The following is a 57249-nucleotide window of genomic DNA, read 5'->3' on the forward strand; positions in this document are numbered from 1 at the left end:
TGAGCAGGCGTGCCCGGTCGAGCAAGGCGATGGCACCGTCCAGGTCGCCGGTCAGGTGGCCAAGGGCATGGCCACCGCGGGTCAGGGCCACCGCATCGTCACGCCCCAGCGTCACCGCGAGGCGCGCGAGCCGGGCGCCCTCGGCGATTTCCTCGGCGCGGTTGTCCATCCAGCCATTGAGCTTGCGCCAGAAGTAGCACCATGCCGCCATGCCATAGGCCGAAGCGAACTCCGGATCGCGCTCGATGGCGTGGTAATACAGTGTCAATGCCTCGGCGATCGCCTCGCGGCTGCCGTGGTGCAGCTTGGCCGTGCCGCGCAGGTAGAAATCGTAGGCGCCAAGGTCGGCGGTGGGCTTGCGCTTGGCCCGCTCGATCTCGGCCCGCTCCAGCTGCGGTGCGATCGCTCCTGCCACGCTTTCGGTGACCTGGTCCTGCAACTCGAACACATCATCCAGCGGCCCTTCGAAACGCTCGGCCCACAGGTGCTCGCCTGTGCTGGCGTCGATCAGCTGGCCGGTGATGCGCAGCCGCTGGCCGGCCCGGCGCACGCTGCCTTCGAGTACATAGCGCACGCCCAGTGCCCGGCCTACCTGCTGCACGTTGATGCGCTGGCCCTTGAAGGTGAAGCTGGAGTTGCGGGCGATGACGAACAGCCAGCGGTTGCGTGACAGGGCAGCAATGATGTCTTCGACCACGCCGTCGGCGAAATAGTCCTGCTCGGGGTCACCGCTGAGGTTCTGGAATGGCAGCACGCTGATCGACGGCTTGTCCGGCAGCGCAGGCCCGCTGGGCGTCGGCGCTGTTTCGGCCACGACTTGCGCCGGGCCGCTAGTGGGTTCGCGCACTTCGCCGACGAAGCGATAGCCCTTGCGCGGCACGGTGCGCAACAGCCGTTGTTCCTCGCCGGAGTCGCCGATGGCTTTGCGCACGGCATTGATGTGGCTGGTGATGGTCGATTCGGAGACCACCTTGCCGTTCCATACCCGCGCCAGCAATTCGTCACGGCCGAGCACCCGGTCGCGGTGGCTGACCAGTTGTACCAGCAGGTCGAACACCTGCGGGCCGATGGCCACGGCCTGGCCCTGGCGGGTCAGTTCCCGGCTCTGCTCGTCGAGCTGATAGTCGTCAAACACGAATGGCACGTGGCATCCCTCGCACGCCGTGGGCCTGGTGGCCGAGGCGCCTGGTTTCAGGTCTCCGTCGATGATACGGCAGCTGCCCTGGCGGCAATACTGGCCTGCGCCCGGCTTGAACAGTTTGGACGCAAATTGAAGCCTGCGTGGAGGCAAATCCAGGCAATGAACAAGGACTCGCTGTGCCAGGCGGCGCATGCTGCAGCCAGGCGACGGCAGTGGTTGCGGTCGTGCACGTGGAGACAGCCGAATGAAAATCGTGGTCATCGGAGGCACCGGCCTCATTGGTTCGAAGCTTGTCAACGGCCTGCATGAGCGCGGCCACCAGGCCGTCGCGGCGGCGCCGAGCACCGGGGTCAACAGCATCACCCGCGAGGGTCTTGCCGAGACGATGGATGGCGCGGATGTGGTGGTGGACGTGGCCAATGCACCGTCCTGGGAGGACCAGGCGGTGCTGGACTTCTTCGAGACGTCCACGCGCAACCTGCTGGCAGCCGGGAAAGCCGCTGGGGTGAAGCATCATGTGGTGTTGTCGATCGTCGGTAGCGAGCGCCTGCCGGACAACGGCTATTTCTGCGCCAAAGTCGCCCAGGAGGCGTTGATCAAGGACTCCGGGCTGCCGTACACCGTGCTGCGGGCTACGCAGTTCTTCGAATTTGTCGAAGGCATCGCCCAGGCGGGTACTGTCGGTGATGAAATCCATCTGTCGCCGGCGTTGTTCCAGCCGCTGGCTGCCGATGACGTGGTGGCGGCGCTGCTCGACGTGGCCCTGGCACCGGCAGCCAACGCTACGCTGGAGATGGCCGGGCCAGAGGCGCTGCCGATGGACGAGCTGGTGCGCCGCTTCCTGCGCCTGCGTGGTGACAACCGTAAGGTAGTGGCCGACGTGCACGCCCGCTATTTCGGCGCCGAGCTCGATGACAGGGCTCTCACCCCCGGCAGCGGCGCGCGGCTTGGCACCATCCGTTTCGAAGACTGGCTGGCGCGCCAGTGAGTCACCTGGCACCCACCCGTTAACTCAAGGAGCATCAGCATGTTCAATCGCACCCTCCTGGCCACCGCATTCAGCGTGCTGGCCATCACCCCGACGATCGCCGCCGAACGCCCGCTGAGCAAGGTCACCGTGGTGTTCGACAAGCCGCTGCCGAACGTCCCAGGCAAGAGCATGCGCGGGGTCATCGTCGACTACGCGCCGGGCGCCGCATCACCCGCGCACCGCCACCCGAATTCCGCTTTCATCTACGCCACCGTGCTTGAAGGCGAAGTACGCAGCAGCGTCAATGGCGAGCCGGCCAAGGTCTACAAGCCCGGCGAGAACTGGTACGAGGCCCCGGGCGCGTTCCACGGCGTCAGCGCCAACGCCAGCGACAGCAAGCCGGCCAAGCTGATGGCGGTGTTCGTGCTCGACAGCAAAGAGACGGTACTGGTCACCCCGAGCGACAAGTAGGCCGCGAGCAGCCACCGATCCTGCGTACAATGCGGGCAGGGCAAGGGCATCGCGAGGTCAATGTGGAGTTACGCCAGGTTCGCTACTTTTTGAGTGTGCTGGAGCACGGCAGCCTGGGCAGGGCCGCGCTCGAGCTAGGGGTAGGCGCGTCCGCCCTGAGCCAGCAGCTGTCGAAGCTGGAAAGCGAGCTGAGCACACGCCTGCTGACTCGCTCGAGTACCGGTGTTACGCCGACAGCGGCGGGCCTGGCCTTCGAGTACCACGCGCGGCTGGCGCTGCGCCAGGCCGAGCACGCCATGCTGGCGGCGCAGAGCGGGCGCATGAGCGGCTATGTCAGCGTCGGCCTGGCGCCAACCACTGCATCGGTCCTGGGCCTGGCCCTGATCGAGCGGATGCGCCAGCGCTATCCGGACATCCACCTGCACCTGGTGGAGATGCTCTCGGGATATCTGTTCAGCCAGCTCAACGCCCGGCACCTGGACCTGGCGGTGTTGTTCCAGGCGGAAGCGGGGGCGCGGCTGGAGGTGCGCCCGCTGTTGCAGGAGCGCTTGTTCGCCCTGGTGCCGCAGCGCCTGGTGCAGGATGGCTGGGGCGATGCGCTGACCTTGCAGCAGATCGCCACGCTGCCACTGGTGATGCCCAGTACCCAGCATGGCCTGCGTTCGACCTTGCAGGCGGTCCTGGCCCGGGCCGGCCTGGAGGCCGACATCGTCATGGAGGTCGACGGTTTGTCGCTGCTCATGGATTGCGTGGCGGCCGGCCACGCTGCCACCCTGCAACCCGGTGCCGCGGTAGCCAGGGCAGCCCAGGCCGGCGTGCGGGTATTCGCCATCGACGATGCCCAGGCGCAGCGCCGCAACCTGGTGGTGAGCCTGAGTGAAGACGAGCTCTCGCCAGCTGCGCTGGCGACCCGGATCGTACTGCATGAGGTTGCCCGCGACCTGGTCGCCCAAGGCCAGTGGCCAGGGGCGCGACTGCTATGACCGGCGCGTGCGGCGTCGCCACCCTTTAGAAAAACTGAACACCTACCCCCGCTGATCGCGTTTCGTCACCCGCACGGGGTCATTAGATTCCGTGGTCCGCGAGGAGCACACCGACCGTTCTGGCTCCTCGAGACCTGGAGGCAAAATGATCGATGTGCTTGTCATTGGCGGTGGCAACGCCGCCCTGTGCGCGGCCTTGATGGCACGTGAGGCCGGCGCCAGTGTGCTGCTGCTGGAGGCCGCGCCGCGTGCCTGGCGAGGTGGCAACTCGCAACACACCCGCAACCTGCGGTGCATGCACGATGCACCCCAGGATGTGCTGGTCGATGCGTACCCGGAAGAAGAGTTCTGGCAAGACCTGCTCAAGGTCACCGACGGCCAGACCGACGAAAAACTGGCGCGGCTGGTGATCAGGGCGTCGTCCGACTGCCGCGACTGGATGCGGCGTCACGGTGTGCACTTCCAGCCGTCGTTGTCCGGGGCCTTGCACACGGCTCGGACCAATGCGTTTTTCATGGGCGGCGGCAAGGCGTTGATCAATGCCTATTTCCGCAGCGCCGAACGCCTGGGCGTGGAGGTTCGCTACGACACCCCGGTGTGCGACATCGAGCTGCAGGGCGACCGTTTCGTCGCCGCCCATGTACCGGCGCGCGAGGTAGGCGGGCGGCAGTTGCCGGCCGAACGCATCCAGGCACGCAGCTGCGTGCTGGCCGCCGGTGGCTTCGAATCCAACCGCAGCTGGCTGCGTGAAGCCTGGGGGCAGAACGAGCGCGGCGAATGGCCGGCGGACAACTTCCTGGTGCGCGGTACCCGCTTCAATGACGGCGTGCTGCTGCGGCGCATGATCGACCTGGGCGCCGACACCATCGGTGACCCGACCCAGGCGCACATGGTAGCTATCGATGCCCGCGCGCCGCTTTACGACGGCGGCATCTGCACCCGCATCGACTGCGTTTCGCTGGGGCTGGTGGTCAATCGCGAAGGCCGGCGCTTCTACGATGAGGGTGAAGACTTCTGGCCCAAGCGCTACGCGATCTGGGGCCGCCTGGTGGCTCATCAGCCGGGCCAGGTCGGCTTTTCCATCATCGACCAGAAGGCCCTGGGCCGCTTCATGCCACCGGTGTTCCCAGGCACCACGGCCAACACCCTCGAAGAACTGGCGGGCCTGCTTGGGCTGCCGCCGGCGGCCTTCGTGGACACCGTGCAGGCTTACAACCGCGCCTGCCAGCCCGGCACCTTCGACCATACCCGGCTGGATGACTGCCACACCGTCGGTCTTGTCCCGGCCAAGAGCCACTGGGCCCTGCCCATCGATACACCGCCTTTCTACGGCTACCCGCTGCGCCCTGGCGTCACCTTCACCTACCTGGGCCTGCGCACCGACGAGAGCGCCGCCGTTCACTTCGCCGGCCGGCGCAGCCCGAACCTGTTCGTGGCCGGTGAAATGATGGCCGGCAACGTGCTGGGCAAGGGTTATACCGCCGGTGTCGGCATGTCCATTGGCACCGCCTTCGGGCGTATCGCCGGTACCCGCGCCGCCGCTGCCGCGCGCATTCCATCCCCAGACGAGGCCCGCCATGACCGCGCAACTGCCTGACCCCCGCCAGTACCAACCTGCCGCAAGCGGCCCCGAACTGATCCCGTTGCTGAACCTGGAGGAACAGGAAGTGCAACGGCAGATGAGCATCTGCAATGCCTGTCGCTACTGTGAAGGGTTCTGCGCCGTGTTCCCGGCGATGACCCGCCGGCTGACCTTCGGCAAGGCTGATATCCATTACCTGGCCAACCTGTGTCACAACTGCGGCGCCTGCCTGCACGCGTGCCAGTACGCTGCGCCTCACGAGTTCGCCGTCAACGTGCCGCAGGCGATGGCCAAGGTGCGCGGCCAAACCTACGCCGACTATGCCTGGCCAGCGGCGTTTGGCCGGCTGTATCGGCACAATGGTGGCTATGTCGCCAGCGCGCTGGCCCTGGCGCTGTCGCTGTTCCTGTTGCTGGCCCTGGCGGTCAACGGCACCTTGCTGCCCGGGCGGCTGGCGGGGGATTTCTATGCGGTGTTCCCGCACAACACCCTGGCGCTGTTGTTCGGCAGCGTGTTCAGCCTTGCCGGTGTGGCGCTGGCACTGGCGGTGCGACGCTTCTGGCGCCAGATTTCGCCGGCCGGGCAGCAGGCAGCCTCGGCCGATGGCGCTGTACTCGAGGCATCGGCGGCGGTACTGACGCTGAAGTACCTCGACGGAGGGCATGGCCAGGGCTGCAACAATGCCGACGACCGCTACACGCTGTGGCGGCGCCGCTTCCATCACCTGACCTTCTACGGCTTCCTGCTGTGCTTTGCGGCCACGCTGGTCGCCACCGGTTATCACTACCTGCTCGGCCTGGCAGCGCCTTACCCGGTGCTGAGCCTGCCGGTGCTGCTGGGTACGGTCGGTGGGGTTGGCCTGGTCATTGGCCCGCTCGGGCTGCTGGCGCTGAACCTGCGCCGGGCGCCGGCACATGGCGATGTCCGGCAAAGGCCAATGGACCGGGCATTCATCCTGCTGCTGTTGCTGGTGAGCGTCAGCGGGCTGGCACTGCTGGCGCTGCGTGACAGCGGGGCGATGGCCATGTTGCTGGCCATTCACCTGGGCACGGTGATGGCGCTGTTCCTCACGCTGCCCTACGGCAAGTTCGCCCATGGCGTGTTCCGCAGCGCCGCGTTGCTGAAATTCGCCATCGAGAAACGCCGGCCCGACCCGCATGGCCTGGGTGGGGACTGAAGCATGGGCGCGGCGCTGCTGGTTGTCTGGGCCGGGCATCGGCCTGGCGGCGCTGGCTGTTCAGCGGTTCGGCCACTTCTCCAGCAGGATCGAAACGAACTTTTCCGCGGCAGGCGACAGCGACGCTCCGCGCCGGTACACCAGGCCCAGGGTGCGCGTCACCTGGGGTTCGATCAGCGGCACGCTGACCAGTGTCGGGTGGTCGGCGCTGGGCATGGCCAGGCTGGGCATGGCGGATACCCCCAGCCCGGCCTCGACCATCCCCAGCGAGGTGGACAGGTGCTGTACCTCGTAGAACCACTTGGGGCGCAGGTTGAGGCCGGAAAGGGCATGGTCGAGCAGCATGCGGTTGCCGCTCAGGCGGCCAACGCCGATCAACCGGTAGTCGGCAAGCTCGGTCCAGGTAACGGCTTCACGCCCCGCCAGTTTGTGGTCGCGCCGGCAGGCCAGGACGAAGTGCTCTTGCACCAGCGAGACGAATTCGATGTCCGGGTGTTGCCCGCTCATCATGTTGATGCCGAAGTCGGCTTCGCCACGCAGCACGGCTTCCAGCCCGTCATTGGCGCTGAGGTCGAGCAGGCGGATACGGATTTTCGGGTACTGCTCGTTGTAGTCGCGAATCACCGACGGCAGGAAGTAGAACGCGGCGGTGGGAATGCAGGCGAGGGTGACCTGGCCGGTCTGCCGCTCGGCCAGCTCACGGATGCTGAGGATCGAGTCCTCGAAATCATCCAGCAGCCGCCTGGCCTTGGGCAGGAAGTCGCGCCCGACGCTGGTCAGGCTGACCCGACGAGTAGTGCGTTCGAGCAACGAGGTGCCCAACCCTTCTTCGAGCTTCTTGATCCGCCGGCTCAGCGCCGGCTGGGACAGGTGCAGGGCTTCGGCGGCTTCATGGAAGCTGCCGAGTTCGGCGATTTTCACGAAAGATCGGATGTCTTGCAGCTCATATTCCATAAATAAACCACAGCGCTTTTGACAGAGAATTATTTTATGAAAAGCAATAATGGCTACGATATTTGCATTGGATTGATTTATCCATCCCTGTCACTCTTTTGCTCACAGCATCAATGATGTCCATTGATCAACAAGAGTGCGAAATCATGCAACGAATTCCTTGCGTACTCATGCGCGGTGGCACCTCCAAGGGGCCGTTCTTCCACGCCTGGGACCTACCTGCCAATGTGGTCGAGCGCGACGAATTGCTGATCAACCTAATGGGCTCCGGTCATGAACTGGAAATCGACGGCATCGGTGGCGGCAGCCCGCAGACCAGCAAGGTCGCCATCATCAGCCCGTCGTTGCATGCCGACGCCGACGTCGACTACCTGTTCGTCCAGGTCATGGTTGCCCAGCGCCGGGTCGACACAGCCCCGAACTGCGGCAACATGCTGTGCGCCGTCGGCCCGTTCGCCATCGAGCAGGGCCTGGTCAAGGGCCAGGACGGCAAGACGTTGGTGCGTATTCGCAACCTCAACACTGGCACCTTCGTCAATTCGCTGGTGGAAACCCCCGGCGGTATCGTGCGCTACGAAGGCCGTACGGCGATCGATGGCGTACCGGGCACTGCCGCCCCGGTGCACCTGACCTTCCTCGATGCGGTCGGCAGCAAGACCGGCAAGCTGTTCCCCACCGGCCAGGCCAAGGATGTGATCGACGGTGTGCCAGTCACCTGCATCGACATGGCCATGCCGATGATGGTGGTCCAGGCCAGCGAACTGGGGGTCAGCGGCGCGGAAACCCCGGCTGAACTCGACGCCAACGGCGCGCTGCTCGCACGCCTCGAGGCGTTGCGCCTGAAGGCCGGCAAGGCCATGGGCCTGGGTGATGTCAGTGGCATGGTCATTCCCAAGCCGGTGTTGGTGTCCAAACCACGCTACGACGGCACCGTGCAGGTTCGCTACTTCATGCCGCACAACTGCCATCGTGCCCTGGCCATCACCGGCGCGGTAGGGCTGGCGACTGCCTGTGTCAGCCCCGGTACGGTGATCGGCGACCTGCTGGGCGAGGGCGCGGGGCAACTCACCGAGGTGCGCCTGGAACACCCGAGCGGTGGCATCGATGTGGCGCTGTCGCGCAGTGGTGCCAATGGCCAGACGATCCAGGCCTCGGTGGTGCGAACCGCCCGGCGGCTCTTCTCAGGGTTCGTCTACGCCCCTACATTCCGCAGGTTGGCGGGGTAAGCCCAGGGGTTATCCAGACCTGCACGATCGCAACAAGCGCATCCGCACAATTTCAACAATGGGTGATGCCACATGAAACTCGCCAAATCGCTGTATTTCCAGATCCTCTGCGCCGTCCTGCTGGGCGTGGTGGTCGGCCATTTCTGGGCGCAACAGGCGGTGGCCCTGAAGCCGCTGGGTGATGCGTTCATCAAGCTGATCAAGATGATGATCGCCCCGGTGGTGTTCTGCACCATCGTCACCGGCATCGCCGGCATGACCGACAAGCGCTCTCTGGGGCGCCTGATGAGCAAGACCTTGCTGCTGTTCCTGGGCCTGACCGTGCTCAGCCTGGTAATCGGCCTGGCGGCGGTGTACCTGTTCAAGCCCGGCGCCGGCATGAACATCGACCCGGCCACCCTGAGCAGCGCCGGCCTCAGCCAGTACACCGCGTCGGCCGCCAAGCTGAGCGTGGTGGACTTCTTCATGCACATCATCCCGGACACCTTCATCGGGGCCTTCAACAAAGGTGAAGTGCTACCGGTGCTGTTCATTGCCGTGCTCAGCGGTTTTGCCCTGTCGTCGATGGGCGAGAAGGGTAAGCCGGTACTGGATGTGCTGGAGTCGGCGTCGACCATGGTGTTCCGAATCTTCGGCTACCTGATGCGGTTTGCCCCGGTCGGAGCCTTTGGTGCGCTGGCGTTCACCGTCGGCCAGTACGGCGTCACCTCGCTCGGTTCGCTGGCCAAGCTGGTGGGTACGCTGTATATCGCCTGCGCGTTCTTCGTCCTGGTCGTGCTGGGTGGCATCTGCCGTGCCCACGGCTTCAGCCTGTGGAAGCTGCTGCGTTACTTCCGCGAGGAGTTCCTGGTGGTGCTGGGCACGTCCTCGACCGAGCCGGTGCTGCCGCGCATGCTCGAAAAACTCGAGAAGCTGGGCTGCAACAAGGGCGTGGTCGGCCTGGTGTTGCCTACCGGCTACTCGTTCAACCTGGACGGAACCGCCATCTACCTGTCACTGGCAGCGGTGTTCATCGCCCAGGCCTGCAACATCGACCTGAGCCTGGGCCAGGTGGTCACCATGCTGGCGATCATGCTGCTGTCGTCCAAGGGCGCCGCAGGCGTGACCGGCAGCGGCTTCGTGGCGCTGGCCTCGACCCTGACCGTGATCCACGACATCCCCCTGGCCGGCCTGGCCCTGCTGATCGGCATCGACCGCTTCATGTCGGAGGCCCGTGCCCTGACCAGCCTTGCCAGCAACGCGGTGGCAACGGTGGTGGTGTCGCTGTCGGAAAACGCCTGTGACCGCCAGACCCTGCTCAGCCGCCTGAACGGCGAAGCGCTGGCCGGCCCGGTTGCCGAAACGCCTGAATGGGCCGCCGAGCCGCATCGTCACGGCTGAACTGCGTTGCCCTGAACCTCTGTCGACACGTCCCCCACCCGCTTCTGCCGGGTGGGGTAGGGGGCCGTCTGCGCTGCACTCGGCCACACTGGAAAATAACAACAAGAGAACGAACCATGCTTGCACTTCTGGGCCTGATCATGGTGGTGACCTTCACCTACCTGATCATGAGTAAACGCCTGTCCCCGATCGTCGCACTGACCGTCGTGCCGATCGTCTTCGCCCTGATCGGCGGCTTCGCCCCGGAGCTGGGCAAGATGATGCTCGACGGGCTGAAGATGGTTGCGCCGTCTGCTGCGTTGCTGCTGTTCGCCATCCTGTTTTTCGGCCTGATGATCGACGCCGGCCTGTTCGACCCGCTGATCCGCAAGATCCTCAAGCGGGTGAACGGCGACCCGGTCAAGATCGCCATCGGCACCGCGCTGCTGTCGCTGCTGGTGGCGCTGGACGGTGATGGCACCACCACCTACATGATCACCTGCGCCGCCATGCTGCCGCTGTACAAGCGCATAGGCATGAACCCGATGATCCTGGCCACCGTGTCGATGTTGTCGCTGAACATCATGAGCGGCATGAGCCCTTGGGGCGGCCCGGCCACGCGTGCCATTGCCGCACTGGGGCTGGATGCCACCGAATACTTCATCCCGATGTTGCCCACCGTCATCGGTGGCGCCGCGTGGGTAGTGTTCACCGCCTTCCTGCTGGGCCGCGCCGAGCGGCGGCGTATCGGCAACATCGCGCTGCAGTCCGGTGGTGGCAACTGCTACATCAAGGAAATCCTCGGCGAGAGCCCGCACAAGCGCCCGCGCCTCGCCTATGTGAACCTGCTGCTGGTGATTGTTGTGATGAGCGCCCTGGTGCTGGGGCTGATGCACGCCGCCATCCTGTTCATGGTCGGTTTCGTCGCTGCGCTGATGATCAACTACCCGCAGCTGGAATTGCAGAAAGAACGCATCCTCGCTCACTCGGGCAATGCGATGACCGTGGTGCTGCTGGTATTCGCCGCGGGCATCTTCGCCGGCATTTTCTCCGGCACCAAGATGGTCGATGCGCTGGCGCAAACCCTGGTGGACTGGATTCCGGAAGCCTGGAGCCACTGGTTCCCGCTGGTGGTGGCGCTGACCAGCATGCCGCTGACCTTCGTGCTGTCCAACGACGCCTACTACTTTGGCGTGGTGCCGATCCTGGCCAATGCTGCGGCGGCCTATGGCATCGACCCGGTGGAAATTGCCCGCGCCTCGGTGCTGGGCCAGCCGGTGCATCTGATGAGCCCACTGGTCGCTTCGACCCTGCTGCTGGTGGGCATGGTCGACCGGGATATCGGCGACTTCCAGAAAGCCACGGTGAAATGGGCAGTCCTCACTTCACTGGTCATCACCGCACTGGCACTGCTTACCGGGGCCTTGTCCTTCTTCGTCTAAGCGATACCGGGCGCTGCCAGGCGCCCGCCATTACTCATTCTGAAAACAACAACAGAGTACCGACCATGTCCCGAGCTGTGTTCCGTGGGGCCACCTGTGGCCTGCTGTGCGGCTGGCTGCCCGTTGCCGGCGCCGCTGGTTTCGTCGATGACAGCAAACTCAAGCTGCAACTGCGCAATGTCTATTTCAACGAAAACTTCCGTGACGAGCAGGGCATGAGTGCCCGCGCCGCGGCCAGTGCCAAGAGCGAGCGGGTAGAGTGGGCGCAGGGCTTCCTGCTCGACTATCAGTCGGGCTTTACCAACGGCACCTTGGGCGTGGGGCTGGATGCCCTTGGTCTGTGGGGCGTACGCCTCGATTCCGGTCGTGGGCGCAGTGGCACCGGGCTGCTGCCGGTGCACGACGACGGCCGTGCTGCGCACGAGTTCGCCAGCGCCGGGGTGACGGCCAAGGCACGCCTGGGCCAGACCGTGGTCAAGCATGGCACCTTGCTGCCGAAGATGCCGCTGCTGGTATACAACGATGCGCGCTTGTTGCCGCAGACCTACCAGGGCACGCAGCTCACCAGCACCGACATTGACGGGTTGGCCTTGACGGCTGGCCACCTGGACCGCTTCAAGCAGCGTGACGCTACCGACAGCACCGGCCTTTACCTGGATGGCTATGCCGGCGACAGGTCGGGCGACTTCAACTTTGCCGGTGCCGATTATGCGCTTAACAAGCAACTGCGCCTGAGCTACTACCATGGCCAGCTCGAACATTTCTATCGCCAGGATTTCGCCGGGCTGGTCCACGACCTGCCGTTGGCCGGCGGGGTGCTGACTACCGACCTGCGCTATTTCAAGAGCCGCGACAGCGGGGCGGCCTATGGCGGCGCCATCGACAATGACATGTTCAGCGGGCAGTTGGCCTATGCCCATTCCGGCCATACCGTCGGTGCTGGCTACCAGGTGCTCGATGGCGACGCGGGGCTGCCGTATATCAGTGGTGCAACGGTGTATTCGTTCAGCAACGCGGGTATCGGTAAGTTCATCGAGGAAGAGGAGAAGACCTGGATGGCCAGCTACGCATACAACTTTGCCGCCGCTGGTGTGCCTGGGCTGACTTTCATGGCGCGCTACCTGAGTGGCGACAATGGCCGCTCCGGCAGCGAGGGGATCAAGGAGTGGGAGCGTGACGCCGAGCTTGCCTATGTAGTGCAGGCCGGGCCCTTGAAAGGCCTGGGGGTGAAGTTGCGCAATTATGTCTACCGTTCGGATTTCGCCCGGGGGCGGGACAGCAATCGCCTCTATCTGACCTACGATATCGCCATCTGGTAAGGGCGCGTACGGTTCCGCTGGGAGCTCAAGGGCAAGAGGCTAGCGTAGCCCCTGTAGGCGCGGCTTCAGCTGCGATCACCGGCGCAGCCGGTGCCATCCACCGCGTCGCCTGGGGGCGCATACCTCATTGGGTCTTGTTCTCCAGAATCCGCCCGCCGGTCCCTTGCTTGCCCAGTACATCTTCGGGGTTGCGCAGCGGGCATTCCTCCAGCGACAGGCAACCGCAACCTATGCAGTTGTCCAGGCTGTCGCGCAATGCCTCAAGCGTGCGGATGCGTGCGTTCAGGTCTTCGCGCCAGGCGCTGGACATTTCCCCCCATTGCGCCGCCGTCAGCTTGCTGTTCGGCGGATACCGGCTGAACGCCTGCCTGATTTCCTCCAGGGGAATGCCGGTACGCTGCGCCACCTTGATGATCGCCAATGTGCGCAGTACCAGCGCGGGATAGCGACGCTGGTTGCCTGCCGTTCGAGTGCTGGCAATCAGCCCCTTGGCTTCGTAGAAATGCAGCGCAGACACGGCCACGCCGCTGCGTCTGGCTACTTCACCTACCGTTAGCATTCGTGTGCTTTCTACTGCCATGCCTGTTGGCCTCACGTTAACCTGCAGAAGCTGACGGGTATTTGTATAAGTGCAGCGCGCTGATCGCTTCAACCCGCTGAACGATCTCGGCGCATCTGGCTGATCAAGGTAAAGCGATCAGCCGGAAGCACCGTCTCGGCCACAGCCATCAGGTCGCCGTTTTCCTCGCGGTAATGGCGGATGATGTTGAGCGCTGCGGCACCTGCCTCGGCCTTCAGTGCGTGGGCGATTGGCGCTGTCAGCAAGACCGCCCGAACCTGCTGCTCGACCCATGCGATTGCCCGGCCGTAGCGTTGCTCGATCAGCTCTGCGATCAACTGGTCGGGGTGTTCGCGGGCCAGTTCGATGACCTCGGCATAGTCCCGCGGTACGTAAACCTCGTTCCAGCACTGCGGCAAGCTATCATGCACGCAGTCGACACGGATGCTCGACACGCACAGATAGTGCTCACCCGGTACCAGGCCCAACCGCTCGGCCTCGCTCAGGTCGGCGATGAAGTGGCGCATGTCCTGTATTTGCCGCTGCTGGTTTTGCCCGAGTTGCGCCAGCTCCGCCACGCTGGCCAGTGACTGGGAATAGCCGCCACGCGGACTGCTGGCCTCGACCCGGGTGCCCACGCGCTTGCGCCGCGACACCAGCCCCTGGTCCAGCAACTGGTCGATGGCCGCGCGCACCGTGTGCCGGCTGACACTGTACAGGTCGCACAGCTCGAGTTCGGTGGGCAGCAGGCTGCCCACCGGGTAACGGCCACTGGTGATGCCTTGCATCAGGTCCTTTGCCACACGGGCATAGCGCGTCGGGTTCATGCTTGCCCTGTCGGCAAAAACGAAAGCTGGGCAGTTTAGCAGAGCTCCCCGACGGGGCAGGTTACTTTGCCTGTCACTCCAGGCCCAGCAGATCCTGCACGGTCTGCCGGCGGCGAATCATGCGCAACGCGCCCTGTTCGATGAGGAACTCCGGCAGCAATGGCCGGCTGTTGTAGTTCGATGACATCGATGCCCCGTAAGCGCCGGCATCGTGGATCACCAGCAGGTCGCCCACCTGTGCCTGGGGCAGGTCGTGCGGGGTCAGTTCCTGGTCATCCTGGGTAAACACATCACCCGACTCGCACAGCGGCCCGGCGACCACGGTTGGCTGGCGTGGGCGGTCCACCGGCTGGCCGTTGGCGTCGAGCAAAGTCATGCGGTGGTAGGCGCCATACATGGCCGGGCGCATCAGGTCGTTGAAACCGGCATCGATCATGACGAAGGTGTTGCGGCCGGCCTGCTTCACGGCCCGTACTTCGGCCACCAGGTAGCCTGATTCCGCCACCAGGAAGCGCCCGGGCTCGATCTCCATGCGCACCGGGTGGCCCAGCATGGCTTCGATTTCCTGGCGCGCCACGGCCCAGGTGCGGGCGTAGCGCTGCAGGTCGACCGGCTTGTCGTTGCTGCGATACGGGGTGGAAAGCCCGCCGCCGATGGAGAAGGCTTCGATGTCCACGCCCAGCCGGCCAATCAGCCCGATCATCGCCCGGGCCACCTGTTCCAGGTGCTGGTAGTCCACGCCGGAGCCGATGTGCATGTGCACGCCCACCAGATGCAGGCCATTGGCCTTCACGCAGGCCAGCGCCTGGTCCAGCTGCTCGTGCCAGATGCCGTGCTTGCTGTTCTCGCCACCGGTGTTGGTCTTGCGGCTGTGACCGTGGCCGAAACCGGGGTTGATGCGCAGCCACACGCGGTGGCCAGGGGAGCGTTCTCCCAACTGGCGCAGCATGTCGATGGAGCCGGCATTGACCTCGATCTTCGTCGCCACCACCCGCTCCAGGGTCGGCCGGTCCAGCGCATCGCAGGTCAGCACCACACCGGCGGGGTCGCCACCCACGCTTGCACCGGCAGCGAAGGCCCGCTCCATCTCGCCCAGCGATACCGCGTCCAGCACCAGGCCGTGGGCGCGCATCAGCCGCAGCACGTGCAGGTTGGGGTTGGCCTTCTGGGCGAAGCGCACGGTGTCGAACACCTTCAGTTGTTCGACCCGTTCGGCGATGGTGCTGGCGTCGTAGGCCCACAGCGGCGTGCCGTGCTGGCGGGCTGCCTCGGCCAGGAGGGGGAAGGGTGCGGTCATGGTGGCGCTACTCATATAAGGAAGCGATGAGGATGGCCCAAAGCGCAAATTCAGAAAAATAGCTATTTTTCTGCTGGCCATTCATATCTGATATGCCTCTAGCCGATTTACCGGGTGCCGCCATGAAATTGTCTGTTCGCCATATTGAAGTGTTCCGCGCCATCATGGCTGCTGGCAGCGTCACCGGTGCGGCGCGCCTGCTGTTCACCTCGCAGCCCACTGTCAGTCGTGAACTGGCGCGGCTGGAACAGCTAACCGGCCTGAACCTGTTCGAACGCGAGGCTGGGCGCCTGGTGGCGACCGCCCAGGCGTTGCTGTTGATAGAAGAGGTGGAGCGCGCCTACCTCGGGCTGGAACGGATCGAGCGCTTTGCCCAGGCCATTCGCAATTTCGAGCAAGGCCGGCTGGCTATCACTTGCCTGCCGCTGTTTTCCCAGACCTTGTTGCCCAGGGCGTGCCAGCGCTTTCATCAGCAGCACCGGGGCGTGAGCGTGAGCATTCTGGCGCAGGAGTCGCCGTTGCTGGAGGAGTCGCTGGTCGCCCAGCAACATGACCTGGGCCTGACCGAGGTCGAGCAGATACCCCGCGGCGCGTACGGCGAATTACTGTTCAGCGCCAACATGGTCTGTGTGCTGCCCGAAGGTCACCCGCTGCAGGCCAAGGCCGAACTGGAGCTGAGCGATTTCCACGAGGTCGACTTCATCAACCTGGCCAGCCTGGACACCTACCGGCAGCGCCTGGACCAGCACTTCCGGGCGGCGGGTGTGAACCGGCGCACGGTCATCGAGACCACCAGCGCCGCCTCGGTGTGCGCCATGGTCAGGCAGGGCCTCGGGGTGGCGATCATCAACCCGCTGAGCGGGCTGGAGGCCGCGCAGGGCGGGTTGCCGATCCGCCGGTTGCGGGTATCGGTGCCGTACCAGGTGATGTTGATACGGCCCGACCACCGGCCTGCGTCGGCGGCGGTGGAGCCGTTCTGTGAGGCGTTGCGGGTACAGGCACAGGAAATGCAGGCGGCGTTGATCTGATGCCCACCACGGCGGTCCCCGCAGGAGCGGCTTTAGCCGCGAACACCGGCGAAGCCGGTGCCATCCACCACGCTATCTGCTTGCCGGTGGGGCTTCACAGCTCGCAGACGAACGTGCCGGTCCCTTCCAGGATGTTCTCCAGGGTCTGCTTCACTTCATCCATATCGCTCAGCTCGCTGGTCAGGTTGATCTCCAGCGTTTCATCCCCCTTCAGCGCATCGCGGTCGCCGGCCGCCACTTCGATCAGCAGGCGTTTGGCGCTCAGGGTCACTTTCAACCCATCCAGCGTCGACGGTTCGTCGTCCAGCGTCAGGTCGACGGTGTCTTCGTCCGGGTAGCGGGTCAGCAGGAACATCTGGCCCTTGTCGCTGTGGCAGCACAGGGTCGCCATGTTGTCTTCCTCGTCATCGCAAGGGGTGGCGAACAGCAGGGCAGTATCGATTTGCATGGACAAGGCTCGGATCAAAGGAAACGGAAAGGAATTCTGACAGTCTTGTCGCCAGGCATAAACGTAAAGTTACCGCCCCTTGACCGAAATTGTCGCAGCGCTGCAAGCCTGAATGACCGATCAGTCGGTAAGCTTCGGCGAGCCCTGGGCGTGCCTGCGCACGTTCAACGCCTGGTTTTACCGTTCGCCTCGCCACGGGTTGGCTATCGTTGATCCGTACATGGCGCACGCAGCGACGCTTCAACTATTACAAAGCCCAAGCGGAGTACCACAGATGGCGTTCTTCACCGCAGCCAGCAAAGCCGACTTCCAGCATCAACTGCAAGCGGCCCTGGCGCAGCACATCAGCGAACAGTCCCTGCCACAAGTGGCGCTGTTCGCCGAGCAGTTCTTCGGCATCATCTCTCTGGACGAACTCACCCAGCGCAGGCTTTCCGACCTGGCCGGCTGTACTCTTTCAGCCTGGCGCATCATCGAACGTTTCGACCCCGAGTACCCGCAAGTGCGGGTGTACAACCCCGATTACGAACGCAATGGCTGGCAGTCGACCCACTCGGTGGTCGAGGTGCTGCACCACGACCTGCCGTTCCTGGTCGACTCGGTGCGCACCGAGCTCAACCGCCGTGGCTACAGCATTCATACCCTGCAGACCACCGTGCTCAGCGTGCGCCGTGGCGCCAAGGGCGAATTGCTCGAACTGCTGCCCAAGGGTACCCAGGGCGAGGGCGTGCGCCATGAGTCGCTGATGTACCTGGAGATCGACCGTTGCGCCAATGCCTCCGAGCTGACGGTGCTGGCCCGCGAGATCGAGCAGGTGCTGGCCGAGGTGCGCGTGGTGGTGTCCGACTTCGAGCCGATGAAGGCCAAGCTGCGCGAAGTGCTGGCGGAAGTGGAGCAGACCGCCTTTGCCCCGGCGCAGCATGAAAAGGGCGAGGTCAAGGCATTCCTCGAGTGGCTGCTGGACAACCACTTCACCTTCCTCGGCTATGAAGAATTCACCGTCCAGGGCAACGCCGATGGCGGTCAGATGGTCTACGACGAGCAGTCCTTCCTCGGCCTGCCACGCCGCCTGCGCGTGGGCCTGACCAGCGACGAGCTGCGCATCGAAGACTACGCCGTGGCCTACCTCAACGAGCCGCTGCTGCTGTCGTTCGCCAAAGCCGCGCTGCCCAGCCGCGTACACCGCCCGGCCTACCCGGACTACGTGTCGATCCGCCAGCTGGACGCCGATGGCAAGGTCATCAAGGAACACCGCTTCATGGGCCTGTACACTTCGTCGGTGTATGGCGAAAGCGTGCATGCCATCCCGTATATCCGGGTCAAGGTCAATGAAGTCGAGCGCCGCTCGGGCTTCGACCCCAAGGCCCACCTGGGCAAGGAACTGGCCCAGGTGCTGGAAGTGCTGCCGCGCGACGACCTGTTCCAGACCCCTATTGACGAACTGTTCAGCACCGTCATGTCGATCGTGCAGATCCAGGAACGCAACAAGATCCGGGTGTTCCTGCGCAAGGACCCGTACGGCCGCTTCTGCTACTGCCTGGCCTACGTGCCGCGGGAGATCTACTCCACCGAAGTGCGGCAGAAGATCCAGCAGGTCCTGATGGAGCGCCTGAAGGCCAGCGACTGCGAGTTCTGGACTTTCTTCTCCGAGTCGGTGCTGGCGCGCGTGCAGCTGATCCTGCGGGTAGACCCGAAGAACCGCATCGACATCGACCCGCAGCAGCTGGAACGCGAAGTTATCCAGGCCTGCCGCTCCTGGCACGACGACTATTCCACGCTGGTGATCGAGAACTTCGGTGAGGCCCAGGGCACCAACATCCTCGCCGATTTCCCCAAGGGCTTCCCGGCTGGCTACCGCGAGCGCTTCGCCGCGCACTCGGCGGTGGTCGACCTGCAGCACGTGCTGAACCTGTCGGAAAGCAAGCCGCTGGCGATGAGCTTCTACCAGCCGCTGACCCAGGTCGGCGAGCGCATCCTGCATTGCAAGCTGTACCACGCCGATACGCCGCTGGCGCTGTCCGATGTGCTGCCGATCCTGGAAAACCTCGGCCTGCGCGTGCTCGGCGAGTTCCCCTACCGGCTGCGCCATGCCAGCGGCCGCGAGTACTGGATTCACGACTTCGCCTTCACCTACAGCGAAGGCCTGAGCCTGGATATCCAGCAGCTCAACGACATCCTCCAGGACGCCTTCATCCATATCGTCCGTGGCGATGCCGAGAACGACGCCTTCAACCGCCTGGTACTGACCGCCGGCCTGCCCTGGCGAGACGTGGCGCTGCTGCGCGCCTACGCCCGCTACCTGAAGCAGATCCGCCTGGGCTTCGACCTGGGCTATATCGCCAGCACCCTGAACAACCACACCGACATCGCCCGCGAGCTGACCCGGCTGTTCAAGACCCGCTTCTACCTGGCGCGCAAGCTCACCCAGGAAGACCTGGATGACAAGCAGCAGCGCCTGGAGCAGGCCATCCTGACCGCGCTGGACGACGTGCAGGTACTCAACGAAGACCGCATCCTGCGCCGCTACCTGGACCTGATCAAGGCCACCCTGCGCACCAACTTCTACCAGCCGGACGCCAACGGCCAGAACAAGTCTTACTTCAGCTTCAAGTTCAACCCCAAGCTGATCCCCGAGCTGCCCAAGCCGGTGCCCAAGTTCGAGATCTTCGTCTACTCGCCACGGGTCGAGGGTGTGCACCTGCGCTTCGGCAACGTGGCCCGCGGCGGCCTGCGCTGGTCCGACCGCGAGGAAGACTTCCGTACCGAGGTGCTTGGCCTGGTGAAAGCCCAGCAGGTGAAGAACTCGGTGATCGTGCCGGTCGGCGCCAAGGGCGGCTTCCTGCCGCGCCGCCTGCCGCTGGGCGGCAGCCGCGACGAGATCGCGGCCGAAGGCGTGGCGTGCTACCGCATCTTCATTTCCGGCCTGCTCGACATCACCGACAACCTCAAGGACGGTGGCGTGGTGCCGCCAGCCAACGTGGTGCGCCATGATGATGACGACCCGTACCTGGTGGTGGCGGCCGACAAGGGCACCGCGACCTTCTCCGACATCGCCAACGGCATTGCCATCGACTACGGCTTCTGGCTGGGCGACGCCTTCGCCTCGGGCGGTTCGGCCGGTTACGACCACAAGAAGATGGGTATTACCGCACGTGGCGCCTGGGTTGGCGTGCAGCGCCACTTCCGCGAGCGCGGCATCAATGTGCAGGAAGACCCGATCACCGTGATCGGCATTGGTGACATGGCCGGCGACGTGTTCGGCAACGGCCTGCTGATGTCCGACAAGCTGCAACTGGTGGCTGCGTTCAACCACTTGCACATCTTCATCGACCCGAACCCGGAGCCGGCCTCCAGCTTTGCCGAACGCAAGCGCCTGTTCGAACTGCCGCGTTCGGCCTGGACCGACTACGACACCAGTATCATGTCCGAAGGCGGCGGGATCTTCCCGCGCAGTGCCAAGAGCATCGCCATCAGCCCGCAGATGAAAGAGCGCTTCGCCATCGAAGCCGACCGCCTGACCCCGACCGAGCTGCTCAACGCGCTGCTCAAGGCCCCGGTGGACCTGCTGTGGAACGGTGGCATCGGCACCTACGTCAAGGCCAGCACCGAAAGCCACGCCGATGTCGGCGACAAGGCCAACGATGCGCTGCGGGTCAACGGCAACGAACTGCGCTGCAAGGTGGTGGGCGAGGGCGGCAACCTGGGCATGACCCAGCTTGGCCGGGTCGAGTTCGGCCTCAACGGCGGCGCCACCAACACCGACTTCATCGACAACGCTGGCGGCGTGGACTGCTCCGACCACGAGGTCAACATCAAGATCCTGCTCAATGAAGTGGTGCAGGGTGGCGACATGACCGAGAAGCAGCGCAACCAGCTGCTGGGCAGCATGACCGACGAAGTGGCCGGCCTGGTGCTGGGCAACAACTACAAGCAGACCCAGGCGCTGTCGCTGGCAGCCCGCCGCGCCCGCGAGCGGATTGCCGAATACAAGCGCCTGATGGCCGACCTCGAGGCCCGTGGCAAGCTCGACCGCGCTATCGAGTTCCTGCCGTCCGAAGAACAGCTGGCCGAACGCCTGGCCGCTGGCCAGGGCCTGACCCGGGCCGAGCTGTCGGTATTGATCTCGTACAGCAAGATCGACCTCAAGGAGCAACTGCTCAAGTCGCTGGTGCCGGACGACGACTACCTGACCCGCGACATGGAAACCGCCTTCCCGCCGTCGCTGGTCAGCAAGTTCGCCGAGGCCATGCGTCGCCACCGCCTCAAGCGCGAGATCGTCAGCACCCAGATCGCCAACGACCTGGTCAACAACATGGGCATCACCTTCGTCCAGCGCCTGAAGGAGTCGACCGGCATGAGTCCGGCCAACGTGGCCGGGGCCTATGTGATCGTGCGCGACATCTTCCACTTGCCGCACTGGTTCCGCCAGATCGAGGCGCTCGACTACCAGGTGCCGGCGGAAGTCCAGCTGACCCTGATGGACGAACTGATGCGCCTGGGACGCCGGGCGACCCGCTGGTTCCTGCGCAGCCGCCGCAACGAGCAGGACGCCGGGCGCGACGCCGCGCACTTCGGGCCGAAGATCGCGCAGCTGGGGCTCAAGCTCGACGAGCTGCTCGAAGGGCCGACCCGCGAGCGCTGGATGGTGCGTTACCAAGGCTTCGTCGAGGCTGGGGTGCCGGAGCTGCTGGCGCGCATGGTGGCCGGTACCAGCCATCTGTACACCCTGCTGCCGATCATCGAGGCGGCCGATGTCACCGGGCATGACCCGGCGCAGGTGGCCAAGGCGTTCTTCGCCGTGGGCAGCGCGCTGGACCTGACCTGGTACCTGCAGGAAATCAGCAACCTGCCGGTGGAGAACAACTGGCAGGCCCTGGCCCGCGAAGCCTTCCGCGACGACATCGACCTGCAGCAGCGGGCGATTACCATCTCGGTACTGCAGATGGCCGACGGGCCGGAAGACATGGACGTCCGAGTGGCGCTGTGGGCTGAGCAGCACCGGGTGATGGTGGAGCGCTGGCGCGCCATGCTCGACGACCTGCGTAACGCCACTGGTACCGACTATGCGATGTACGCGGTGGCCAACCGCGAGCTGGTCGACCTGGCCATGAGCGGGCAGGCGACGGTGCTGCCGTCCTGAGCTTGATGACGCGGTAAATAAAGCCCCGGCAGCGATGCCGGGGCTTTTTCATGGTGTCTGGCGCGGATTTTGTGGTGGTGCAGATATCGAGCGCCGCCCGCGCGGCGCGCGACCTCACTGACGATAAAAATCTTGTGGCGCGCCCTTCGCCTTACTTGAACCGGCGCTCCACCCCTTTCTCGACCAGGATCTTGGCCGAAATCTCTTCCACCGAGAAATGCGTGGAATTGATATGTGGAATGTTCTCCCGGCGGAACAGGCTTTCCACCTCGCGCACTTCGAACTCGCACTGGGCAAAACTCGAATAGCGGCTGTTGGGTTTGCGCTCGTGGCGGATGGCGGTGAGGCGGTCGGGGTCGATGGTCAGGCCGAACAGCTTGTTGTGGTGCTTTTTCAATACTGCCGGCAACTGCAGACGCTCCATGTCGTCTTCGGTCAGCGGGTAGTTGGCGGCACGGATGCCGAACTGCATGGCCATGTACAGGCAGGTCGGGGTCTTGCCGCAGCGCGACACCCCGACCAGGATCAGGTCGGCCTTGTCGTAGTAATGGGTGCGCGCGCCATCATCGTTGTCCAGGGCAAAGTTGACTGCCTCGATGCGCTCCATGTAGTTGGAATTGCCGCCGATCGAGTGCGATTTACCGACGGAATACGACGAGTGGGCAGTCAATTCCTGTTCGAGCGGGGATAAAAACGAAGAAAAGATGTCGATCATGAAGCCGTTCGAGGTCGCCAGGATTTCCCGGATGTCCTGATTGACGATGGTGTCGAAGATGATCGGGCGGACACCGTCGCGCTCGGCTGCGGCATTGATCTGCTGGACCATGGTCCGTGCCTTGTCCGGCGAATCGATATAGGGACGAGTGAATTTATTGAAAGGAATGCTCTCGAATTGAGCGAGCAGACTCTGGCCCAGGGTTTCGGCAGTGATGCCGGTGCCGTCGGAGATGAAGAACGCGGTTCGTTTCATTTGCGATCTGGGCCTTAAGCTGATGACGTTTCTTGGATATGATAAGTTCGGTTTGCCGAATGCGGCTGTCGGCATTCTCACTTATTTTCCATGTACAGGCCACAAGCGTCCGGCCAAGTCAATGAAGGCAGGCGGGCGCCCTTGAGCTTTTCCAACACAGTTAGTGGAGAGATCACCTTGGTAGAGTACGTAGTTTCCCTCGATAAGCTCGGCGTCCATGATGTGGAGCATGTGGGGGGCAAGAACGCATCCCTGGGCGAGATGATCAGCAACCTCGCAGGTGCTGGTGTATCGGTGCCGGGCGGCTTTGCCACTACGGCGCAGGCGTACCGCGATTTTCTCGAACAGAGTGGTCTCAACGACCGTATCCATGCGGCGCTCGACGCACTGGACGTGGATGATATCAACGCCCTGACCAAGACCGGCGCACAGATTCGCCAGTGGGTCATGGAAGCCGACTTCCCGCCGCGCCTTGATAGCGAGATCCGCGCGGCCTTCGCCGAAATGGCCGCCGGTAACGACAACATGGCTGTTGCCGTGCGCTCCTCGGCTACTGCCGAGGACCTTCCGGACGCCTCGTTCGCCGGCCAGCAGGAAACCTTCCTCAACATTCGCGGCGTGGACAACGTGATCCGCGCGGCCAAGGAAGTGTTCGCCTCGCTGTTCAACGACCGCGCCATCGCCTACCGCGTGCACCAGGGCTTCGACCACAAGCTGGTCGCCCTGTCGGCTGGCGTGCAGCGCATGGTCCGCTCGGAAACCGGTACTGCCGGCGTCATGTTCACCCTCGACACCGAGTCGGGCTTCCGCGATGTGGTGTTCATCACCGGCGCCTACGGCCTGGGCGAGACCGTGGTGCAGGGTGCGGTCAACCCTGACGAATTCTACGTGCACAAGAGCACCTTGCAGGCAGGCCGCCCGGCGATCCTGCGCCGCAACCTGGGCAGCAAGGCGATCAAGATGGTCTATGGCGACGAAGCCAAGGCCGGCCGCTCGGTCAAGACCGTGGAAGTGGACCGCGCCGAGCGCGCACGCTTCTGCCTGACCGATGCCGAAGTCAGCGAGCTGGCCAAGCAGGCCATGATCATCGAGCAGCACTACCAGCGCCCGATGGACATCGAGTGGGCCAAGGACGGTGACGACGGCAAGCTGTACATCGTCCAGGCCCGCCCTGAAACGGTGAAAAGCCGTTCCAGCGCCAATGTCATGGAACGCTACCTGCTGAAGGAGAAGGGCACCGTCCTGGTCGAAGGCCGCGCCATCGGCCAGCGCATCGGCGCCGGCAAGGTCCGCGTGATCCACGACGTCTCGGAAATGGACAAGGTCCAGCCGGGCGACGTGCTGGTTTCCGACATGACCGACCCGGACTGGGAGCCGGTCATGAAGCGCGCCAGCGCCATCGTCACCAACCGTGGCGGGCGCACCTGCCACGCGGCGATCATCGCCCGTGAGCTGGGCATCCCGGCCGTGGTCGGTTGCGGCAACGCCACCCAGGTGCTGAAGGATGGCCAGGGCGTGACCGTATCCTGCGCCGAAGGCGACACCGGCTTCATCTTCGAGGGCGAGCTGGGCTTCGACGTCAAGCAGAACTCGGTCGATGCCATGCCCGACCTGCCGTTCAAGATCATGATGAACGTCGGCAACCCGGACCGTGCCTTCGATTTCGCCCAGTTGCCCAACGCCGGTGTCGGCCTGGCGCGCCTCGAGTTCATCATCAACCGCATGATCGGCGTGCACCCCAAGGCACTGCTGAACTACGCCGGCCTGCCAGCCGACCTGAAAGACAGCGTCGACAAGCGCATCGCCGGCTACCATGACCCGGTCGGCTTCTATGTCGAGAAACTGGTCGAGGGCATCAGTACCCTGGCGGCGGCCTTCTACCCGAAAAAGGTCATCGTGCGCCTGTCGGACTTCAAGTCCAACGAGTACGCCAACCTGATCGGCGGCAAGCTGTACGAGCCGGAGGAAGAGAACCCGATGCTGGGCTTCCGCGGTGCCTCGCGCTACATCAGCGAGTCGTTCCGTGACTGCTTCGAGCTCGAGTGCCGCGCACTGAAGCGCGTGCGCAACGAGATGGGCCTGACCAACGTCGAGATCATGGTGCCGTTCGTGCGTACCCTGGGCGAAGCCAGCCAGGTCGTCGACCTGCTCGCCGAAAACGGCCTGGCCCGTGGCGACAACGGCCTGCGCGTGATCATGATGTGCGAGCTGCCGTCCAACGCCATCCTTGCCGAGGAATTCCTCGAATACTTCGACGGCTTCTCCATCGGCTCCAACGACCTGACCCAGCTGACCCTGGGCCTGGACCGCGACTCGGGCATCATCGCCCACCTGTTCGACGAGCGTAACCCAGCGGTGAAGAAGCTGTTGGCCAACGCCATTGCCGCATGCAACAAGGCCGGCAAGTACATCGGCATCTGCGGCCAGGGCCCGTCGGACCACCCGGACCTGGCCAAGTGGCTGATGGAGCAGGGCATCGATAGCGTGTCGCTGAACCCGGATTCGGTACTCGAAACCTGGTTCTACCTGGCCGAGGGCCAGGACGAGGCCTGATGCAGTAGAACGCGGGGGGACGTCTGGCGTACCCCCGCCTGGTTTTTCCAGGGCGAGCTCCAGCAATGGATCCCGCCCTTTTTTATGCACCAAGCAACCTTATGCAAAGCAGCAGCACTCTATTTCCCGTGGCCCTGCTCAGTGCCGAACGCCGCGGCGACCTCAGCGAAGACGTGTATCGGATCAAGGCCGGCAACGGCCCGGATCCTACTGTCGAGCTGGCCGTGACCCGTCTTGGGCTGGCCGACCAGGGCCAGGCCCAGGGGGCGCCGGTCATCCTTTTGCACGGCAGCTTTTCCAACCGTCGCTTCTGGTATTCGCCCAAAGGGGTTGGCCTGGGAGCGTTTCTTGCCCGCGCCGGTTTCGACGTGTGGATCCCGGAAATGCGCGGCCACGGGCTGTCGCCACGCAACCGCGACTGGAAGCACAATAACGTTGCCGCCTATGCCCGAGATGACCTGCCGCTGATTGCCGCGTTCGTGTGCGAGCAGTCCGGCCAGGCGCCGCATTGGGTCGGTCATTCCCTGGGCGGCACGACCCTGGCAGCAGCCCTGGGGGGTGGTTTTCTGGACGCCGGCCAGGTTGCCAGCGTGGCCTTGTTCGGTACCCAGATCAGCCGTGTGTACTGGCCACTGAAGGTGCCGCCGCTGACCTGGGGAGCGAAGCTGCTGCTCAGGCGCTGGGGGCAGATCTCCGGGCCACGTTTCAAGCGTGGTCCGGAGGACGAACCGATTGGCCTGGCGCTGGAGAGCATGCGCTGGCATGGCCTGTTCGGGCGCTTTGGCGACAAGCATAACGACTGGTGGGCCGGCCTCGCCGGGGTGGATGTGCCGCTACTGGCGGTGGCCGGTGCGGGCGACTTCCAGGACCCGGTATGGGCCTGCCGCAAGCTGTTCGAGCAGATGGGCGGGGAGCGCAAGCAGTTTCTGCGACTGGGCCGCGAGGAAGGTTTCGAGGCCTTCGGGCATGTCGACATGCTGGTGAGCAAGGCCGCACAGGTGCAAGTGTGGCCGTTGGTGGAGCGCTGGCTGCGGGATCCGCTGCTGCCAGTACAGGCAGACATGACTGCTCAGTCCTGGATGACTGCGACAGCCTCCAGGGTGTAGCCTTGGCCGATAACCGCTTTCGTTGTGACTGACAGGAGTTTCCCATGCAGCATTACGTAACGCCCGATCTGTGTGACGCCTACCCGGACCTGGTGCAGGTGCTGGAACCGATGTTCAGCAATTTTGGTGGCCGTGATTCCTTCGGCGGCCAGATCGTCACCATCAAATGCTTCGAGGACAATTCGCTGGTCAAGGAGCAGGTCGAGCTCGATGGCAAGGGCAAGGTCCTGGTGGTCGATGGCGGTGGGTCGCTGCGCCGTGCCTTGCTTGGCGACATGCTGGCTGAAAAGGCCGCGAACAACGGCTGGGAAGGCCTGGTGATCTACGGTTGCGTGCGTGACGTCGACGTGCTGATCCAGACCGATGTCGGGGTGCAGGCCTTGGCCAGCCACCCGATGAAGACCGACAAGCGTGGCATCGGCGACCTGAACGTGCCGGTGACTTTCGCCGGGGTGACCTTCCGCCCGGGTGAGTACGTATATGCCGACAACAATGGCGTGCTGGTCTCGCCAAGCCCGCTGAAAATGCCGGAGTGATGCGCCGCACGCGCTGATGGAGCTTTGATGTTCGAGGAAGACAACGCGCAGTGGGGGCTGGTGCATGCCCTGGTGCTCGATGGCAAGGGCGGCGCGCGCTCGATTGCCCGTACCGAACTGGACAGCCTGCAACTGCAACCCGGGCAAAGCCTGTGGTTGCACTGGGACCGCAGCCATCCGCAAACCCGCACCTGGCTGCTGCACGACAGCGGGCTCAGCGAATTTGCCTGCGAGCTGCTGCTCGAGGAGAATACCCGCCCGCGCCTGCTGCCCATGGCGCAAGAGCAACTGTTGCTGTTCCTGCGTGGGGTCAACCTCAACCCGGGTGCCGAGCCTGAAGACATGGTCTCGGTGCGCATCTTCGCCGAAGCGCAGCGGGTCATTTCGCTGCGCCTGCGGCCTTTGCGTGCCAGTGACGAGATTCTCCAGCAGCTCGAAGAGGGCAGAGGGCCGAAATCGGCCTCCGAGCTCTTGCTGCTGATGGGCGAACTGCTGACGGAAAAGGTTCAGGGCCTGGTCAGTGACCTGTCCGAACAGGTCGACCTGGAGGAAGAAAAGGTCGAATCCGACGAGCGGTATACACCGGAGAACGGTTGCCTGCAGCAGATTCGCCGGCGCGCTGCCAGCCTGCGTCGTTTTCTCGCCCCGCAGCGGGAGATCTACGCCCAGCTGTCGCGCAGCAAATGGAGCTGGTTCGCCAACGCCGACGCCGATTACTGGAACGAACTCAACAACAGCCTGATCCGCTATCTCGAAGAGCTGGAACTGGCCCGCGAACGTGCCGCGCTGGTGCTGGAAAGCCAGGATCGCCGGCGCAGCGAGCGGATGAACCGGACCATGTACCGTTTCGGCATCATCACCTGCATCTTCCTGCCCATGAGTTTCGTCACCGGGTTGCTGGGCATCAACGTCGGCGGCATCCCGGGGGCGGAAAACCCCTATGGCTTCCTGTTCGCCTGCATCGTGGTGCTGGGGCTGGCGGTGGGGCAGTGGTGGCTGTTCCGCCGGTTGCGATGGGTATGAATGTGTGACCCATCGCCCGGCCATCTCGTCTCTGACTGACACTGCGCGAGGTGCCCATGCACGATCCGTTTGAAGAATCCCTGCGTGACCTGCTCAAGGCGTCACCCTCCGGCAATGACCGGGACGACCGGGATGACGCCGCCTGCCTGGGTCGCGTGCTGAAAACTGCCAACCGCCAGGTTGGTGCCGGTGATCTGTTCAGCCTGCTTGGCCGCTGGAGCCAGGCGCTGCTGATCGCCGTGAACAATGGCGCGGCGCATGTTGCGCCGGTGCGTCGACACTCTTCCCGCAACGCTGCCAGTGGCAGCAAAGCAGATAAGGCCGATTGAATATGGAACTCGATCTCTGGACCCAGAGCCTGGTCACTGCCATGACTGCCCTTTGGACCAAGGTAGCGAACTTCATCCCCAACCTGTTCGGCGCGCTGGTCGTGGTGCTGCTTGGTTTCGTGGTGGCCAAGCTGCTCGACACGCTGCTGTCCAAGCTGCTTGCCAAATTCGGCCTGGACCGCCTGATGGCCGGTACCGGGCTGACCAAGATGCTGGGCCGGGTCGGCATCCAGGTGCCGATCTCGACCTTGATCGGCAAGGTCGTGTACTGGTTCGTGCTGCTCATTTTCCTGGTCTCGGCCGCAGAGTCGCTGGGCCTTGAGCGAGTCTCGGCGACCCTCGACATGCTCGCCCTGTACCTGCCGAAGGTATTCGGCGCGGCGCTGGTGCTGCTCGCCGGCGTGCTCCTGGCCCAGGTCGCCAACGGCCTGGTGCGTGGCGCTGCCGAAGGCATTGGTCTGGAATACTCGGCAGGGCTGGGGCGCATTACCCAGGGCCTGGTGATCATCATCAGCATCTCGGTGGCCATCAGCCAGCTGGAAGTGAAAACCGACCTGCTCAACCATGTGATCGTGATCGGGCTGATTACCGTTGGTCTGGCCGTTGCGCTGGCAATGGGCCTTGGTAGCCGCGAAATTGCCGGGCAGATCCTGGCTGGCATCTACGTGCGCGAGCTGTACCAGGTCGGCCAGCAGGTGCGGATTGGCGAGGTAGAAGGGCAAATCGAGGAGATCGGTACGGTGAAGACCACGCTGCTGACCGATGATGGCGAACTGGTGTCGTTGTCCAACCGCGAGTTGTTGGAACAGCGAGTCAATAGCCGCTAACCGCACAAAAGCTGTTAATGTATGCCGCCGCGAAAATCGACCCACGGGGTCGCGCGGCGACATTGACCTGACTGTCGGCCAGATCCGTTTTGAATAAAGTTCATTCGCCGCCCATGCGCTATGACCCCCGCGAGCTCACCGACGAAGAGTTGGTGGCGCGTTCGCATGAGGAGCTGTACCACGTTACCCGCGCCTATGAGGAACTCATGCGGCGCTATCAACGGACCCTGTTCAACGTCTGTGCACGTTATCTGGGGAACGACCGTGACGCGGACGATGTCTGTCAGGAGGTCATGCTGAAGGTGCTGTATGGGTTGAAGAACTTCGAGGGCAAATCCAAGTTCAAGACCTGGCTCTATAGCATCACCTACAACGAATGCATTACCCAGTACCGCAAGGAGCGCCGCAAGCGGCGGTTGATGGATGCCTTGAGTCTGGACCCTGTCGAAGAGGCGTCCGAAGAAAAGGCTCCGAAACCGGAAGAAAAAGGCGGGCTGGACAAGTGGCTGGTGCATGTGAACCCGATTGACCGGGAAATTCTGGTGCTACGTTTTGTCGCAGAGCTGGAATTTCAGGAAATTGCCGACATCATGCACATGGGCCTGAGCGCGACGAAAATGCGCTACAAGCGCGCGCTTGACAAGCTTCGGGAGAAATTTGCCGGCCTTGATGAAACTTAGGGGCTTGCAAATATCTCTAACGAACCGGCGAGTTCTGCTAGACTTGCCGTCGAGTTGTCCCCCTTGTTTGTGGTGGGACTGCTTAACTATCACCAGATGGGGATTTAACGGATGAAATTGAAAAACACCTTGGGCTTGGCCATTGGTTCGCTTGTAGCCGCCACTTCGATTGGCGCTATGGCGCAAGGCCAAGGCGCCGTCGAAACTGAAGTCTTCTACAAGAAAGAGTTCTTCGACAGCCAGCGCGACTTCAAGAACGACGGCAACCTGTTCGGCGGTTCGATCGGTTACTTCCTGACCGACGACGTCGAGCTGCGTCTGGGCTACGACGAAGTTCACAACGCTCGTGGCGAAGACGGCAAGAACATCAAGGGCTCGAACACCGCCCTGGACGCCGTTTACCACTTCAACAACCCGTACGACGCTATCCGTCCGTACGTTTCCGCTGGTTTCTCGCACCAGTCGCTGGGCCAGACCGGCCGTGGCGGTCGTGACCACTCCACCTTCGCCAACGTTGGCGCTGGCGCCAAGTGGTACATCACCGACATGTTCTACGCCCGTGCTGGCGTTGAAGCTCAGTACAACATCGACCAGGGCGACACCGAGTGGGCCCCGAGCGTTGGCGTTGGCCTGAACTTCGGCGGTAGCCCGAAGCAAGCTGAAGCTGCTCCGGCTCCTGTTGCCGAAGTCTGCTCCGACTCCGACAACGACGGCGTTTGCGACAACGTTGACAAGTGCCCGGACACCCCGGCCAACGTTACCGTTGACGCTGATGGCTGCCCGGCTGTTGCCGAAGTCGTTCGCGTTGAGCTGGACGTCAAGTTCGACTTCGACAAGTCGGTCGTCAAGCCAAACAGCTACGGCGACATCAAGAACCTGGCTGACTTCATGAAGCAGTACCCACAGACCACCACCACCGTGGAAGGTCACACTGACTCCGTCGGCCCAGACGCTTACAACCAGAAGCTGTCCGAGCGTCGTGCCAACGCTGTCAAGCAGGTCCTGACCCAGCAGTACGGCGTAGAAGCCAGCCGTGTTGACTCGGTAGGCTACGGCGAAACCCGTCCGGTTGCCGACAACGCCACCGAAGAAGGCCGCGCTATCAACCGTCGCGTTGAAGCTCAGGTAGAAGCCCAGGCCAAGTAATTGGTTTGAAGCTTCAAGAAAAACCCGGCTTTGGCCGGGTTTTTCTTTGCCTGTTTTTCGGCTTCGCATGGGCCTGGCGGGAGCGGCGCAGGCAGCACATCACCCAGCAACTGCCACCTGTTCCCGGGCTACCTGTGCCCCAACCACCTCTCCGATCACCAATATCGCCGGGCTACGCAAGCCAAACCCTCGCGCAACCTCCACCATCCCCTGTACATCGCTCCAGCACGTCCGCTGCTGCGGTAACGAGGCATTTTCGATCATCGCCACCGGCGTTCCCGGCGCCATGCCGCCGTCCAGCAGCCCCTGGCGCACCTGCTCCAGCCGCGCCACACCCATGTAAACCACCAGCGTCGTTCCGCCCTGGGCCAAGGCTTTCCAGTTCAGTTCGCTGTCGTCCTGGGTGTGCGCCGTCACCAGCGTCACGCCCCGGCTCACACCGCGTGAGGTCAGGGAAATGCCACACTGCGTGGCCCCGGCCAGCCCGGCCGTGATGCCATTGACCACTTCCACCTCGATGCCATGCCCCTGCAGCCACATCGCCTCTTCGCCACCCCGGCCAAAAATGCACGGGTCGCCGCCCTTGAGCCGCACCACGCAACGCCCTTGCCGGGCATGACGCAACATCAGGCGCTGGATGAACGCCTGCGGGGTAGAGCGGCAGCCACCGCGCTTGCCTACGCCGATCACCCGGGCCTGGGGGCAATGTTCCAGTACGGCCGGGTTGACCAGGTCGTCGATCATCACCACGGCGGCCTGCTGCAGGGCACGTACGGCCTTGAGGGTGAGCAGCTCGGGGTCGCCAGGGCCGGCACCGACCAGCCAGACTTTCGCATTCATCAGCATTTCCTCATCGGCAAGGTGCGTTCAGCCCTTGAGCAGGGTGAGCAGCAAGATCAGGTTGAACAGCAAGGACAACAGGGCCAGGGTGCGCCACACCTTCAGTGGCTCGCGTTCCAGCAGTGGGCGTGGCCGGTCGGGCAGTTCCTGGCGGTCGCCGCGCTCGAGCAGCAGCAACCAGTGTTCGGCGGTTTCGAAACGTTGCGCCGGGTCGGCCGCCACCGCCTGCTGCAAGTTGTGCTGCAGCCATTCCGGCAAGTCGGGGCGATAGCGCGCGGCACTGACCGGCTGGCCGAAGCGCGGGCGCTGGAAAGCCTCGACCTCGCCGTACGGGTAATGCCCGGTCAGCAGGTGGTACAGCGTGACGCCCACGGCATACAGGTCCTGACGCGGGCTCGGCGGTTGGCCATCGAACGCTTCCGGGGCAATGTACGAGGGCGTGCCCGGCAGCTCGTGCAGCGCGTCTTCGGACAGGCCGGGGCAGTAGGCCAGGCCGAAGTCCAGCAGGCGCAGCTGGCCGTCGCTGCCCAGGTGCAGGTTCTCCGGCTTGATGTCGCGGTGCAGCAGGTTGCGCCGGTGCAGCACGCCGACCGCCTGCAGCAGTTGCCGGGCCAGCTCCAGCCACTGCGACAGGGGCAGTGGGCCATGCTCGGCGAGCAGCGCCGCCAGGTTCTGGCCGGGGTATTCGCGCATCACGTAGTACAGGTGCTGGCGCTGGTTGGCCGCGTGCAGTTCGGGAAAGTGCCGACCGGCGACCCGGCGCAGGAACCACTCCTCCAACAGCAGGGCTTGCGCCGCGCCGGGCTCCTGCTCGCGCCCGGCGGGGAGAGTCTTGAGCAGCCAGGCTTGGCCTTGGCCATCGCGTACCCGGTACAGCAGCGACTGGCGGCTGTGCGCCAGCAGCTTTTCGGCGTGCCAGCCATCGATGAGCTGGCCCTCGCGCAGCGAGCCGGGCACAGGCCATTGCTGCAACTGTGCCAAGGTGTCGCCGAGGTTGGCCGTGCCCGTCTGCTCGACCTGCACCAGCAAGGCACTGGCGTTGTCCTGGCTGCCGTTGAGGTGCGCGCTGGCGACCAGGGTATCGACGGCCAGTTGCAGGTCGGGTTGCTCGCGCAACACCGCCTGGATGTGCTGGTCGCCCAGGCTGGCCCAGACCCCGTCGCTGAGCAGCAGGAAACATTCACCCGCCTGCAGTTCGCCTTCCAGGTAATCCACCAGCAGGTGCTGGTCCAGGCCCAGCGCACGCTTGAGCACATGCTGCATGCCGGGCTGGTCCCACACATGGTCTTCGCTCAGGCATTGCAGGCGCCCGGCGTGCCAGCGGTACACCCGGCAGTCGCCGACGTGGGCCAGGGTAAAGCGGCGGCCACGCAGCACCAGCGCGCTGAGGGTGGTCAGCAGCGGTTGACCGCTGCCTTGGGCACGCAGCCAGCGGTTCTGCGCCAGCAGCAGGCGGTCAAGGGCCTGGGCCACGCTCCAGGTCGCGGGCGTGGCGTAGTAGTCCAAGGCCAGCGCCTGCAGGCTGGCACGTGCCGCCAGGCCACCGTCGGCGCACTGGCTGACACCGTCGGCAAGGGCGAACAGGTAGCCCTTGCTGGCGGCCAGCTCCGGCGCCGGGGTGACCAGGCGCAGGGCGTCCTGGTTTTCCTCGCGCGGCCCGGTGGCGCTGGCCTGGGCGAAACGCAGTTGCAGGCTCATCGGCGTGCCTCAGACCCGCGCCGCAGTAACGGCTGCCGAGCCCCAGGTGGTGCGCCAGCGCTGCTTGACGCCATGCAGGCCGAACCAGGCCAGCAGACCCAGGCTGGCGAACAGCCACAGCCCCAGCTGGTAGTCGCCGGTGTGCTGCTTGATGGTGCCGAGGCCGGCCGCCAGCAGGAAGCCACCGATGCCGCCGGCCATGCCGATCAGCCCGGTCATCACGCCGATCTCCTGGCGGAAGCGTTGCGGCACCAGCTGGAACACTGCGCCATTGCCGGCACCAAGGCCCAGCATGGCACTGACGAACAACGCGAGGGCGGCGGCTGCGCTGGGCAGGTTGAAGCCGACCGCAGCGATACAGATGGCCGCCACGCTGTACATGCCCAGCAGGGTGCGGATACCGCCGAAACGGTCGGCAAGCGCGCCGCCGAGCGGGCGCATCAGGCTGCCGGCGAACACGCAGGCGGCCGTGTAGTAGCCAGCGGTGACCGGGCTCAGGCGGTACTGGTCGCTGAAGTAGCCGGGCAGGGCGCTGGCCAGGCCGATGAAGCCACCGAAGGTGACACTGTAGAAGAACATGAACCACCAGCTGTCGCGGTCACCCAGGGCCTTGAGGTAGTCGGCCATGGCTTTCGGCTTGGGTCGCTGCGGGGCATTGCGTGCCAGCAGGGCGAACACCAGCAGCGTCAGCGCCAGCGGAATCAGCGCGAAGCCGAACACATTGTTCCAGCCAAAGCCTGCGGCCAGCGCCGGTGCCAACAGGGCGGCGAACACCGTACCGGAGTTGCCGGCACCGGCGATGCCCATGGCCTTGCCTTGGTGCTGCGGTGGGTACCACTGCGATGCCAGCGGCAGCGACACGGCGAACGAGGCACCGGCAAAACCGAGAAACACGCCCAGCAGCAGCGCCTGTTCATAGCTGTGCACGCCCAGGTGCCAGGCCGCCGCAAGCGCGACGATGACCACCACCTGGCCGATCAGTCCGGCGCTCTTGGGGGACAAGCGGTCGACCAGCACGCCCATGGCAAAACGCAGGATTGCCCCGGCCAGGATCGGTGTAGCGACCATCAGGCCCCGTTGTTGTGCGCTCAGCTGCAGGTCGGCGGCAATTTGCACCGCCAACGGGCCGAGCAGGTACCAGACCATGAAGCTGAGGTCGAAGTACAGGAATGCGGCGAACAGGGTGGGCACATGCCCGGATTTCCAGAAGCTGGTACTCATCGAACACCTCACTTGGCAATGCAGCGGAACGAAAAAGACGCCGCTTCCCGCTCCACGGCTGTGGAGGGGAGAGCGACGTCTTTGTCGGGATCAAGTGGGCAACCGCCGTTGGTTACCGGTGCAATTCATTTAGCAATAGATGGGCCAACTGGTGCTGGTGATGGACTTAAGGTTTCGGCGCCTGTGCGACCGAGCGCCGCCCGCGATGCGCCGCGCGGGCGGCGCTGGATCGCACAGGCGGCGCAACCCTCAAAGCAAACCAGTCACCCAAGCATCTCGTGCATGGCGATGATCTGCTCGGCCACCTGGATCAGCTTCTGCTGCCGGCTCATGGCCTGGCGGCGCATCAGGGTGTAGGCCTGTTCCTCGTTGCAGTCCTTCATCTTCATCAGCAAGCCCTTGGCCTGCTCGACACGCTTGCGCTCGGCCAGCTGCTGGTCGCGGGCGAGCAACTGCGCCTTCAGCGCCTGGTCACTTTCGAAGCGGGCCATGGCCACATCCAGGATCGGCTGCAGCCGTGCGGCATGGATGCCCTCGACGATGTAAGCGCTGACGCCCGCCTGGATCGCATGGCGCATCACCGCAGGGTCGTGTTCGTCGGTGAACAGCACAATGGGACGTGGCTGGTCCCGGCTGAGCAGCACCACCTGTTCCATCACATCACGGTCTGGCGAATCGGTATCGATCAGCACCACGTCCGGGCGCACTGTTTCGACGCAGGCAGGCAGGTCGATGGTCAGGCCTGGAGCTTCGATGACCTCGAAACCGGCCTCGCTCAGTGCCGCCTTGAGGCGGCCGAGCTTGTTCTGGGTATCGTCGATCAGCAGGATACGCAACATGGTCGTTTTCTCTCACGCGCCGACACGGGCATCGGGCAGCTCGCCCAGGGCATGCAGGCTGAAACTGCGGGCATAGGCGTAGGGGTCGCTGCCGTCCCAGCGGGTGCCGTCGATCAGCAGGCTGCTGCGCATTGCCTGCTCGGGGCAGGCCACGCCCAGGCTCTGTGCCGCTTCACGGTACAGGGCCAGTTGCTGGACCTGGGTCGCCACGCCGAGGTAGTCAGGGTCTTCGCGCAGCAGGCCCCAGCGGCGGAACTGGGTCATGAACCACATGCCGTCTGACAGGTATGGCAGGTTGGCCTTGCCATGGTCGTGCAGGCGCAGGGCATGCGGGTCTTGCCAGTGGTTGCCCAGGCCGTCCTGGTAATGGCCGAGCAGGCGCGGTTCGATGCGCTCCAGCGGGGTGTCCAGGTAGGCGTTGCCGCTGAGCAGCTGGGCGGTGCTGCGACGGTTCTCCGGGCTTTGTTCGATGAAGCGACTGGCGGCGAGGACCGCCTTGATCAGCGCGCGGGCGCTGTTGGGGTACTGCTCGATGAAGGCGCGAGCACAGGCCAGGACCTTTTCTGGGTGGTCCGGCCAGATCGACTGGCTGGTGGCCAGGGTGAAACCTTGGCCCCTGGCCACCGCATCGGCAGCCCAGGGTTCGCCCACGCAGAAGCCGTCGATGCGCCCGGCCTGGATGTGCGCGGCCATCTGCGCTGGCGGCAGCACCACGCTGTCGACGTCGCGCAACGGGTGGATGCCCTGGCTGGCCAGCCAGTAATACAACCACATGGCATGGGTGCCGGTAGGGAAGGTCTGGGCAAAGGTCAGGCGTGCGCCGTGCTGGTGCACCAGGCGCGCCAGTGCCTCGGGATTGCTCACCCCCTTGCGTTGCAGGGCCGGCGACAAGTTGATGGCCTGGGCATTCTGGTTCAGCCCCATGAGCACGGCCATGGCTCTGGCCGGTACGCCGCCGATACCCAGGTGCACGGCGTAGGCCAGGCCATACAGGCAATGTGCGGCGTCCAGCTCGCCGCTGACCAGCTTGTCGCGCAGCCCGGCCCAGGAGCCCTGGCGCTTGAGGTTGAGAGTAAGGCCCTGTTGCTGGGCAAAACCCTGGGTGGCGGCGACCACCACCGAGGCGCAGTCAGTCAGGGCCATGTAGCCGATATTCAGGCTGGGCCTTTCCGGTGCGTCGCTGCCGTTGACCCAGGCCAGGGGCGTTGCTCGGGGTACTGTGTTCACAAGGTTCCTCGCCCGTACTGATAAGGCTGTGGGCTTGTCTGGTGCAACCGATGTGCCATCTGGCGGCAGCACTGGGGCAGCCACCCCACGATTTGCTGTCATGCCGGCTTCGCGCTGGCTATAATCGCCCCCTCATTCACCCCGAGCCTTGCCGCCCATGTATACCCTGGCCCGCCAGCTGCTGTTCAAGCTTTCTCCGGAAACCTCCCACGACCTTTCCCTGGACCTGATCGGTGCCGGTGGCCGGCTTGGCCTCAACGGCGTGCTGTGCAAGCAGCCGGCGGCCTTGCCGGTCACGGTCATGGGCTTGAACTTCGCCAACCCGGTAGGCCTGGCGGCCGGCCTGGACAAGAACGGTGCGGCCATCGACGGTTTCGCCCAGCTGGGCTTCGGCTTCGTTGAAATCGGCACGGTCACGCCGCGCCCGCAACCGGGCAACCCCAAGCCACGCCTGTTCCGCCTGCCGGAAGCCACGGCGATCATCAACCGCATGGGCTTCAACAACCTGGGCGTCGACCACCTGCTCGGCCGGGTGCGCGCGGCACGTTACAAAGGCGTGCTGGGCATCAACATCGGCAAGAACTTCGACACACCGGTCGAGCGCGCCGTCGATGATTACCTGGTCTGCCTGGACAAGGTCTACACCGACGCCAGCTACATCACGGTCAACGTCAGTTCACCGAACACCCCGGGCCTGCGCAGCCTGCAGTTCGGCGACTCGCTCAAGCAACTGCTCGATGCCCTGGCCGAGCGCCGCGAGCAACTGGCTGGCACGCATGGCAAACGCGTGCCGCTGGCGATCAAGATCGCCCCGGACATGAGTGACGAGGAAACCGCCCTGGTGGCTGCCGCGCTGATCGAGTCGGGCATGGATGCGGTGATCGCCACCAACACCACGCTTGGCCGTGAAGGTGTCGAGGGGCTGCCGCATGGTGGCGAGGCGGGGGGGCTGTCGGGTGCGCCGGTACTGGAGAAGAGCACGCACATCGTCAAGGTGCTGGCGGGTGAGCTGGCTGGCAAGCTGCCGATCATTGCCGCCGGTGGCATTACCGAAGGCCGGCATGCCGCCGAGAAGATCGCTGCCGGGGCGAGCCTGGTGCAAATCTACTCGGGCTTCATCTACAAGGGGCCTGCGCTGATTCGCGAAGCGGTAGACGCTATCGCTGCGATGCCACGGGTTTGATCGGCAGGCAAAAAAAGGGCCCCTTCGAGGGGCCCCTGGGCTGCGCCCGCCGCCCGGATAGGGCGTGCATGGTAAATCGAATTCAGTGTCCTCGTTCAGCCAACGGCGTGATTTTCGTTGAGTCTATGGATGCCAGCGGTGCCAGTCATTCCGTCCCAGTTATCACCGCGACCTTCACGCCAGCCGTTGATCCAGGCTTGGCGAACAGATGGAAGATTGAAGGGGCAAAGTTCGCGGGATTTGCCGGTGACCCCGTATTGGTAGCCACGTGAATATGCTCTTTCCAACGGATCACGCTTAAGTCTTCTCATAGGGTGTTGCCCTCACTTGTTGACTGTAATGTCCCGTCGGCCTCTCCGAGGCCGGGCAGAGTCTTTCTGCCGGTGTGCGCTCGCTGCCGGCGTGGCGAGCTGAAAGTGCCGCCTCGTTGCGATGCGGCCTGAGACCAGTTCTATCGAATGCAGGTCACGGTGTGAATGATCGATTTGTCATAAGGACGTAACCTTTCCAAGGGTGAGGGGATAAGTAAATAAATGCGACTCAACCCTGTTTAGCGTTTAGCCCGCTGTGATGAGGGTTTGCCGATCATTGACGTCATTTCGCCAGCGCTGCTTGCAGATGACAGAAATAACTTGAAATGCGACGAAGGGTCACATCCGCCCCGGCATCGCCAGAATTTTACGTACTGCCTGATGATCTAAGCTGTCCTTGCCCCTGGGCCAGGCGCAGGTCGGTCAGGCGGCCCGGCCTCCAGCACATGCTCGCATGCCATGGAAGGCCACCTGCACGCCTGCTGGAAAGGGGTGCGGGCAAACATCGCGGGGCGATGCGTCGCCCCGTCAGTCAAATAGCCAAGGCGCTGGAATACTCATGTCGGACCGTTTCGAACTCTACCTCACTTGCCCCAAAGGCCTGGAAGCCCTGCTCGCCGAAGAGGCCCGGGCCCTCGGCCTGGATGATGTGCGCGAGCACACCTCGGCCATTCGCGGCAGCGCCGACATGGAAACCGCCTACCGTCTGTGCCTGTGGTCACGCCTGGCCAACCGGGTGCTGCTGGTGCTCAAGCGCTTCTCCATGAAGAACGCCGACGACCTCTACCACGGCGTGCATACCGTCGATTGGGCCGACCACCTGGCCGCCGACGGCACCCTGGCGGTGGAGTTCAGCGGCCATGGCTCCGGCATTGACAACACCCACTTCGGTGCGTTGAAGGTCAAGGATGCGATCGTCGACAAGCTGCGCAACCGTGAAGGCCTGCGCCCTTCGGTGGAAAAGATCGACCCCGACGTGCGCGTGCACCTGCGCCTGGACCGCGGCGAAGCCATCCTGTCCCTTGACCTTTCCGGGCACAGCCTGCACCAGCGTGGCTACCGTTTGCAGCAGGGCGCCGCGCCGCTGAAGGAAAACCTGGCGGCGGCGGTGCTGATCCGCGCAGGCTGGCCTCGCATTGCCGCCGAAGGTGGCGCGCTGGCTGACCCGATGTGCGGTGTGGGTACCTTCCTGGTCGAAGCCGCCATGATCGCCGCGGACATCGCCCCCAACCTCAGGCGAGAACGCTGGGGCTTCAGTGCCTGGCTCGGCCATGTGCCGGCGCTGTGGCGCAAGGTGCATGAAGAGGCGCAGGCGCGAGCCGAAGCCGGCTTGGCCAGGCCGCCACTGTGGATTCGTGGTTACGAGGCCGACCCACGGCTGATCCAGCCGGGCCGTAATAACGTCGAGCGTGCCGGCCTGGGTGACTGGGTGAAGATCTACCAGGGTGAAGTCAGCACCTTCGAACCGCGCCCGGACCAGAACCAGAAAGGCCTGGTCATCAGCAACCCGCCCTACGGCGAGCGCCTGGGTGACGAGGCCAGCCTGCTGTACCTCTACCAGAACCTCGGCGAACGCCTGCGCCAGGCCTGCATGGGCTGGGAGGCAGCGGTATTCACCGGCGCACCGCAGCTGGGCAAGCGCATGGGCATTCGCAGCCACAAGCAGTACGCATTCTGGAACGGCGCGTTGCCCTGCAAGCTGCTGCTGTTCAAGGTGCAGCCTGACCAGTTCGTGACTGGCGAGCGCCGTGAGTCTGCCGCGCCAGGCGCGGACATCGACCTGCAGGCAGCGCTGGCCAGCGAGCCGGCGCGCCTGTCGGAAGGGGCGCAGATGTTCGCCAACCGCCTGCAGAAGAACCTGCGGCAACTGGGCAAGTGGGCCCGCCGCGAACAGGTCGGCTGCTACCGTCTGTACGATGCCGACATGCCCGAGTATGCCCTGGCGGTCGACCTGTACCAGGACTGGGTGCACGTGCAGGAATATGCCGCGCCACGTTCGGTCGACCCCGACAAGGCCCAGGCGCGCCTGCTCGATGCACTGGCCGCCATCCCCCAGGCGCTGGGCATCGCGCCGCAGCGTGTGGTGCTCAAGCGCCGCGAGCGGCAAAGTGGTACCCGCCAGTACGAGCGCCAGGCCACCGAAGGCCGCTTCCAGGAAGTCAGCGAAGGCGGCGTCAGGCTGCTGGTGAACCTCACCGACTACCTCGACACCGGGCTGTTCCTCGACCACCGCCCGATGCGCATGCGCATCCAGCGCGAGGCCGCCGGCAAGCGCTTTCTCAACCTGTTCTGCTACACCGCGACGGCCACCGTGCACGCCGCCAAGGGCGGGGCGCGCAGTACCACCAGCGTCGACCTGTCGAAAACTTACCTGGACTGGGCGCGGCGCAACCTGGCGCTCAACGGTTTCTCCGAGCGTAACCGCCTGGAGCAGGGCGATGTGATGGCCTGGCTGGAAGGCAACCGCGACAGCTACGACCTGATCTTCATCGACCCACCGACCTTCTCCAACTCCAAGCGCATGGAAGGCGTGTTCGATGTGCAGCGTGACCACGTGCAACTGCTGGACCTGGCCATGGCCCGCCTGGCCCCGGGCGGCGTGTTGTACTTCTCGAACAACTTCCGCAAGTTCCAGCTGGACGAACACCTGATGACGCGGTACGCGGTGGAGGAAATCACCGCCCAGACACTTGACCCGGATTTTGCCCGCAACAACCGCATTCACCGGGCCTGGCGTTTGCAACTGCGTTGAGGCGACGAGGTACATTGCGCGGCTAATGGCCAATAGCTATAACTGACAGCAGGGCAGGATAATCCGCAGGACGCCGATGTGACGAGACGGGTGTATGTCGAAGGGTGGCGTGCGTGCGCGGTTGCTTGGCCTGTGCACAGAGCGGGTGCCCGCCTGGGCAGCGGCGCTGGTCGCGCTGCTGGTGGGCGGCCTGCTGACGGCCGTTCTGGCGCTTGCTGCGCAGGCCTTCCACCAGCAGCAGCTGCGTCAGCGCTTCGAGCTGCTCGCCAACGAGCGTTTCAGCCGTATCGCCGAACGCTTTGACGAACAGCAGCAGCGCCTGGACGGGCTGCGCCGGTTCTTCAGCTTTTCCAGGGTCATCACCCCGCGCGAATTCGATGGCTACACCCGGCCATTGTTGCACCGGAACCTGGCTTATGCCTGGGCGCCGCGTGTCGAAGCTGGGCAACGCGCCGAATTCGAGCGTCAGGTGGGTGCGCATAACGGGCAAAGTTATGTGATCCGCGACCAGGACGAGCACGGCCGGTGGCACCCCGCCCCTTTGCGTGACCATTACTTCCCGATACTTTACAACCAGTCCGGCGGATTGCCCGGGCTGCCCATCGGGCTGGACCTCGCTGCCCAGCCCAGATCGCAGGCGGCGCTGGCGCGGGCGCTGGAGCCAGGCAGCATGGCGATTTCCGGGCCGCTGGCCAGGCTCGATACCAGTACGGATGCGCGGGGTCTGTTGATGGTGGCGCCGGTATTTGCCGATGCCAGGCCCAGCGACCTGGCAGTGGGCTATGTCATGGCCTTGCTGAGCATGCGGGAGCTGGTCAGTGACGGGCGACCGGTGGCGGCAGATGACAGCCTGGTCGTACGCATTGTCGACCCCACCGGCTTGCATGGCCCCGAAGTGCTGTTCGATTCGCAGAACCCGGTCGCCCCCTTGGCGCTTGCCAGCAAACAGCTGTTGCACATGGCCGACCATCACTTCCAGCTGAGTATCAGGCCGAGCCTGGTGTTCGTGCAGGGCAACCGCTCCTTGGCAGTGTTGGCGGTGAGCCTGCTCGGCGGGTCGTTGAGCCTGCTGCTCAGCGTTTTGCTTTATAGCCTGTTCAGCCAGCACCAGCGCGCCGTGGCCCTGGTCGAGCAGCGCACTGCCGAGCTGCGGGTCAGCGAGCAGTCACTGCGAGACACCCATAACCAGCTGCGCAGCGTGCTGGATGCCGCGACACAGGTGGCGATCATTGCCACCAACCTCAAGGGCGTGGTCAGCACCTTCAACGCTGGCGCCGAGCACATGCTCGGTTACCAGGCCAGCGAGGCGATCGGCCGCCTGCGCCTTGAGGACCTGATGCTGCCTGAGGAGTTGAGCCAGCGTGCCCACGCCTTGAGCCTGCGTTACGGCCGGCCGATCGCTGGCGGCCAGGCCATGTTCGCCGAAACGGCGCAGGCACACGCCGCGGAACCGGGGGAGTGGACCCTGTTGCGTGCCGATGGCAGCCAACTGGTGGCGAACATGCTGGTCACCGCCATGCTCGATGAACAGGGCCTGTGGACGGGCTACCTGGCGATCTGCATCGATGTCACGGAGCGGCGCCGGGTGCTCGAGGCCCTGGCGGCGCGTGACCGCCTTCTGGAAAAACTCAGTGCCGAAGTACCGGGGGGTATCTACCAGTACCGCCTGGATAGCAACGGCCATTCCTGTTTTCCCTACGCCAGCATGGGCCTGTACGACATCTACGAAATTGACCCGCAGCAGTTGCGCGAGGACGCGACGGTGGTGTTCGAGCGCATCCACCCCGATGACCTGGAGCGGGTGCGCCGTTCTGTGCGTTATTCGGCCGAGCACCTGTCGCCCTGGCGCGAAGAGTATCGGGTCTGCCTGCCGCGTGCCGGGCTGCGCTGGGTGCGTGGCGAAGCGACGCCGGAGATGGGCGAGCAAGGTTGCACCCTGTGGCATGGCTACCTGACTGATATCTCCGACCTGAAAAGCGTCGAGGAGGAGTTGCGCAGGTTGTCGGTGACCGACTCGCTGACTGGCATCCATAACCGCCGCTACTTCCAGGAACGACTGAAATCCGAGCTGGAGCGGGCCCAGCGCGACGGCTTGGCGCTGGCGGTGATCATGCTCGACATCGATCACTTCAAACGTATCAACGATCGTTTCGGCCATGCTGTCGGCGACCGCGTGCTACGCAGTCTGTGCCTGCGCATCGGCCAGCGTTTGCGGCGTACCGACGTATTCTGCCGGCTGGGTGGCGAGGAATTCATGGTGCTGTGCCCCGGCAGCGATGCCGAGCAGGCGCGGTCGCTGGCGCTGGAGCTGTGGAAAGGGCTGCGCAATGTGCCGGTGGAAGGCGTGGGCAGGGTGACCGCAAGTTTTGGCGTGGCGGGGTGGCGGCCGGGGGAGGGGGCCGATGCCCTGCTGTTGCGCGCCGATGCCGGAGTGTATGCAGCCAAGCAGGCCGGGCGCGACCGGGTGGAGGGGGAGTCGGGCTGATGGGGCATGGCGTCCGCTCCTGCAGCGAACCCCATCAGCCGACCCGGTGTGGCACGACGGTCAATTGGCCGCTGTGCTGTCGGCCAGCTTCGGCTGGCGGTACAGGTCCAGCAGCACCTGGTCGAGCACCTGCGATGCCCCCCACGGTTTCGGATCGTTGAGGATGGCCGCCACCGCCCAGGTATGACCATTGCTGTCACGGCTGAAGCCGGCGATCGCCCGCACGGTATTCAGCGTGCCGGTCTTGATGTGCCCTTCACCTGTCATTGCCGTGCGTTTCAGACGCTTGCGCATGGTGCCGTCCATGCCCACCAGCGGCATCGAGCTGATGAACTCGGCAGCGTAGGGGCTTTTCCAGGCGGCTTGCAGCATGGCGGCCATTTCCCGGGTACTGACCCGCTCGGCACGCGACAGGCCGGAGCCGTTTTCCATCACCAGGTGCGGTGCGGTAATGCCCTTCTTCGCCAGCCATTGACGCACCACGCGCTGGGCAGCGCGGGCATCGTCGCCATCGGCATCGGTGCGGAACTGCGCGCCGAGGCTGAGGAACAACTGCCGGGCCATGGTGTTGTTGCTGTACTTGTTGATGTCGCGGATCACTTCCACCAGGTCTGGCGAGAAGGCCCGGGCCAGCAGGCGTGCACCCTTGGGCACGTTCTCGAAGCGATTGCCACCCTGGATGCTGCCACCCAGCTCGTTCCAGATCGCGCGTACGGCACCGGCGGCGTAGGTGGGATGGTCAAGCAGCGACAGGTAGGTCTGCGAGTTGCAGCCCTCACCCAGCTGGCCGCTGACCGTTACGCTGATGCCATCGGCCTGTTGCACCGGGTTGTAGCGTACGTCACCCGAGCACTGCCTGGAGGCGACTGCCTTGACCTGGTTGTCGATGCGGATACTGGCAATCGGTGGTTCGACCGCGACGGTGACCTTGCCGCCGTCATTTCGGGCCACGAAGCGCAGGGCCTTGAGGTTGACCAGCAAGGCATCCGGCTGGACCAGGAACGGCTTGTTCACATCGCCGCCGTCATCGTTGAACTGCGGCAGGTTGGGCTGCACGAAGTGGCTGCGGTCCAGCACCAGATCGCCAGTGACGGTGCGCACGCCATTGGCGCGCAGGTCACGCATCAACAGCCACAGCTTTTCCATGTTCAGTTTCGGGTCTCCACCCCCTTTGAGGTACAGGTTGCCGTTGAGCACCCCGTTGCTGAGGGTGCCGTCGGTGTAGAACTCGGTCTTCCACTGGAAGGTCGGGCCGAGCAGTTCAAGGGCTGCGTAGGTGGTAACCAGCTTCATGGTCGAGGCCGGGTTCACCGACACGTCGGCATTGAACACGGTCGGTGTGCCGGGGCCGTCCAGCGGCAGCATCACCAGCGACAGCGCCGAATCCTGCAGCTTGCTGGCCTTGAGGGCTTGCTGCACTTTGGCGGGCAGGGTGGTATTCACGGCAGCGGCATGGCCGGGCAGGGCGAATGGCAGCAGCAGGCCGGCAAGTACGAGGGGACGAAGCGTTTTGATCATAGTCAGTAAACACCCTACGGCGAGGGGAAAGGGCATCGGGGCTGTAAAGGATGATGGCCCCAGGACGGAAGAATGCGCATTATGCCCCAAGCGCAGCGACGATGCGCCACGTTCGACAGAAAAGCACCAACCCGGGAAAAGCACGGCGCAAAAAAAAGGCCACCCGTGAAGGTGGCCTTTTCAGCGATCGGGCCGGTATTACTCGGCCTTGTTGATCGGTTTTTCCGGGTACCAGGCGTCCAGCAGCGGGCTGACTTCGATCTTGGTCAATTCGCTGCGGCCCTTGAGCCAGGCTTCAACGGCTGCACGCTGTTCTTCGCTGACCGAGCCGCGTTTGACCGAGCACACCAGGCCGAAATCGTCACCGCCTACATAGTCCAGGCCGTTGGCATCCATGGCTTCTGCCAGGAACGCGTCGAGGAAAGCATCGATTGCCTGGTCATCCAGATCTTCCTTGAATTCCAGGTTCAGCTCGAAGCCCAATTCCTGAAACTCGTCGACACACAGCTTCTTGCGCAGACGACGGGAGCGGTTTGTGGCCATGAAACAATCCTCTTAGGTAATAACGCCGCGCAGTCTACCAGTTAACACGCCTGGCTGCCTGTCTGTGTGCAGGTATCTGCGGCCAGTTCCCTGGCCAGGGCTCGTTCCACCCGGCCCATGTGCCGCGCCAGTGCCTGCCGTCGCAGGCGCAGCTGGACGGTGGACAGGCCGCCGGCTTCCAGGGCTTCGCAGGCTGCCATCAGCTCGGGCGCTTCCAGCATGCGTGCGGCGCTGAGTACCTTGTGTGCCTGTTCGGCGATGGCGTTGCTGTCGTGTTGCGGATCCAGCGACATCAACGTGGCCAGGTCGACCCGCAGGCTCTGCCGCAAGGTCTCGAGGAAGCGCTGGCGGTCGTTGGGGTCGTGCCCGACCACCGCGGCCAGACCATCCAGGTGATACAGCTTGCGCCGGCGTGGCTGCGTACGGCGCGGGCGAATGCCGGCCAGGCGCTGGCTGAGTGTGCTCAGGCTGATGGGCTTGAGCAGGCAGTCATCCATGCCGGCGTTCAGGCATTTGCGCCGTACCTCGGGCTGCGCGTTGGCGGTGTAGCCGAGAATGGTGCAGCGCGGGCGTTTGCCGTGGCTTTCCTCGGCCCGTACCGCGGACGCGAGTTGATAGCCGTTCATCTGCGGCATGTTGCAGTCGAGCACCAGTACATCGAAGTCGCCCGCCCGCCAGGTGGCCAGGCCTTCGTGGCCGTCGGCTGCGCTGGCATGTTCCAGGCCCAGGTAACCAAGCTGTTGTGCCATCAGTTGCAGGTTGGCCGGATGGTCGTCGATCACCAGCACGCTCAGCCGTGGGTCAGGCACCTCGAGTTCCTCGGGCAGCGGGGCCGCCAGCGCGGCGCCGTCGACCCGCTGCAGCGGCATCTTCAGGCGTACCTGGGTACCGACATCTTCCAGGCTCCTGATACTCAGGGTGCCTCCCATCATTTCGCACAGGTTGCGGCAGATGGCCAGGCCGAGGCCGGTGCCGGCGCGGGCACCCTGGCTGTGCGGGTTGGCCTGGATGAACGGGTTGAACAGGCGTTGCAGGTCGTCAGCGGGTATGCCGATGCCACTGTCGCGCACTTCCAGCTCCAGCACAGCGGGGCTGCAGGCCTCATCCAGGCTGACGTTGATGCGCACCTGGCCGTGTTCGGTGAACTTGATGGCGTTGCTCACCAGGTTGGACAGCACCTGCTTGAAACGCAGCGGGTCGAGCTGTGCATGACAGCGTGCGGCGGGGTCGATCAGTACCTCCAGGGCCAGGCCTTTCTGCCGTGCCTGACCTTCGAAGATGCGCCCCACCGATTCGACCAGGCCCGCCAGGTCGACTACCTCAGGGGCAAGGTTCAAGTGCCCGGACTCGATGCGCACGATATCGAGGATGTCGCCGATCAGGCCCAGCAGGTCCTTGGCCGAATGGTGGGCCAGCTCCAGCGCGCTGCGGTCCACCCGACCCTGGTCGGCACGCTTGACTGCCAGTTCCAGCATGCCGATGACCGCGTTCATCGGGGTACGGATCTCGTGGCTGATGGTCGCCAGGAACGTACTCTTGGCGCGGTTGGCATCGTCGGCCTGCTGCTTGGCCTGGCGCAGCTCCATCACCAGCTGGCGGCGCTCACTGATGTCGATCCAGCCGCCGATGATGCCCTGCACCTCGCCCAGGGAGTCGCGATAGGGAAGTATCCAGTGATAGATGGTCATCTCGCGGCCCTTGATCCGCAGCGGCCGGTCCATGATCAGCGGAGTGCCGGCTGCCATCACCCTCTGGTAATCCGCTTCGATCTGGCGGATATGCTCGTACTCTGCGAACAGGCTGTCGTTCAGACGTTTGCCTATGACCTCATCGGAGCAGGCCTGTACAGCTTCAAGGTAACTGAAGTTGCAACTTTGCAGGCAGCCGTCGCGATCACGTACGTACATGGGGTGGGGCGTGCCATTGAGCAGGGCGCGCATGAACGCCAGCTGGTCGTTCAACGCACGTTCGGCGCGTTGGCGTTGACTGATCTGCAGGCGCAGGCGGGCATTCCACAACAAGGCCAGCAGCAAGAGCACGGCCGCGCCCAGCACCAGTTGTACCGCGAGCCGACGGTAGTCCTGGCTGTTGCCGTCATCGTGCAGGCCGAAGCCGCGCCAGCGGTTGTTGATCACCCCCAGCTCCTCTGGCGAGATGCTCATCAGTGCCTTGTCGAGGATCGATACCAGCACTGCGGAGGAACTGTTGGTGGCCATGGCGAAATTGGCCGGTTCGCTGCCAACGGTGGTGCGGATGACCAGCTCGGGGTTGCTGGCCAGGGCGTGGTTGGCGTCTACCAGGGGCGTGATCAGCGCGTCAACTGCACCGCTGTTGAGCAACGCCACGGAATAGAACGTACTTTCCGTCTCTACCCAGCCAACCTGCGGATAATTCCGTGACAGCATGGCGTCCATCGCGCTGTAGCGGTTGATGGCAATGCGGCGCCCGTGCATCTGGTCCAGCGAGGTCAGCGCTTCGCTGTCCTTGCGGCTGACCAGCACATAGACGCTTTCCAGGTAGGGGCGGCTGATTTGCAGGTTGCCCTCGGCCTGCCCGCCAGTGGCCAGTGCGGCAATGACGTCGGCGCGGCCATCCTTGAGGCGGGCAATCATGTCGGCGATGCCACTGGCGCGCTGCACGTCGAAGCGCAGGCCGGTACGCAGGCGAATGAGTTCCAGCAGGTCGGCGGTGATGCCACGGAAATAGCCGGCTGCATCGAAATAGGACAACGGCGCGGCGGTGTCATCGATCACCACGCGCATCACCGGGTGATCCCGTAACCATTGTTCCTCGGCCTCGGTCAGTTGCAGCTTGCGCTCACTCAGCAGCAGATCGCCGCCGGCGGTCCAGCGCTTGAAAATGCTGGCGCGTATGGCCGAAGGCTGGCTATCCAGCACGCCGTTCACCAGCTCCATCAGCAGCTTGTCCTGCTGGCGCATGGCAAAGCCGAAGCCGATGGCCTCGTGCTTGCCGAAACTGGCCATGCGCAGGCGCGGCAAGTGGCCTCGGTTCAGCTGGTAGTGGGTGGAAATGGTATCGCCGATGAACACGTCGGCTTGGCCGAACGCAACCGCGTTCAAGGCCTCGCTGGAAGAGCCGAAGGCCAGCAACTCAGCCTGCGGGTAGGCGTTGAGCACCTCCCGCCTGGGCAGGTAATGGTAGAGCATGCCAAGGCGCATGCCGGGCAGCCCTCTGTCGAGAGCGCGGCTTTCGTCTTCCCGTGTTACCAGCACCGGTTGGTCGATGGCATACGGTTGCGAAAGCGCCAGGCCATCAGCAGCCGCCTCGTAGCCATTGGCACTGCCAAGCAGGTCGATATCGCCACGCCGCAGCGCTTTCACCGCTGCCTGCCGGCTGGGAAAGCGCAGCACCTTGACCGGCAACCGCAGAGCCTTGCCGATCAGGCTGGCGTATTCGGCTGTCAGGCCCTGGTATTCACGGCCGCCGCTGGTGATGTCGAACGGCGGGTAGTCCGGTGCCGAGGTGCCCAGCACCAGTTCCTGACGGTTTTCCAGCCACTGCCGTTGTTCGGCGGTAAGCGCTGGCTGGGTGGGCCGGGCGGTTGACCGGGCCAGCAGCGTGTAGGACGAGGCCCCTTGAGGTGTAGCCTGCGCCACGCTACTGAACAGGAACAGGGCGAGCAGCAGACGAGTGATGTGACACGCCATGACGACCTCAGACCAATGCGTTGCGCTTGGCCATTTCGATCAGGTCGACCAGCGTGTCGGCCTGAAGTTTGTGCATGAGGCGCTTCTTGTAGGTACTGACCGTCTTGCTGCTGAGAAACATGCCCTTGGCTATTTCCTTGTTGCTGCGCCCTTGGGCGAACAGCTGCAGTACCATCAGTTCACGATCATTCACCTGTCGGAAAAGTTTCAGGTCGGCATCTACCGCCTGGTTGTGCTTTATGGCCTGGCTGGGGAAATAGTTGTATCCGGCCAGCACGGCCTTGATTGCACTCAGCAGTTCGCTCAGATCCTCCTGCTTGCATACATAGCCTGCGGCACCCGAGTGCATGCAGCGCACGGCAAACAATGCCGGTGATTGCGCAGTCAACACCAGAACCTTCAGTGGCAACGCCATGGCCTGAAAGCGGGCAAGCACCTCCAGCCCGTCCAGCTTGGGGATGCTGATGTCGAGAATGACCAGGTCGGGGTTGGTTTCGCGAATCATCTGCATGGCGTCCACGCCATTGTCCGACTCGCCGACAATCTTGTAGTTCTGGTTTTCCAGCAACATACGCACGGCCAGGCGGATGACAGGATGGTCGTCGACAATAAATATGGATTGCATGTTCAACTTCCCTGCGGGCTATTGAGGTGACAGGCGGCACCTTATCGCAGTTGGAAGTCATCGGGGACGCGAGGAAGGGCTATTAGCCCCATATGGGAAATGGCTTACACGTTTATGCAAGTCTGGCTACGAAATATGGATTTTATAGCGGATGTCAAAGCAAGTTTGGTAACCAATCTTTAATATTTAGCCCCGTTGTTTATATTGCCGATTGTATATGTAGGAAGTTTCCTTCGGTCAGCGCTGGCAGCCCCGGGCAGGCCCGGGCTGCAGCGGCGCGGTTCAGGTCGGGCTGGAACGCCCGGTCATCTCGCGCGCCATTTCGCTGGCATAGCTGTCGGTCATCCCGGCGATGAAGTCGATCATGCGCAGGAAGGCACTGTACAGAGAACCGTGCGGGTCAGGGGCGTTGTTGCCGATCAGGTCCAGCACCCGGCGGCTCTTGAACGACGGCGTGCGCCCCCCGTGTTGCTCGAGCGCAGCGCCACAGAAGGTGTTCAGCAGAATTTCCAGGGTGGTGTAGGCGCCGATCTCGTGCAAGGTCTTGCGTTTGTCCTGGAAGATCTTGTTGCGCGCCATGGCCTTGGCCTGCAGCACGCAGCGTTTGGCCGGGCCGTGCATATGTTCGACCAGGTCGCCCACCAGCTGGCCGGCCAGCAAGGCCTGCTGTTGCTCGACGAAGGCCCGCGCGGCGGCGTTGGTCAGGTGTTCGATGGCCTTGCCGCGCAGGATGGCCAACTTGCGCCGGCGGGAATCGCCCGGGCCGAGCTGGCGGTAGGTTTCCGGCAGGTCCTCGCCGACCAGGTCGAGCAGCAGCGCTTCGACTTCGGCGTATTGCAGCAGCTCCATTTCCAGGCCGTCTTCCAGGTCGATCAGCGCATAGCAGATGTCATCGGCGGCCTCCATCAGGTACACCAGCGGGTGGCGCGCCCAGCGTTGATACTCCATTTGCGGCAAGCCAAGCTTGCGGGCGATCTGCTCGAGCAGGGGCAGCTCGCTCTGGTAACTGCCGAACTTGTGTTTCTTGTAGCCCAGGGCGTCGGCGTGGCGTGCGCTCCACGGGTATTTAAGGTAGGTGCCGAGGGTGGCATAGGTCAGCCGGGTACCGCCGTCGAACTGGTGATACTCCAGCTGGGTCAGTACACGAAAGCCTTGGGCATTGCCTTCGAAGTTGAGGAAGTCGGCGCGCTCGTCGTCGCTCATGTCATCCAGCCAGCCACGTCCGGCGGCTTGCTGGAACCAGTGGCGGATCGCGTCTTCGCCAGAGTGGCCAAACGGGGGGTTGCCGATGTCATGAGCCAGGCAGGCCGACTGCACGATCATCCCCAGGTCGCTCGGGGCGCACCAGTCCGGAAGGTTGTCCCGCAGGGTTTCGCCGACGCGCATGCCCAGCGAGCGTCCTACGCAGCTGACCTCCAGCGAGTGGGTCAGGCGCGTGTGGATATGGTCGTTGCTGGAAACCGGGTGCACCTGGGTCTTGCGCCCGAGGCGGCGGAAAGCACCGGAGAAAATAATGCGGTCGTGGTCTTTGTGAAAGGGGCTGCGCCCGAGCTCATCGGCGCTGTATAGCGCTTTGCCCAGGCGTTCGCGGGTGAGCAGGGTGTGCCAGTCCAAGGCGCGGTCTCCTGTGCATCGAAGGCAATAGCTTCCTGTGTCGGGCGTCCATGCGCAAGGGGCAGTTGTCTAACTGGGCTGTGGCAGCGGCCTTGTCCGCGATTGCGCCGGTGATTGTACTGCGCATTCGCGGATCGACCCGCTCTTACAGTGGCTGATGCCACAGGATTGATTGACCCGTCAGGGGCGGCGGCTGCCTTGCAGATACAGGCGCACCAACGGTAGCAGGGTGCTACCCAGGCGCAACAGCCGCGCGAGGTTACCGCTGCGCACGCCCTTGCCGGTGAGGAAACCCAGCGCGACCACGGCGCCAATTCCCCACAGCGGTGCATGCTTGATGCCGAGCCCGTCGTGCAGCGAGTTGCCCATTCCGCGCACGCGGCGCAGCGGCTCGAGCAACTGCCCGGACTCATGGCGGATTTCCTGGCGGTGCATTTCCATGCGCAGGCGCAACAGTGCCTTGCGCAGTTCACGAGGGTTACGTGTGTTTGGCAGTTCTGGCAGGCTCATGGCAACAGGCGCTCCCGGTCCTTGGCGAGTTCCTCGAGGGTGGCACCGAATGGTGACGACTCATCGAACACCGCAGCTTTCAAGCGCAATCCGCAGTACAGCGCGGCAATTCCGTAAAACACGCACAGGCCGATGATGCCAGCCAGGCGATAGCTGTCCCACAGCAGCACCAGCAGCAGCCCGGAGAGGGCCGTCAGCAGCAGCAAGGCGAACACCAGGGCCAGGCCGGCGAACAACAGCAGGCTCAAGGTGCGGCCCTTCTGCTCTTGCAGTTCGATGCCGAACAGTTCGATATGGCTGTGCAGCAGCCCCAGCGCGGCCGCACCCAGGCGCTTGCCAGCAGCGCTGGCGCCGTTGGCGTCGTTATCCATGGTATCCCCTCAGTGGCGGTTGGCCAGCAGGCCGATCAACAGCCCGACGCCCGCTGCGATGCCGATAGCCTGCCACGGGTTTTCCTGCACGTACTGTTCGGCGCTGCCCAACGCTGCCTGGCCGCGCTCGCGTACCGAGTCCTGGGTCAGCTGCAAGGTTTCGCGGGCCTGGGCCAGGCGCTCGTGAATCTGTCCGCGCAATTCGTCCGCCTGGTCACCAGCCAGGTTGGCAGTGTCAGCCAGCAGCTTCTCGGTGTCGCGTACCAGTGCCTGGAAGTCAGCCATCAATATCTCTTGTGCAGTCTTTGCCGATTTGCTGGCCATGGGTGTCTCCCTGTCGATGAATGTTGGTAGTTCGAGTGATAGCACATGCCGAAGGTTCAAGTGCCGCTGCTGGTATGGGCCTTGCTAAGGCTTTGCCACGTTGCGGGGCGCTCAAGGCAGGTATTGCGCCGATACAGGGCGTCAGCGCAGCGGCTACCGATAAACCTTAACCCAATCCACGACAAACCCAAGAAAAAACCGCGCAGGCTCCGCCGAGCTCACCGAAACAGGGCAAGGGGCTGGCACCGATCAGGTGCATCGATGCAGGTTCTTGAACTGTTCTGGTGCCTTTTCAGCAGGTCTGCCTACTTCATGGAAAACACGCACAGCGCGATGGACACTCTGGTCCACGGTTCCAATACCCTGTTCATTCTCATGGGCGCCATTCTGGTGCTGGCCATGCATGCCGGCTTCGCGTTTCTCGAAGTGGGCACGGTGCGCCACAAGAACCAGGTCAACGCCTTGTCGAAGATTCTCAGTGATTTTGCCATCTCGGCGCTGGTGTACTTCTTTGTCGGCTACTGGATCGCCTATGGGGTCAGTTTCCTGCAGCCGGCCGCCGCGCTGGCGGCCGACCAGGGTTATGCGCTGGTCAAGTGCTTCTTTCTGCTGACCTTCGCCGCAGCGATCCCGGCGATTATCTCCGGGGGCATTGCCGAGCGTGCGCGCTTCGTGCCGCAGTTATGCGCCACGGCGCTGATCGTGGCGTTTGTCTACCCGTTCTTCGAGGGTGTGGTGTGGAACGGCAACCTGGGGCTGCAGGCCTGGTTACAGGCCCGCTTTGGCGCGCCGTTCCATGACTTTGCCGGCTCGGTGGTGGTGCATGCCATGGGCGGCTGGCTGGCCTTGGCGGCGGTCCTGCTGCTGGGCGCGCGACGCGGGCGCTATCGCGATGGCCGGTTGGTGGCGTTTGCGCCGTCGAGCATTCCCTTCCTGGCGCTGGGGTCGTGGATCCTGATCATTGGCTGGTTCGGTTTCAACGTCATGAGTGCGCAGACCCTGCAGGGAATCAGCGGCCTGGTGGCGATCAACTCGCTGATGGCCATGGTCGGTGGCACCCTGTCGGCCTTGCTGGCCGGGCGTAACGACCCGGGCTTCCTGCATAACGGGCCACTGGCCGGTCTGGTGGCGGTCTGTGCGGGTTCCGACCTGATGCACCCGATTGGCGCGCTGGTCACTGGGCTGGTCGCGGGCGGGCTGTTCGTCTGGACCTTCACCGCGGCACAGAACCGCTGGAAGATCGACGATGTTCTGGGCGTGTGGCCATTGCATGGCCTGTGTGGTGTGTGGGGCGGCATTGCCTGTGGTGTGTTCGGCCAGGCGGCCCTGGGCGGCATGGGCGGTGTCAGCCTGGTCAGCCAGTTGCTGGGCAGCCTGCTGGGCGTGCTGGTGGCGCTGGCCGGTGGCTTTGCCGTGTACGGTGCGATCCGCGCGCTGCATGGCCTGCGCTTGAGCCATGAACAGGAGTTCCAGGGGGCCGATCTGTCGATGCACCGTATCGGCGCTACCAGTCAGGATTGAACCTGGTCAGGTGCGCAGGGGGCAGCAGCGGCCTAGAATAGGCTTCCCTTCATGCCAAAACCGGAACCTGCCCCATGCTGCCTGAATGCCAACTGTTCGGCACCCTCGGCTGCCACCTGTGCGAAGTGGCCGAGGCCGTGCTGATGCCCTTCGTCGATCATGGCCTGCTGGTGGAGCTGGTGGATATTGCCGAAAGCCAGGCCATGTTCGAGCGTTACGGCCTGATCATTCCGGTGCTGCGGCGCTGCGATAACGGCGCCGAGCTGCATTGGCCGTTCGATGCCGAGCAGGTTGTGGCGTTTCTCGCGCAATGACGGCACCAGGGGAGGCGCCTCCCTGCTCCATGGGGCGCGCTGGGTCGTGATGATCATCTGCCGGCACGCCGAGGCCGGCCGTTTCCACCGATCATCAGGACCCGCCATGCTCATTTCCCCCCATTTCACCCTCGCTGAAATGACCGTTTCACAGCTCGCCGCCAGGGAAGGGCTGGACAACGATCCGCCAGCCGAGGCGCGTGCCAACCTGCAACTGTTGTGCAATGTCCTGGAGCAGGTTCGCGCGCTGTTTGGCGCGCCGGTCATCGTCAGCAGCGGCTATCGCAGTCCGGCAGTCAACAGCCGCATTGGCGGGGCGCCGACAAGCAAGCATTTGCAAGGGCTGGCCGCCGACTTTACGGTGGTTGAAGTAAGCCCGTGCGAAGTCGTGCGCCGCATCAGCGAAAGCGCCATTCCGTTCGACCAGTTGATCCTCGAGTTCGAGCAATGGGTACACCTGTCGGTGACGCCAGGCGCGCCCCGGCGACAGGTGTTGACCATCAGCAGAGACAGCGGCTGCCAGGAGGGGCTGCAATGAAGCGCATTGACGAATGTAAGGGGATGTTCGTATGCTGTATATAAATACAGTGTCGAGGTAAAGCCATGCTCAACGTCGAGCAACTCAAGTACAGCGTCAACCGCATGCCCGTCGAACGGGTGGCGGACGCCGTTCTGGAACTGCGCCTCGAAGGCCTGGTCACCGACGACCGCACACCGTTCGGCAAGGTCCACTTCAATACCTGCTTTGCAGAAATTGAGGCCTTGTTTCAGCGTGCCGGCTATCACCGCGGGCTGGATGTCGTGGGTTATCAGGGGTTGCTGTATGCCCTGTACGACCCCGGCCGCTGGGAGCCGGTGCAGGTACTGCGTTGGCTGAAGGAACGCAGCGAAGCGATGGCCAAGGCTGGTTGAGGGTGCGGGCTTGGGGGATAATGCGCGGCCGTGAATGTTTCGAGCCCCGCCATGACCACGCCGTTCGACCCCGCCCGCCAGCAAGCCAGCACAGTGTGCCTGCCACCCGGTAATTGGGCGACGGTACTCGACTGCCTGTGTGACCATTTCAAGGCAATCGACCGGGCTCAATGGCTTGATCGCTTTGCCCGGGGCCGGGTGCTGGATGCCGAGGGGCTAGCTATCTCGGCTGAGCTGCCGTACAAGCGGGGCATGCGTTTGCACTACTTCCGTGAAGTGCCGAACGAGCGGCCGATTCCGGTGCAGGAGGCGGTGCTGCACGTTGATGATCACCTGGTGGTGGCGGACAAGCCGCATTTCCTGCCGGTGACGCCGACCGGGGAATATGTCGAGCAGACCTTGCTGCGCCGCCTGATTCACCGCCTCGGCAACCCGCACTTGGTACCGTTGCACCGTATCGACCGGCATACGGCCGGGCTGGTGCTGTTTTCCGCCAATCCGCAGAGTCGCAGTGCCTACCAGCGGCTCTTCCCTGAGCGGCGTATCGAAAAGCGCTACCAGGCCATTGCCGCAGCCATGCCGCAACACGATTTTCCGCTGGTGCACAAAAGCCGCCTGGTGCATGGCGAGCCGTTTTTCCGCATGCACGAAGTGGAAGGGGAGGCTAACAGCGAAACCTGGGCCGAAGTGCTGGAGAAGCATGGCGACCTGTGGCGCTATGGGTTGTCGCCGGTCACCGGCAAGACCCACCAGTTGCGTGTGCACATGGCGGCATTGGGTGCGGGTATCAGCAATGACCCGTTCTACCCGCTGTTGCTCAAGGACCAGGATGACTATCAGCGGCCGTTGAAACTGCTGGCGCAGAGCTTGCGTTTCGAGGACCCACTGAGCGGGGAAGAACGCTATTTCGAGAGCCGTTTGCGCCTGGATTGGTGACCTGGAGGATTCAGGTACAGCGCCAACTTGAAGTCAGCGCAGTTCCCAAGGTAGCTACTCTGTTCGCGGTCAAGCTTTTCTGAGGGGCTCAGCGGTTGAAGCGCTCCACCAGTGAGTACTGGGTACCCGCGGTACTGGTCAGCTCCTCGCTGAGCAGCGCCGAGTGCTGGGCCTGTTCGGCGGTCTGGTCGGCCAGCTCGGCAATGGTGCTGATGTTGCGGCTGATCTCGTCGGCTACCGCGGTCTGCTCTTCTGTCGCGGCGGCGATCTGGGTTGCCATGTCGGTGATGTTGGCCACCGCTTCGCTGATCCCGACCAGTGCCTCGTCGGCCTGCATCACGCGTTCGACGCCTTCCTGCGCCTGGCGGTGGCCGGTTTCCATGGTCAGTACGGCATTGCTGGCAGTCTGTTGCAGCTTGGCGATAAGCCCGTGAATCTGCCCGGTGGACTCGGCGGTGCGCTGTGCCAGCTGGCGCACTTCATCGGCCACCACGGCAAAGCCACGGCCCATTTCACCTGCACGCGCCGCTTCGATGGCTGCGTTCAATGCCAACAGGTTGGTCTGATCGGCGATGCCCTTGATCACATCGACCACGCCACCAATCTCGTCACTGTCCTTGGCCAACTGGGTGACTGTCTGGCCAGTTTCGCCTACCGCAGCCGACAGGCGCTCGATGGCTTCGCGGGTTTCCCCGGCGATCTGCCTGCCCTGGCTGGTCAGGCGGTTGGCTTCCTGGGTGGCAT

The 57249-nt window shown here is 64.0% G+C and carries 49 protein-coding genes (2 of these 49 cut by a window edge); 27 read left to right on the forward strand and 22 right to left on the reverse strand.

The features are described from left to right. On the reverse strand, positions 1-1144 hold the 5' portion of the coding sequence (locus B4L76_RS18395; protein WP_296234463.1) for a winged helix-turn-helix domain-containing tetratricopeptide repeat protein. Its footprint begins 422 nt before the window's first position; only the first 1144 of its 1566 coding nucleotides appear in the window; it begins with the start codon at positions 1142-1144; its stop codon lies off the left edge, out of view. Between the two features lie 241 nt (positions 1145-1385). Here B4L76_RS18395 and B4L76_RS18400 point away from each other — a divergent pair, with 241 nt between their 5' ends. From B4L76_RS18400 to tcuB, 5 genes are all read left to right on the forward strand, one after another. Continuing rightward, a complete protein-coding gene (locus B4L76_RS18400) occupies positions 1386-2129 on the forward strand; it encodes an SDR family oxidoreductase (protein ID WP_296234464.1) in 744 nt (247 codons plus the stop codon). A gap of 39 nt (positions 2130-2168) precedes the next feature. Then, positions 2169-2582: a cupin domain-containing protein gene (locus B4L76_RS18405; protein WP_296234465.1), complete on the forward strand. Its 414-nt coding sequence runs from the start codon at positions 2169-2171 to the stop codon at positions 2580-2582. Between the two features lie 62 nt (positions 2583-2644). After that, a complete protein-coding gene (locus B4L76_RS18410; RefSeq protein WP_296234466.1) occupies positions 2645-3565 on the forward strand; it encodes a LysR family transcriptional regulator in 921 nt (306 codons plus the stop codon). Positions 3566-3710: 145 nt separating this feature from the next. After that, positions 3711-5162, forward strand: a complete 1452-nt coding sequence (tcuA, locus tag B4L76_RS18415) for an FAD-dependent tricarballylate dehydrogenase TcuA (RefSeq protein WP_296234467.1) — start codon at positions 3711-3713, stop codon at positions 5160-5162. After that, positions 5143-6324 carry a tricarballylate utilization 4Fe-4S protein TcuB gene (gene tcuB / locus B4L76_RS18420; RefSeq protein ID WP_296234468.1) on the forward strand — a complete coding sequence of 394 codons (1182 nt, stop codon included), beginning with the start codon at positions 5143-5145 and terminating at the stop codon, positions 6322-6324. Before tcuA ends, tcuB begins: the two co-directional genes overlap by 20 nt. Positions 6325-6384: 60 nt before the next feature. On the opposite strand, the gene B4L76_RS18425 is transcribed toward tcuB, so the two are convergent. Continuing rightward, complete coding sequence (locus B4L76_RS18425) at positions 6385-7278, reverse strand: LysR family transcriptional regulator (RefSeq protein ID WP_170029032.1); 894 nt, start codon at positions 7276-7278, stop codon at positions 6385-6387. 146 nt (positions 7279-7424) lie between these two features. On the opposite strand from B4L76_RS18425, the gene B4L76_RS18430 reads away from it, so the two are divergent. The 4 genes from B4L76_RS18430 (at position 7425) to B4L76_RS18445 (ending at position 12624) form a co-directional block, all read left to right on the forward strand. Next, positions 7425-8504 (forward strand): 4-oxalomesaconate tautomerase, encoded by a 1080-nt coding sequence (locus B4L76_RS18430; RefSeq protein ID WP_296234470.1) that lies wholly within the window; start codon positions 7425-7427, stop codon positions 8502-8504. A 72-nt stretch (positions 8505-8576) separates the two neighbouring features. Continuing rightward, the gene (gene dctA / locus B4L76_RS18435; protein WP_296234471.1) at positions 8577-9884 is read left to right on the forward strand and encodes a C4-dicarboxylate transporter DctA; all 1308 of its coding nucleotides are present in this window, start codon (positions 8577-8579) and stop codon (positions 9882-9884) included. 116 nt (positions 9885-10000) lie between these two features. Beyond that, the gene (locus tag B4L76_RS18440; RefSeq protein WP_296234473.1) at positions 10001-11305 is read left to right on the forward strand and encodes a CitMHS family transporter; all 1305 of its coding nucleotides are present in this window, start codon (positions 10001-10003) and stop codon (positions 11303-11305) included. Between the two features lie 65 nt (positions 11306-11370). Next, complete coding sequence (locus tag B4L76_RS18445; protein ID WP_296234475.1) at positions 11371-12624, forward strand: OprD family porin; 1254 nt, start codon at positions 11371-11373, stop codon at positions 12622-12624. Positions 12625-12748: 124 nt separating this feature from the next. Here the strand turns inward: B4L76_RS18445 and soxR are convergent, their stop codons facing one another. From soxR to lysA, 3 genes are all read right to left on the reverse strand, one after another. Continuing rightward, the gene (soxR, locus tag B4L76_RS18450) at positions 12749-13204 is read right to left on the reverse strand and encodes a redox-sensitive transcriptional activator SoxR (RefSeq protein ID WP_296234476.1); all 456 of its coding nucleotides are present in this window, start codon (positions 13202-13204) and stop codon (positions 12749-12751) included. A gap of 68 nt (positions 13205-13272) precedes the next feature. Beyond that, positions 13273-14010 carry a GntR family transcriptional regulator gene (locus tag B4L76_RS18455; protein WP_296234478.1) on the reverse strand — a complete coding sequence of 246 codons (738 nt, stop codon included), beginning with the start codon at positions 14008-14010 and terminating at the stop codon, positions 13273-13275. A 73-nt stretch (positions 14011-14083) separates the two neighbouring features. Further along, positions 14084-15307 (reverse strand): diaminopimelate decarboxylase, encoded by a 1224-nt coding sequence (gene lysA / locus B4L76_RS18460; RefSeq protein WP_296234480.1) that lies wholly within the window; start codon positions 15305-15307, stop codon positions 14084-14086. A 122-nt stretch (positions 15308-15429) separates the two neighbouring features. On the opposite strand from lysA, the gene B4L76_RS18465 reads away from it, so the two are divergent. Continuing rightward, positions 15430-16335: a LysR family transcriptional regulator gene (locus B4L76_RS18465; RefSeq protein WP_296234481.1), complete on the forward strand. Its 906-nt coding sequence runs from the start codon at positions 15430-15432 to the stop codon at positions 16333-16335. Positions 16336-16429: 94 nt separating this feature from the next. On the opposite strand, the gene B4L76_RS18470 is transcribed toward B4L76_RS18465, so the two are convergent. Continuing rightward, the gene (locus tag B4L76_RS18470) at positions 16430-16783 is read right to left on the reverse strand and encodes a hypothetical protein (protein ID WP_296234482.1); all 354 of its coding nucleotides are present in this window, start codon (positions 16781-16783) and stop codon (positions 16430-16432) included. Between the two features lie 274 nt (positions 16784-17057). Between B4L76_RS18470 and B4L76_RS18475 the strand changes: the two genes are divergently transcribed. Continuing rightward, positions 17058-21923: an NAD-glutamate dehydrogenase gene (locus tag B4L76_RS18475; RefSeq protein ID WP_296234484.1), complete on the forward strand. Its 4866-nt coding sequence runs from the start codon at positions 17058-17060 to the stop codon at positions 21921-21923. A gap of 151 nt (positions 21924-22074) precedes the next feature. Here B4L76_RS18475 and ppsR read toward each other — a convergent pair whose 3' ends face one another. Beyond that, entirely contained in the window at positions 22075-22893 is an 819-nt protein-coding gene (gene ppsR, locus B4L76_RS18480; RefSeq protein WP_225776982.1) for a posphoenolpyruvate synthetase regulatory kinase/phosphorylase PpsR, read from the reverse strand. Between the two features lie 177 nt (positions 22894-23070). On the opposite strand from ppsR, the gene ppsA reads away from it, so the two are divergent. The 8 genes from ppsA (at position 23071) to B4L76_RS18520 (ending at position 31093) form a co-directional block, all read left to right on the forward strand. Beyond that, complete coding sequence (gene ppsA, locus B4L76_RS18485; RefSeq protein WP_296234486.1) at positions 23071-25446, forward strand: phosphoenolpyruvate synthase; 2376 nt, start codon at positions 23071-23073, stop codon at positions 25444-25446. 101 nt (positions 25447-25547) lie between these two features. After that, a complete protein-coding gene (locus B4L76_RS18490; protein ID WP_296234488.1) occupies positions 25548-26552 on the forward strand; it encodes an alpha/beta fold hydrolase in 1005 nt (334 codons plus the stop codon). Between the two features lie 44 nt (positions 26553-26596). Then, the gene (rraA, locus tag B4L76_RS18495; RefSeq protein WP_296234489.1) at positions 26597-27088 is read left to right on the forward strand and encodes a ribonuclease E activity regulator RraA; all 492 of its coding nucleotides are present in this window, start codon (positions 26597-26599) and stop codon (positions 27086-27088) included. A 27-nt stretch (positions 27089-27115) separates the two neighbouring features. Continuing rightward, a complete protein-coding gene (locus B4L76_RS18500) occupies positions 27116-28111 on the forward strand; it encodes a zinc transporter ZntB (protein WP_296234490.1) in 996 nt (331 codons plus the stop codon). 56 nt (positions 28112-28167) lie between these two features. Further along, a complete protein-coding gene (locus B4L76_RS18505; protein ID WP_296234491.1) occupies positions 28168-28440 on the forward strand; it encodes a CrfX protein in 273 nt (90 codons plus the stop codon). A gap of 2 nt (positions 28441-28442) precedes the next feature. Continuing rightward, positions 28443-29267 carry a mechanosensitive ion channel family protein gene (locus B4L76_RS18510; protein WP_170029048.1) on the forward strand — a complete coding sequence of 275 codons (825 nt, stop codon included), beginning with the start codon at positions 28443-28445 and terminating at the stop codon, positions 29265-29267. Positions 29268-29380: 113 nt separating this feature from the next. Further along, a complete protein-coding gene (gene sigX / locus B4L76_RS18515) occupies positions 29381-29947 on the forward strand; it encodes an RNA polymerase sigma factor SigX (RefSeq protein WP_033696348.1) in 567 nt (188 codons plus the stop codon). 111 nt (positions 29948-30058) lie between these two features. Further along, positions 30059-31093 (forward strand): OmpA family protein, encoded by a 1035-nt coding sequence (locus tag B4L76_RS18520; RefSeq protein WP_170029049.1) that lies wholly within the window; start codon positions 30059-30061, stop codon positions 31091-31093. A 99-nt stretch (positions 31094-31192) separates the two neighbouring features. On the opposite strand, the gene cobA is transcribed toward B4L76_RS18520, so the two are convergent. The 5 genes from cobA to B4L76_RS18545 form a co-directional block, all read right to left on the reverse strand. Continuing rightward, on the reverse strand, positions 31193-31933 hold the full coding sequence (cobA, locus tag B4L76_RS18525; protein ID WP_296234494.1) for a uroporphyrinogen-III C-methyltransferase: 741 nt from the start codon (positions 31931-31933) through the stop codon (positions 31193-31195). 27 nt (positions 31934-31960) lie between these two features. Then, positions 31961-33631, reverse strand: coding sequence for a bifunctional protein-serine/threonine kinase/phosphatase (locus B4L76_RS18530; RefSeq protein ID WP_296234496.1), 1671 nt, complete (start codon positions 33629-33631; stop codon positions 31961-31963). Between the two features lie 9 nt (positions 33632-33640). Further along, a complete protein-coding gene (locus tag B4L76_RS18535) occupies positions 33641-34852 on the reverse strand; it encodes a nitrate/nitrite transporter (RefSeq protein ID WP_296234497.1) in 1212 nt (403 codons plus the stop codon). A 263-nt stretch (positions 34853-35115) separates the two neighbouring features. After that, positions 35116-35691 (reverse strand): ANTAR domain-containing response regulator, encoded by a 576-nt coding sequence (locus B4L76_RS18540; protein ID WP_296234499.1) that lies wholly within the window; start codon positions 35689-35691, stop codon positions 35116-35118. A gap of 12 nt (positions 35692-35703) precedes the next feature. Then, positions 35704-36918 carry a CmpA/NrtA family ABC transporter substrate-binding protein gene (locus B4L76_RS18545; RefSeq protein ID WP_296234501.1) on the reverse strand — a complete coding sequence of 405 codons (1215 nt, stop codon included), beginning with the start codon at positions 36916-36918 and terminating at the stop codon, positions 35704-35706. Between the two features lie 157 nt (positions 36919-37075). On the opposite strand from B4L76_RS18545, the gene B4L76_RS18550 reads away from it, so the two are divergent. Then, a complete protein-coding gene (locus B4L76_RS18550; RefSeq protein WP_296234502.1) occupies positions 37076-38101 on the forward strand; it encodes a quinone-dependent dihydroorotate dehydrogenase in 1026 nt (341 codons plus the stop codon). Between the two features lie 95 nt (positions 38102-38196). On the opposite strand, the gene rmf is transcribed toward B4L76_RS18550, so the two are convergent. Further along, positions 38197-38412: a ribosome modulation factor gene (gene rmf / locus B4L76_RS18555; protein WP_003248687.1), complete on the reverse strand. Its 216-nt coding sequence runs from the start codon at positions 38410-38412 to the stop codon at positions 38197-38199. A 559-nt stretch (positions 38413-38971) separates the two neighbouring features. On the opposite strand from rmf, the gene rlmKL reads away from it, so the two are divergent. Together rlmKL and B4L76_RS18565 are read left to right on the forward strand one after the other, a co-directional pair. Further along, a complete protein-coding gene (gene rlmKL / locus B4L76_RS18560) occupies positions 38972-41164 on the forward strand; it encodes a bifunctional 23S rRNA (guanine(2069)-N(7))-methyltransferase RlmK/23S rRNA (guanine(2445)-N(2))-methyltransferase RlmL (RefSeq protein WP_296234517.1) in 2193 nt (730 codons plus the stop codon). 94 nt (positions 41165-41258) lie between these two features. Then, positions 41259-43649 (forward strand): sensor domain-containing diguanylate cyclase, encoded by a 2391-nt coding sequence (locus tag B4L76_RS18565; RefSeq protein ID WP_296234519.1) that lies wholly within the window; start codon positions 41259-41261, stop codon positions 43647-43649. A 60-nt stretch (positions 43650-43709) separates the two neighbouring features. Here the strand turns inward: B4L76_RS18565 and dacB are convergent, their stop codons facing one another. From dacB to B4L76_RS18605, 8 genes are all read right to left on the reverse strand, one after another. Then, complete coding sequence (gene dacB / locus B4L76_RS18570) at positions 43710-45167, reverse strand: D-alanyl-D-alanine carboxypeptidase/D-alanyl-D-alanine endopeptidase (protein WP_296234521.1); 1458 nt, start codon at positions 45165-45167, stop codon at positions 43710-43712. 198 nt (positions 45168-45365) lie between these two features. Next, a complete protein-coding gene (locus B4L76_RS18575) occupies positions 45366-45710 on the reverse strand; it encodes a YggL family protein (protein ID WP_004376110.1) in 345 nt (114 codons plus the stop codon). A 41-nt stretch (positions 45711-45751) separates the two neighbouring features. Beyond that, entirely contained in the window at positions 45752-49378 is a 3627-nt protein-coding gene (locus B4L76_RS18580) for an ATP-binding protein (RefSeq protein ID WP_296234523.1), read from the reverse strand. Between the two features lie 7 nt (positions 49379-49385). After that, positions 49386-50003, reverse strand: a complete 618-nt coding sequence (locus B4L76_RS18585) for a response regulator transcription factor (RefSeq protein ID WP_296234524.1) — start codon at positions 50001-50003, stop codon at positions 49386-49388. 282 nt (positions 50004-50285) lie between these two features. Continuing rightward, a complete protein-coding gene (locus B4L76_RS18590; RefSeq protein ID WP_296234525.1) occupies positions 50286-51617 on the reverse strand; it encodes a deoxyguanosinetriphosphate triphosphohydrolase in 1332 nt (443 codons plus the stop codon). 180 nt (positions 51618-51797) lie between these two features. Further along, entirely contained in the window at positions 51798-52127 is a 330-nt protein-coding gene (locus B4L76_RS18595) for a hypothetical protein (protein ID WP_296234526.1), read from the reverse strand. Beyond that, positions 52124-52498: a phage holin family protein gene (locus B4L76_RS18600; RefSeq protein WP_225777001.1), complete on the reverse strand. Its 375-nt coding sequence runs from the start codon at positions 52496-52498 to the stop codon at positions 52124-52126. Before B4L76_RS18600 ends, B4L76_RS18595 begins: the two co-directional genes overlap by 4 nt. A gap of 9 nt (positions 52499-52507) precedes the next feature. Beyond that, on the reverse strand, positions 52508-52822 hold the full coding sequence (locus B4L76_RS18605; RefSeq protein WP_170029062.1) for a DUF883 family protein: 315 nt from the start codon (positions 52820-52822) through the stop codon (positions 52508-52510). 312 nt (positions 52823-53134) lie between these two features. Here B4L76_RS18605 and B4L76_RS18610 point away from each other — a divergent pair, with 312 nt between their 5' ends. The 5 genes from B4L76_RS18610 to B4L76_RS18630 all read left to right on the forward strand — a co-directional run bounded on the left by B4L76_RS18610 (position 53135) and on the right by B4L76_RS18630 (position 56505). Further along, positions 53135-54343 carry an ammonium transporter gene (locus tag B4L76_RS18610; protein WP_296234527.1) on the forward strand — a complete coding sequence of 403 codons (1209 nt, stop codon included), beginning with the start codon at positions 53135-53137 and terminating at the stop codon, positions 54341-54343. Between the two features lie 74 nt (positions 54344-54417). Beyond that, on the forward strand, positions 54418-54657 hold the full coding sequence (locus B4L76_RS18615) for a glutaredoxin family protein (protein WP_296234528.1): 240 nt from the start codon (positions 54418-54420) through the stop codon (positions 54655-54657). A gap of 106 nt (positions 54658-54763) precedes the next feature. Continuing rightward, on the forward strand, positions 54764-55195 hold the full coding sequence (locus B4L76_RS18620) for a D-Ala-D-Ala carboxypeptidase family metallohydrolase (RefSeq protein ID WP_296234529.1): 432 nt from the start codon (positions 54764-54766) through the stop codon (positions 55193-55195). A gap of 65 nt (positions 55196-55260) precedes the next feature. After that, positions 55261-55569, forward strand: coding sequence for a transcriptional regulator (locus B4L76_RS18625; protein ID WP_170029066.1), 309 nt, complete (start codon positions 55261-55263; stop codon positions 55567-55569). Positions 55570-55620: 51 nt separating this feature from the next. Next, positions 55621-56505, forward strand: a complete 885-nt coding sequence (locus tag B4L76_RS18630) for a pseudouridine synthase (RefSeq protein WP_296234533.1) — start codon at positions 55621-55623, stop codon at positions 56503-56505. Between the two features lie 88 nt (positions 56506-56593). Here the strand turns inward: B4L76_RS18630 and B4L76_RS18635 are convergent, their stop codons facing one another. After that, positions 56594-57249: the end of a methyl-accepting chemotaxis protein gene (locus B4L76_RS18635; protein ID WP_296234534.1), read on the reverse strand. It continues 910 nt past the right edge of the window; 656 of the gene's 1566 nt are visible here — the last part of the coding sequence; its start codon lies beyond the right edge, outside the window; its stop codon occupies positions 56594-56596.

The organism is Pseudomonas sp. UBA4617 (assembly GCF_002386445.1).
Taxonomy (GTDB): Bacteria; Pseudomonadota; Gammaproteobacteria; order Pseudomonadales; family Pseudomonadaceae; genus Aquipseudomonas.

Bases quoted from the DNA above. Each gene is read 5' to 3' on its own strand.
- B4L76_RS18400 (WP_296234464.1), top strand. From the start codon at position 1,386: ATGAAAATCGTGGTCATCGGAGGCACCGGCCTCATTGGTTCGAAGCTT.
- B4L76_RS18405 (WP_296234465.1), top strand. From the start codon at position 2,169: ATGTTCAATCGCACCCTCCTGGCCACCGCATTCAGCGTGCTGGCCATC.
- tcuA (WP_296234467.1), top strand. From the start codon at position 3,711: ATGATCGATGTGCTTGTCATTGGCGGTGGCAACGCCGCCCTGTGCGCG.
- tcuB (WP_296234468.1), top strand. From the start codon at position 5,143: ATGACCGCGCAACTGCCTGACCCCCGCCAGTACCAACCTGCCGCAAGC.
- B4L76_RS18425 (WP_170029032.1), bottom strand. From the start codon at position 7,278: ATGGAATATGAGCTGCAAGACATCCGATCTTTCGTGAAAATCGCCGAA.
- B4L76_RS18430 (WP_296234470.1), top strand. From the start codon at position 7,425: ATGCAACGAATTCCTTGCGTACTCATGCGCGGTGGCACCTCCAAGGGG.
- dctA (WP_296234471.1), top strand. From the start codon at position 8,577: ATGAAACTCGCCAAATCGCTGTATTTCCAGATCCTCTGCGCCGTCCTG.
- B4L76_RS18440 (WP_296234473.1), top strand. From the start codon at position 10,001: ATGCTTGCACTTCTGGGCCTGATCATGGTGGTGACCTTCACCTACCTG.
- B4L76_RS18445 (WP_296234475.1), top strand. From the start codon at position 11,371: ATGTCCCGAGCTGTGTTCCGTGGGGCCACCTGTGGCCTGCTGTGCGGC.
- soxR (WP_296234476.1), bottom strand. From the start codon at position 13,204: ATGGCAGTAGAAAGCACACGAATGCTAACGGTAGGTGAAGTAGCCAGA.
- B4L76_RS18455 (WP_296234478.1), bottom strand. From the start codon at position 14,010: ATGAACCCGACGCGCTATGCCCGTGTGGCAAAGGACCTGATGCAAGGC.
- lysA (WP_296234480.1), bottom strand. From the start codon at position 15,307: ATGACCGCACCCTTCCCCCTCCTGGCCGAGGCAGCCCGCCAGCACGGC.
- B4L76_RS18465 (WP_296234481.1), top strand. From the start codon at position 15,430: ATGAAATTGTCTGTTCGCCATATTGAAGTGTTCCGCGCCATCATGGCT.
- B4L76_RS18470 (WP_296234482.1), bottom strand. From the start codon at position 16,783: ATGCAAATCGATACTGCCCTGCTGTTCGCCACCCCTTGCGATGACGAG.
- B4L76_RS18475 (WP_296234484.1), top strand. From the start codon at position 17,058: ATGGCGTTCTTCACCGCAGCCAGCAAAGCCGACTTCCAGCATCAACTG.
- ppsR (WP_225776982.1), bottom strand. From the start codon at position 22,893: ATGAAACGAACCGCGTTCTTCATCTCCGACGGCACCGGCATCACTGCC.
- B4L76_RS18490 (WP_296234488.1), top strand. From the start codon at position 25,548: ATGCAAAGCAGCAGCACTCTATTTCCCGTGGCCCTGCTCAGTGCCGAA.
- rraA (WP_296234489.1), top strand. From the start codon at position 26,597: ATGCAGCATTACGTAACGCCCGATCTGTGTGACGCCTACCCGGACCTG.
- B4L76_RS18500 (WP_296234490.1), top strand. From the start codon at position 27,116: ATGTTCGAGGAAGACAACGCGCAGTGGGGGCTGGTGCATGCCCTGGTG.
- B4L76_RS18505 (WP_296234491.1), top strand. From the start codon at position 28,168: ATGCACGATCCGTTTGAAGAATCCCTGCGTGACCTGCTCAAGGCGTCA.
- B4L76_RS18510 (WP_170029048.1), top strand. From the start codon at position 28,443: ATGGAACTCGATCTCTGGACCCAGAGCCTGGTCACTGCCATGACTGCC.
- sigX (WP_033696348.1), top strand. From the start codon at position 29,381: ATGCGCTATGACCCCCGCGAGCTCACCGACGAAGAGTTGGTGGCGCGT.
- B4L76_RS18520 (WP_170029049.1), top strand. From the start codon at position 30,059: ATGAAATTGAAAAACACCTTGGGCTTGGCCATTGGTTCGCTTGTAGCC.
- cobA (WP_296234494.1), bottom strand. From the start codon at position 31,933: ATGAATGCGAAAGTCTGGCTGGTCGGTGCCGGCCCTGGCGACCCCGAG.
- B4L76_RS18530 (WP_296234496.1), bottom strand. From the start codon at position 33,631: ATGAGCCTGCAACTGCGTTTCGCCCAGGCCAGCGCCACCGGGCCGCGC.
- B4L76_RS18535 (WP_296234497.1), bottom strand. From the start codon at position 34,852: ATGAGTACCAGCTTCTGGAAATCCGGGCATGTGCCCACCCTGTTCGCC.
- B4L76_RS18540 (WP_296234499.1), bottom strand. From the start codon at position 35,691: ATGTTGCGTATCCTGCTGATCGACGATACCCAGAACAAGCTCGGCCGC.
- B4L76_RS18550 (WP_296234502.1), top strand. From the start codon at position 37,076: ATGTATACCCTGGCCCGCCAGCTGCTGTTCAAGCTTTCTCCGGAAACC.
- rmf (WP_003248687.1), bottom strand. From the start codon at position 38,412: ATGAGAAGACTTAAGCGTGATCCGTTGGAAAGAGCATATTCACGTGGC.
- rlmKL (WP_296234517.1), top strand. From the start codon at position 38,972: ATGTCGGACCGTTTCGAACTCTACCTCACTTGCCCCAAAGGCCTGGAA.
- B4L76_RS18565 (WP_296234519.1), top strand. From the start codon at position 41,259: ATGTCGAAGGGTGGCGTGCGTGCGCGGTTGCTTGGCCTGTGCACAGAG.
- dacB (WP_296234521.1), bottom strand. From the start codon at position 45,167: ATGATCAAAACGCTTCGTCCCCTCGTACTTGCCGGCCTGCTGCTGCCA.
- B4L76_RS18575 (WP_004376110.1), bottom strand. From the start codon at position 45,710: ATGGCCACAAACCGCTCCCGTCGTCTGCGCAAGAAGCTGTGTGTCGAC.
- B4L76_RS18580 (WP_296234523.1), bottom strand. From the start codon at position 49,378: ATGGCGTGTCACATCACTCGTCTGCTGCTCGCCCTGTTCCTGTTCAGT.
- B4L76_RS18585 (WP_296234524.1), bottom strand. From the start codon at position 50,003: ATGCAATCCATATTTATTGTCGACGACCATCCTGTCATCCGCCTGGCC.
- B4L76_RS18595 (WP_296234526.1), bottom strand. From the start codon at position 52,127: ATGAGCCTGCCAGAACTGCCAAACACACGTAACCCTCGTGAACTGCGC.
- B4L76_RS18600 (WP_225777001.1), bottom strand. From the start codon at position 52,498: ATGGATAACGACGCCAACGGCGCCAGCGCTGCTGGCAAGCGCCTGGGT.
- B4L76_RS18605 (WP_170029062.1), bottom strand. From the start codon at position 52,822: ATGGCCAGCAAATCGGCAAAGACTGCACAAGAGATATTGATGGCTGAC.
- B4L76_RS18610 (WP_296234527.1), top strand. From the start codon at position 53,135: ATGGAAAACACGCACAGCGCGATGGACACTCTGGTCCACGGTTCCAAT.
- B4L76_RS18615 (WP_296234528.1), top strand. From the start codon at position 54,418: ATGCTGCCTGAATGCCAACTGTTCGGCACCCTCGGCTGCCACCTGTGC.
- B4L76_RS18620 (WP_296234529.1), top strand. From the start codon at position 54,764: ATGCTCATTTCCCCCCATTTCACCCTCGCTGAAATGACCGTTTCACAG.
- B4L76_RS18625 (WP_170029066.1), top strand. From the start codon at position 55,261: ATGCTCAACGTCGAGCAACTCAAGTACAGCGTCAACCGCATGCCCGTC.
- B4L76_RS18630 (WP_296234533.1), top strand. From the start codon at position 55,621: ATGACCACGCCGTTCGACCCCGCCCGCCAGCAAGCCAGCACAGTGTGC.